The sequence below is a fragment of the Selenomonas sp. oral taxon 138 str. F0429 genome, assembly GCF_000318175.2.
GTDB classification, from domain to species: Bacteria; Bacillota; Negativicutes; order Selenomonadales; family Selenomonadaceae; genus Centipeda; species Centipeda timonae.
Window position 1 is genome coordinate 1 of record NZ_KB290939.1, and the last position, 57,671, is coordinate 57,671.

General features: G+C 59.0%; 51 protein-coding genes and 1 riboswitch (1 of these 52 running past the window's edge). Of the genes, 3 read left to right on the forward strand and 48 right to left on the reverse strand.

What is annotated here, in order from left to right; genetic code table 11:
• Positions 1–221 precede the first annotated feature (221 nt).
• Positions 222–1,514, forward strand: coding sequence for an ATP-dependent Clp protease ATP-binding subunit ClpX (gene clpX / locus HMPREF9163_RS05095; RefSeq protein ID WP_009440613.1), 1,293 nt, complete (start codon positions 222–224; stop codon positions 1,512–1,514).
• Between the two features lie 158 nt (positions 1,515–1,672).
• Here the strand turns inward: clpX and dgoD are convergent, their stop codons facing one another.
• The 18 genes from dgoD to HMPREF9163_RS05185 form a co-directional block, all read right to left on the reverse strand.
• Positions 1,673–2,818 (reverse strand): galactonate dehydratase, encoded by a 1,146-nt coding sequence (dgoD, locus tag HMPREF9163_RS05100; RefSeq protein WP_009440614.1) that lies wholly within the window; start codon positions 2,816–2,818, stop codon positions 1,673–1,675.
• A gap of 18 nt (positions 2,819–2,836) precedes the next feature.
• The gene (locus tag HMPREF9163_RS05105; RefSeq protein ID WP_009440615.1) at positions 2,837–4,201 is read right to left on the reverse strand and encodes a PTS galactitol transporter subunit IIC; all 1,365 of its coding nucleotides are present in this window, start codon (positions 4,199–4,201) and stop codon (positions 2,837–2,839) included.
• A 38-nt stretch (positions 4,202–4,239) separates the two neighbouring features.
• Positions 4,240–4,518, reverse strand: a complete 279-nt coding sequence (locus HMPREF9163_RS05110) for a PTS sugar transporter subunit IIB (RefSeq protein ID WP_009440617.1) — start codon at positions 4,516–4,518, stop codon at positions 4,240–4,242.
• 45 nt (positions 4,519–4,563) lie between these two features.
• Positions 4,564–5,031, reverse strand: coding sequence for a PTS sugar transporter subunit IIA (locus tag HMPREF9163_RS05115; protein ID WP_009440618.1), 468 nt, complete (start codon positions 5,029–5,031; stop codon positions 4,564–4,566).
• Positions 5,028–5,663 (reverse strand): bifunctional 4-hydroxy-2-oxoglutarate aldolase/2-dehydro-3-deoxy-phosphogluconate aldolase, encoded by a 636-nt coding sequence (locus tag HMPREF9163_RS05120; protein ID WP_009440619.1) that lies wholly within the window; start codon positions 5,661–5,663, stop codon positions 5,028–5,030. The genes HMPREF9163_RS05115 and HMPREF9163_RS05120 overlap by 4 nt, the downstream gene beginning before the upstream one ends.
• A 75-nt stretch (positions 5,664–5,738) precedes the next feature.
• Entirely contained in the window at positions 5,739–8,678 is a 2,940-nt protein-coding gene (locus tag HMPREF9163_RS05125) for a sigma 54-interacting transcriptional regulator (protein ID WP_009440620.1), read from the reverse strand.
• Positions 8,679–8,840: 162 nt separating this feature from the next.
• The gene (locus tag HMPREF9163_RS05130; protein ID WP_009440621.1) at positions 8,841–9,827 is read right to left on the reverse strand and encodes a tripartite tricarboxylate transporter substrate binding protein; all 987 of its coding nucleotides are present in this window, start codon (positions 9,825–9,827) and stop codon (positions 8,841–8,843) included.
• A 25-nt stretch (positions 9,828–9,852) separates the two neighbouring features.
• Entirely contained in the window at positions 9,853–11,379 is a 1,527-nt protein-coding gene (locus HMPREF9163_RS05135; RefSeq protein WP_009440622.1) for a tripartite tricarboxylate transporter permease, read from the reverse strand.
• Positions 11,380–11,394: 15 nt separating this feature from the next.
• On the reverse strand, positions 11,395–11,886 hold the full coding sequence (locus HMPREF9163_RS05140) for a tripartite tricarboxylate transporter TctB family protein (RefSeq protein ID WP_009440623.1): 492 nt from the start codon (positions 11,884–11,886) through the stop codon (positions 11,395–11,397).
• A gap of 13 nt (positions 11,887–11,899) precedes the next feature.
• Positions 11,900–13,051 carry an iron-containing alcohol dehydrogenase gene (locus tag HMPREF9163_RS05145; RefSeq protein WP_009440624.1) on the reverse strand — a complete coding sequence of 384 codons (1,152 nt, stop codon included), beginning with the start codon at positions 13,049–13,051 and terminating at the stop codon, positions 11,900–11,902.
• Positions 13,052–13,066: 15 nt separating this feature from the next.
• Positions 13,067–14,053 (reverse strand): hydroxyacid dehydrogenase, encoded by a 987-nt coding sequence (locus HMPREF9163_RS05150; RefSeq protein ID WP_009440625.1) that lies wholly within the window; start codon positions 14,051–14,053, stop codon positions 13,067–13,069.
• A 12-nt stretch (positions 14,054–14,065) separates the two neighbouring features.
• Positions 14,066–14,938 (reverse strand): 4-hydroxy-tetrahydrodipicolinate synthase, encoded by an 873-nt coding sequence (dapA, locus tag HMPREF9163_RS05155; RefSeq protein ID WP_083475862.1) that lies wholly within the window; start codon positions 14,936–14,938, stop codon positions 14,066–14,068.
• 11 nt (positions 14,939–14,949) lie between these two features.
• Entirely contained in the window at positions 14,950–15,960 is a 1,011-nt protein-coding gene (gene pdxA, locus HMPREF9163_RS05160; RefSeq protein ID WP_037346389.1) for a 4-hydroxythreonine-4-phosphate dehydrogenase PdxA, read from the reverse strand.
• A gap of 20 nt (positions 15,961–15,980) precedes the next feature.
• Complete coding sequence (locus HMPREF9163_RS05165; protein ID WP_037346198.1) at positions 15,981–17,267, reverse strand: four-carbon acid sugar kinase family protein; 1,287 nt, start codon at positions 17,265–17,267, stop codon at positions 15,981–15,983.
• Positions 17,268–17,471: 204 nt separating this feature from the next.
• Complete coding sequence (locus HMPREF9163_RS05170) at positions 17,472–19,346, reverse strand: sigma 54-interacting transcriptional regulator (RefSeq protein WP_009440629.1); 1,875 nt, start codon at positions 19,344–19,346, stop codon at positions 17,472–17,474.
• A 25-nt stretch (positions 19,347–19,371) separates the two neighbouring features.
• Positions 19,372–20,733, reverse strand: a complete 1,362-nt coding sequence (gene rpoN / locus HMPREF9163_RS05175) for an RNA polymerase factor sigma-54 (RefSeq protein ID WP_157049421.1) — start codon at positions 20,731–20,733, stop codon at positions 19,372–19,374.
• A 27-nt stretch (positions 20,734–20,760) separates the two neighbouring features.
• Positions 20,761–21,513 carry a nucleoside/nucleotide kinase family protein gene (locus HMPREF9163_RS05180; RefSeq protein WP_232296669.1) on the reverse strand — a complete coding sequence of 251 codons (753 nt, stop codon included), beginning with the start codon at positions 21,511–21,513 and terminating at the stop codon, positions 20,761–20,763.
• An 86-nt stretch (positions 21,514–21,599) separates the two neighbouring features.
• Positions 21,600–23,864: an anaerobic ribonucleoside triphosphate reductase gene (locus HMPREF9163_RS05185; protein WP_009440632.1), complete on the reverse strand. Its 2,265-nt coding sequence runs from the start codon at positions 23,862–23,864 to the stop codon at positions 21,600–21,602.
• Between the two features lie 206 nt (positions 23,865–24,070).
• On the opposite strand from HMPREF9163_RS05185, the gene HMPREF9163_RS05190 reads away from it, so the two are divergent.
• Entirely contained in the window at positions 24,071–24,328 is a 258-nt protein-coding gene (locus tag HMPREF9163_RS05190; protein ID WP_009440633.1) for a hypothetical protein, read from the forward strand.
• Positions 24,329–24,739: 411 nt separating this feature from the next.
• Here the strand turns inward: HMPREF9163_RS05190 and csaB are convergent, their stop codons facing one another.
• The 8 genes from csaB to HMPREF9163_RS05230 all read right to left on the reverse strand — a co-directional run bounded on the left by csaB (position 24,740) and on the right by HMPREF9163_RS05230 (position 34,650).
• Complete coding sequence (csaB, locus tag HMPREF9163_RS05195) at positions 24,740–25,837, reverse strand: polysaccharide pyruvyl transferase CsaB (protein ID WP_009440635.1); 1,098 nt, start codon at positions 25,835–25,837, stop codon at positions 24,740–24,742.
• Positions 25,838–26,106: 269 nt separating this feature from the next.
• On the reverse strand, positions 26,107–28,158 hold the full coding sequence (locus HMPREF9163_RS05200; protein WP_009440636.1) for a DUF5693 family protein: 2,052 nt from the start codon (positions 28,156–28,158) through the stop codon (positions 26,107–26,109).
• Between the two features lie 10 nt (positions 28,159–28,168).
• The gene (locus HMPREF9163_RS05205; RefSeq protein WP_009440637.1) at positions 28,169–28,843 is read right to left on the reverse strand and encodes a hypothetical protein; all 675 of its coding nucleotides are present in this window, start codon (positions 28,841–28,843) and stop codon (positions 28,169–28,171) included.
• Positions 28,844–28,853: 10 nt separating this feature from the next.
• Positions 28,854–29,960 carry a peptide chain release factor 2 gene (gene prfB, locus HMPREF9163_RS05210; RefSeq protein WP_009440638.1) on the reverse strand — a complete coding sequence of 369 codons (1,107 nt, stop codon included), beginning with the start codon at positions 29,958–29,960 and terminating at the stop codon, positions 28,854–28,856.
• Between the two features lie 232 nt (positions 29,961–30,192).
• Positions 30,193–32,844 carry a preprotein translocase subunit SecA gene (gene secA / locus HMPREF9163_RS05215; protein ID WP_009440639.1) on the reverse strand — a complete coding sequence of 884 codons (2,652 nt, stop codon included), beginning with the start codon at positions 32,842–32,844 and terminating at the stop codon, positions 30,193–30,195.
• Between the two features lie 171 nt (positions 32,845–33,015).
• A complete protein-coding gene (locus HMPREF9163_RS05220; protein WP_009440640.1) occupies positions 33,016–33,414 on the reverse strand; it encodes a putative toxin-antitoxin system toxin component, PIN family in 399 nt (132 codons plus the stop codon).
• Positions 33,398–33,667, reverse strand: coding sequence for a type II toxin-antitoxin system PrlF family antitoxin (locus HMPREF9163_RS05225; RefSeq protein ID WP_037346205.1), 270 nt, complete (start codon positions 33,665–33,667; stop codon positions 33,398–33,400). Before HMPREF9163_RS05225 ends, HMPREF9163_RS05220 begins: the two co-directional genes overlap by 17 nt.
• A gap of 80 nt (positions 33,668–33,747) precedes the next feature.
• Entirely contained in the window at positions 33,748–34,650 is a 903-nt protein-coding gene (locus HMPREF9163_RS05230; RefSeq protein WP_009440642.1) for a LysR family transcriptional regulator, read from the reverse strand.
• Between the two features lie 237 nt (positions 34,651–34,887).
• Here HMPREF9163_RS05230 and HMPREF9163_RS12180 point away from each other — a divergent pair, with 237 nt between their 5' ends.
• The gene (locus HMPREF9163_RS12180; RefSeq protein WP_009440643.1) at positions 34,888–35,052 is read left to right on the forward strand and encodes a hypothetical protein; all 165 of its coding nucleotides are present in this window, start codon (positions 34,888–34,890) and stop codon (positions 35,050–35,052) included.
• A 272-nt stretch (positions 35,053–35,324) separates the two neighbouring features.
• Here the strand turns inward: HMPREF9163_RS12180 and hypE are convergent, their stop codons facing one another.
• The 22 genes from hypE to HMPREF9163_RS05345 form a co-directional block, all read right to left on the reverse strand.
• Positions 35,325–36,332 carry a hydrogenase expression/formation protein HypE gene (gene hypE / locus HMPREF9163_RS05240; RefSeq protein WP_009440644.1) on the reverse strand — a complete coding sequence of 336 codons (1,008 nt, stop codon included), beginning with the start codon at positions 36,330–36,332 and terminating at the stop codon, positions 35,325–35,327.
• Positions 36,322–37,431, reverse strand: a complete 1,110-nt coding sequence (gene hypD / locus HMPREF9163_RS05245; protein WP_009440645.1) for a hydrogenase formation protein HypD — start codon at positions 37,429–37,431, stop codon at positions 36,322–36,324. Before hypD ends, hypE begins: the two co-directional genes overlap by 11 nt.
• Positions 37,428–37,667: a HypC/HybG/HupF family hydrogenase formation chaperone gene (locus tag HMPREF9163_RS05250; RefSeq protein ID WP_009440646.1), complete on the reverse strand. Its 240-nt coding sequence runs from the start codon at positions 37,665–37,667 to the stop codon at positions 37,428–37,430. Before HMPREF9163_RS05250 ends, hypD begins: the two co-directional genes overlap by 4 nt.
• Before the next feature lie 190 nt (positions 37,668–37,857).
• On the reverse strand, positions 37,858–40,194 hold the full coding sequence (gene hypF, locus HMPREF9163_RS05255; RefSeq protein WP_009440647.1) for a carbamoyltransferase HypF: 2,337 nt from the start codon (positions 40,192–40,194) through the stop codon (positions 37,858–37,860).
• Positions 40,191–40,724, reverse strand: coding sequence for a HyaD/HybD family hydrogenase maturation endopeptidase (locus tag HMPREF9163_RS05260; RefSeq protein ID WP_009440648.1), 534 nt, complete (start codon positions 40,722–40,724; stop codon positions 40,191–40,193). The genes hypF and HMPREF9163_RS05260 overlap by 4 nt, the downstream gene beginning before the upstream one ends.
• Positions 40,721–41,392: a hydrogenase nickel incorporation protein HypB gene (gene hypB, locus HMPREF9163_RS05265; protein WP_009440649.1), complete on the reverse strand. Its 672-nt coding sequence runs from the start codon at positions 41,390–41,392 to the stop codon at positions 40,721–40,723. The genes HMPREF9163_RS05260 and hypB overlap by 4 nt, the downstream gene beginning before the upstream one ends.
• A gap of 3 nt (positions 41,393–41,395) precedes the next feature.
• A complete protein-coding gene (gene hypA, locus HMPREF9163_RS05270) occupies positions 41,396–41,734 on the reverse strand; it encodes a hydrogenase maturation nickel metallochaperone HypA (RefSeq protein WP_009440650.1) in 339 nt (112 codons plus the stop codon).
• 1 nt (position 41,735) lies between these two features.
• Positions 41,736–41,978: a hypothetical protein gene (locus HMPREF9163_RS05275; RefSeq protein WP_009440651.1), complete on the reverse strand. Its 243-nt coding sequence runs from the start codon at positions 41,976–41,978 to the stop codon at positions 41,736–41,738.
• Between the two features lie 91 nt (positions 41,979–42,069).
• Complete coding sequence (gene cybH / locus HMPREF9163_RS05280) at positions 42,070–42,753, reverse strand: Ni/Fe-hydrogenase, b-type cytochrome subunit (protein WP_009440652.1); 684 nt, start codon at positions 42,751–42,753, stop codon at positions 42,070–42,072.
• 12 nt (positions 42,754–42,765) lie between these two features.
• A complete protein-coding gene (locus HMPREF9163_RS05285; protein ID WP_009440653.1) occupies positions 42,766–44,679 on the reverse strand; it encodes a nickel-dependent hydrogenase large subunit in 1,914 nt (637 codons plus the stop codon).
• Positions 44,676–45,764 (reverse strand): hydrogenase small subunit, encoded by a 1,089-nt coding sequence (locus tag HMPREF9163_RS05290; RefSeq protein ID WP_009440654.1) that lies wholly within the window; start codon positions 45,762–45,764, stop codon positions 44,676–44,678. Before HMPREF9163_RS05290 ends, HMPREF9163_RS05285 begins: the two co-directional genes overlap by 4 nt.
• Positions 45,765–46,021: 257 nt before the next feature.
• Positions 46,022–46,190: riboswitch (molybdenum cofactor riboswitch) on the reverse strand.
• A 258-nt stretch (positions 46,191–46,448) separates the two neighbouring features.
• Positions 46,449–47,240, reverse strand: a complete 792-nt coding sequence (locus HMPREF9163_RS05295) for a hypothetical protein (protein ID WP_009440657.1) — start codon at positions 47,238–47,240, stop codon at positions 46,449–46,451.
• A gap of 12 nt (positions 47,241–47,252) precedes the next feature.
• Positions 47,253–48,176 (reverse strand): M23 family metallopeptidase, encoded by a 924-nt coding sequence (locus HMPREF9163_RS05300; RefSeq protein WP_009440658.1) that lies wholly within the window; start codon positions 48,174–48,176, stop codon positions 47,253–47,255.
• Between the two features lie 94 nt (positions 48,177–48,270).
• The gene (locus HMPREF9163_RS05305) at positions 48,271–48,792 is read right to left on the reverse strand and encodes a DUF4446 family protein (protein ID WP_009440659.1); all 522 of its coding nucleotides are present in this window, start codon (positions 48,790–48,792) and stop codon (positions 48,271–48,273) included.
• A 37-nt stretch (positions 48,793–48,829) separates the two neighbouring features.
• Positions 48,830–49,834 (reverse strand): ParB/RepB/Spo0J family partition protein, encoded by a 1,005-nt coding sequence (locus HMPREF9163_RS05310; protein ID WP_009440660.1) that lies wholly within the window; start codon positions 49,832–49,834, stop codon positions 48,830–48,832.
• Positions 49,821–50,585, reverse strand: a complete 765-nt coding sequence (locus tag HMPREF9163_RS05315) for a ParA family protein (protein WP_009440661.1) — start codon at positions 50,583–50,585, stop codon at positions 49,821–49,823. The genes HMPREF9163_RS05310 and HMPREF9163_RS05315 overlap by 14 nt, the downstream gene beginning before the upstream one ends.
• Before the next feature lie 38 nt (positions 50,586–50,623).
• Complete coding sequence (gene pfkA, locus HMPREF9163_RS05320) at positions 50,624–51,607, reverse strand: 6-phosphofructokinase (RefSeq protein WP_009440662.1); 984 nt, start codon at positions 51,605–51,607, stop codon at positions 50,624–50,626.
• A 124-nt stretch (positions 51,608–51,731) separates the two neighbouring features.
• Positions 51,732–53,054 carry a replicative DNA helicase gene (gene dnaB / locus HMPREF9163_RS05325; RefSeq protein ID WP_037346215.1) on the reverse strand — a complete coding sequence of 441 codons (1,323 nt, stop codon included), beginning with the start codon at positions 53,052–53,054 and terminating at the stop codon, positions 51,732–51,734.
• Positions 53,054–55,096: a Lon family ATP-dependent protease gene (lonC, locus tag HMPREF9163_RS05330; protein ID WP_037346217.1), complete on the reverse strand. Its 2,043-nt coding sequence runs from the start codon at positions 55,094–55,096 to the stop codon at positions 53,054–53,056. Before lonC ends, dnaB begins: the two co-directional genes overlap by 1 nt.
• Before the next feature lie 77 nt (positions 55,097–55,173).
• Complete coding sequence (rplI, locus tag HMPREF9163_RS05335; RefSeq protein ID WP_009440665.1) at positions 55,174–55,617, reverse strand: 50S ribosomal protein L9; 444 nt, start codon at positions 55,615–55,617, stop codon at positions 55,174–55,176.
• Positions 55,589–57,601, reverse strand: a complete 2,013-nt coding sequence (locus tag HMPREF9163_RS05340; RefSeq protein ID WP_009440666.1) for a DHH family phosphoesterase — start codon at positions 57,599–57,601, stop codon at positions 55,589–55,591. Before HMPREF9163_RS05340 ends, rplI begins: the two co-directional genes overlap by 29 nt.
• A 44-nt stretch (positions 57,602–57,645) precedes the next feature.
• Positions 57,646–57,671, reverse strand: the 3' portion of a protein-coding gene (locus HMPREF9163_RS05345) for a YybS family protein (protein WP_009440667.1). It continues 931 nt past the right edge of the window; the window shows 26 of its 957 coding nt (coding positions 932–957); its start codon lies off the right edge, out of view — the gene reads right to left on this strand; its stop codon occupies positions 57,646–57,648.

The following is a 57,671-nucleotide window of genomic DNA, read 5'->3' on the forward strand; positions in this document are numbered from 1 at the left end:
AGCTCTCATCGGCGCGACTGTCATAATATAACACGCCACAAAACTTTCGTCAAGCCCTTTTTCAAGTTTTTAAGCTTTTTCATGCGGATTATTTTCTCTTCCATACAATATCCCACTTGTGTTTGGTGTTTCCGTGCTTGTTTCTTTTGTTCGGCTGTGTTATTCTATGATAGAATTTATCAAAGAACAATCAATAAACAAGATCCTGAAAGGAAATAGAAATGCCGAAAAATCCGGTGAAACATCAGTGCAGTTTCTGCAAGCGCATCATCGACGTGCGTGACCAATACGATATGCCGATCTACGATCCGAATACGGGCTTTGCGATCTGCAAGGACTGCGTGCGCGAGATCAACCGCTTCCTCGATGAGCATGACGCCTCGGTCTCCTCCGAGGAGCGGAGCTCGTTCCGTATCCAGCTCGACGATGTGCTCGAAAAGACACGTCCGCATCTCATCAAGGAATATCTGGACAACTACATTATCAAGCAGGATCGTGCGAAGAAAATTCTCGCGGTCGCGGTCTACAACCACTACAAGCGTATGAAGTACGGCTACGAGAACACGGCTGAGGACACAGAGATTGAAAAATCGAATGTCATCATGCTCGGCCCCTCGGGCTGCGGCAAGACAGCGCTCCTCTCGCATCTCTCGAAGCTCCTCGATGTGCCGTTCGCGGTGACGGACGCCTCGAGCCTCACGGAGGCGGGCTTTGTCGGCGCGGATGTGGAGGTCGCCGTGCGCAATCTCTACTATGCGGCGGACAAGGACGTGGAGAAGGCGGAGCACGGCATCATCTACCTCGACGAGTTCGACAAGATCGCGCGCAAGTCGGGTGCAAACAACTCGATCACTGCCGACCCCGGCCATGAGGGCGTGCAGCAGGCGCTGCTCAAAATGCTTGAGGGCAGCGTCGTGGAGTTCACGGCACGCGGGCAGCGCAAGCACCCCGAGGCACCGACAATCAAGGTGGACACGAAGAACATCCTCTTCATCGTCGGTGGTGCGTTCGTCGGCATCGAGAAGACGATTGCAAAGCGTCTCAGGAAGGGCAACGTCGCGATGGGCTTCGGCGCCGAGGTGCGCGGCAAGGACATCGAAAAGGAGTTCGACCGCCTCATCCACCAGGTAACCCCCGAGGATTTGATGGAGTACGGCATCATCCCCGAAATCATTGGGCGTCTGCCCGTCATCTGCACACTCGAGACCCTCGACGAGGACGCGCTCCTGCGCATCCTTACGGAACCGATCAACGCCCCCGTGCGCCAGTATGAGAAGCTGCTCGCGATGGACGGCGTCGAGCTCGTCTTCACCGAGGACGCCCTGCGCGCCGTCGCAAAGAAGGCGATCGAGCGTAAAACGGGCGCACGCAGCCTCAAGGGCATCATCGAAGAGGTCATGCTCGATGTTATGTTCGATATCCCGCGTGAGAGCGCCCCGCGCCGCGTCACCGTGACGAAGGAGTGCATCACAAAGGGCGCCGCACCGATTATTGAGAATGCAGCGGCGGGATGAGAAAGCACTTGAAAAATGCTGAAAAGTGTGGTATAGTGTTCGTAGAAGTCAACGATGGTCATTGACAACCAAAGAAAGAAATCCCCTGCGGCCGGTTACCGCAGGGGATTTTTCGCGTGACGAACAGTTCCACAGATCAGAGCACGTCAAATGCGACATCACCACTCCGCATGTGTGCCGTCATAATTCTTCCATTTCGGATTCGTCCAGACAAGCCCCTCTGCGGATACTTTTTTAACCAGTTCTTCGTTGATAACCAGCCCAAGGCCCGGCAATGTCGGAAGGTCGACAAAGCCGTCCTTATATTGGAATACTTCCTTATCCTCAACGAAGTCCAAGAGGTCAAAGCCCTTGTTGTAGTGGATTCCAAGACTTTGCTCTTGGATGAAGACATTGGGGGAACAGGCGTCGATCTGAAGTGTCGCCGCGAGTGCGATCGGGCCATAGGGTGCATGCGGCGCCGCCGCCATATCGAACGATTCTGCCGTCGCAATGATCTTGCGCGTTTCCAAGATGCCACCCGCCAATGCGACATCCGGCTGAATGATGTCGATAATACCGGCGCAGAAAAGATTCTTGTACGCCCAACGACCGCAAAGTCGTTCACCGGTTGCAAGAGGTGTTGCGACATGTTGTGCAACCTCACGGAACGCTTCTTCGTTCTCCGGAAGAACAACCTCCTCCAAAAACATGAGGTGGTAGGGTTCCAACGCCGCCGCCAGAACTTTTGCCATCGGTTTGTGTACGCGCCCATGAAAATCGACGGCAATACCGAATCCTGCTCCAAGCTCCTTGCGTATCGAGGCAACGCGGTCGACGACAGCCTGCACCTTTTCATAGGAGTCGATATAGTGCAGTTCCTCTGTCGCATTCATTTTCACGGCATCAAAACCACGGTTCTTGCGGTCAATAGCCTCGCGCACCACATCGTCGGGGCGATCACCGCCAATCCACGAATAGACCTTGATCCGGTCACGTGCGCGCCCGCCCAAGAGTTCATAGACGGGAACATTCAGCGCCTTCCCCTTAATATCCCACAACGCCATTTCGATTCCGGAAACAATTGTCGCATTGATGGGACCTCCGCGGAAGAACGATTTATACAGTTCCTGCCACAGTGTTTCGATGGCAAAGGCATCGCGGCCAATAAGGGACTCAGCCATTTCTTTTGCCCCGGCAACAACGGTCTCCGTCTTTGTGCCGGAGATCATTTCACCCCACCCCTCGATGCCCTCATCCGTCACCAGCTTGATGAAAATCCATCGGGGTTTTACACGGTAGATTTCAAATGAACTAATTTTCATCGTGGATTCCTCCTCGCGTTATGCAGACTTTTCGGCCTCAGCTTCCTGTGCCACACGTTTCATACGTTTTTCCACATAGACCCAAACACCGATGAGCACGGCGAACAGGAGTGGAACACAGACCATAGGGTTGCTCGTAAACGCCGTATAGACCAGATAGCTGACTGTCAGGCTCGTTGCAGCAAAGGACGAGATGCCTCCGCTTGCCGACAGATCGATGCCCGTCGTCGTCGCGAGCTGTGTCAAAACAGGAGATGTCGCTGTGCCGGCGAGCAGAATCGCCGCCATACAGATCAAACTGATGAGCAGACTGCGGAACAGATTTCCACGGCAGAGCGCAACGACCATCGCAACGCGGAACGGCACAACAGCAAGATCCGCAAAAGGGAGCACGCGATTGCCGGGAAGTATCGCCGCCATAAAGATCGTCAGGGGTATGACGAGGAGCGCCGTTGTAATGACAGTAGAATTTCCAACGACCACAGCAGCGTCCAAACCAATCAGGAACTTGCGCCCCTTGAACTTTTCTTTTGTCAGCTTTTTGGCAGCCTCCGAGATGGGCATCAGTCCCTCCATGAAGAGCGCAGTCATCTTCGGAATCAGGATCATGACAGCCGCCATATTGACGCCGAGCTCAAAGATCTTGGTCACGGGATATTCGGCGAGAATACCGATACCGCTTCCGAGAATCAGCCCCATAAAAATCGGCTCGCCGAAGAAGCCAAGATACTTTTGCGTATCCTTAACCGAGAAATCAATTTGATTAATGCCGGGGATCTTGTCAATCAGGCGGTTCAGCGGAGCCGCGATGACGACGGACGAGAGTGCTGACATCGTTGGCAGCGATACACCCGGAATGCCGAAGTACTTTTCGACATACGGCGCCGTCCAGTCGGCAAGCTTAAAGGAGATGACCGCCATGATGACGGAGGCGCCAAGACCGATGAATACATTGTCCGTCACAAAGTACGCCATAATCCCCACGATTGCCATGTGATGATAGTTCCAAATATCTACATCCAGCGTATTCGTCAGTTTGAATACCAAGAGAACAACATTTGTCAGCAATATCCCGAAAATCAGCAGCGGGATGATGGGAGAGGACCATGTTACCGCCGCAATGGCGCCCCATCCGACATCCAAGATGTCGAGATGAATACCAAAGTTCTCAACCATTGCCTTAGCAGCGGGACCAAGGTTACTGGACAGGAGATTGATGACGAGCTTGATGCCGGCGAAGCCGATTGCAATGGTAAGGCCTGCGCGGAATGCCTTGAGCAGTTTAACACGAAAGAGCAGCCCGATGATGGTGATGATGATGGGAAGCAAAACAATCGGACCTGCACTTAAAAGCGCATTGAATACAGCATATACCAAGTCCATTTAGAACCTTCCTCCTTCTATGCAGTGTCCATGAATTTCTATTTCAGGTGATCCAGTATTTCCTGCATTGCCTCCTCTTCTCCGACACCGGTCAAGAGGGCGATCGCACTGACCACAGGAATGTTCACATCCCCACCCGTAAACATGCCGGATGTCACGAGGAGATCGTAGTCCGACGCCTTTGACTCAACTTCCAGAAGCTTGCACTGATTTACCGATACATCCAGCCCGACGTCCTCGCACGCTTCGCGAATCTTTGATGCCACGACGGTTGAGGTGGCGATGCCATTTCCACATGCAACGAGTACTCTCTTCATTTTTTTGCTCCTTTACTGTACGTATATCTTACTGCCCTCTGGCGACTAGCCGAGATAGTGCGCTATCACCTGATAGGCGTCCTTGGTATCGACACTGGTGAGCATGCGCTTCAAATCATTCTGCTGCTTGACCAGAGCAATCACCTTTTGAAGCATGTCAATCTGACCGTGTGCTTCTTTCAATGCCAGCATGATGATAATGGAAACGGGAACATCACGACCGGGATCGTCCATCGCTTGAAAGATCACAGGATCATCCAGAAGTCCTACGGCAATGGCATCCTGATTCACATGTGCACAGTCTGTATGCGGAACCGCAACATTGATCTGCCCTGTGGACAGTCCGGTCGGATAGATCTCCTCCCGCTTTAAGATGCCGTCTGCATAGCTCTCTTTCACATAGCCTGTCGCCTGCAGATGATCTGCAAGCTCTGTCAGCACCTCCTGCTTGCTCTTCCCCTGCGTTGAGATACGCATGATCATACCCTCATGAAAGCCCTTCAACATGGTCATCCGTCAACTCCTTCCATTTGCATTGCAAACTCCTCCAATGACCGCTGCATGCCGGCGATATTCCCTCCCGCAATATCCTCCTTGCGGAACAGACCTGACGCAATGCCGACATAGGAAGCCCCCACATGGAGATATTCTGCGATATTCCCTGCATGAATGCCGCCTACTGCCATGAGCGGAAGTGGCCCGAATGGCGCCTGAATATCTTGAAAATATTTGCTCCCTACGGTTCCGGCGGGAAAGATTTTGATGATATCTGCGCCATCCTTCACGCATTGATGAACCTCACTCGGCGAAAGCGCCCCAGGAACGCTGATGACTTGGTGATGTCTGCAATAGTCCAGCATATCACGTGAAAACAAGCTCGGTGCCAGAACAAAATCAACGCCTGCTTCGACGACATCCTGAAGATCCTCTGCCGACAACACGGTGCCGGCACCGACGGCAATGCGATCGCCAAACTTGTCGACGATGCGGCGGATGATATCTTTGGCATCCGGATGATTGAGCGTAATCTCTACTGCCGAGATCACGCTTCCGCACAATACCGCGACGGCAGTCTCCACCTGCGCGTAGTCATAGCCGCGCAGGATGGCTGTGATCTTCGAAAACTCCTCCACAGATTGTTTCATCGAGGGACCTCCATAAAAAAATAGATGCAAATGCTTGCACCTATTTTAATTCGCAAAAACTATGCCAAAAAACGGCTAATTTTGTTTTTTTGCTAAGATTGCATATATCTCACCGGGCGATGCAGCCTCTTTCAGATGCTGTAAATCCTTTTTATCCGTAATGATGTGATAAAATGCGTCGATATATTTTTGATCATTTTCGCGCAGTGCCAGAAGGAACACTAAATCAACCATAAAATTATGTTCCCACAGAACCGGCCGTTCCAAACTGGCCACCGCAATTGCCGGACGATGAACAAACTCTGCGCTGCCATGCGGGATCCCGATGCCTCCGCTCAGATAGGTCGCTCCAGTGCTTTCTCTCTTATAGGCGCTTAGCAGAAACTCCGTATCTACAGCCCCCTGTGCCTGCAAGAGGCCTGCGAGATGATCGATGATCTGGGTCTTATCCGAAAGCCTCAGGCTGCATACAATGCAGCGTTCATCAACAACATCCGCCAAAGATGCCGAACCATCGATCTCCTCCTCCAAGATCTGATGCAGGCGTGCCATACCATTGCCTGAAAAGATCTCCTGTGCGGAGATAAACGGTGCTCTCGTTCCAATCGGCTTCATATTGCCGACCGATGCCAAAACCCGATAGGAGCTTCTGATTTTAGCGATCTCCGTTTTCATGTGTGCGGCGTCCAATGTACCAATCGTAAATGTCTGAACCCCCTGCAAGAGACGCCCTTCGCTGCCTTGAACAATGTATTCGAGCAAGCGCCGTGCTGTTCCTTCTCCCGTGATGCAGACGAACAGCAATGCAGGAAGCCGACGGGTGGCTGTGCTCTCCTGTCCGCCGAATTTATCCATGCGCAGGGCTCCCGCGATTTCATCCAGACTGACTGTGGTGAGTGCCGCACGCCGTACCGCCTCCAGTACCATCGCCGTGTCTACCCGATCCACACACGCTGTCTGAATGCCCGTCCGCGCTGTGACGCGCTCGGCCAGCGTCGTCAGCGAACCAATATCGACCAGCAGCAGACAGCCCTTACCCGCATCGACCTCCTCGATGACTTGGATGACCTTCTCAAGCATATTTTCCTGCGATTCGCTGAAGTCCATATCTATCCCGATGGCATAGTTCATGTTCAACAGGCGATTCGCGACCTCCGCCATCGCCGACGCAACGCGGCCATGACTCAGGACGATCACACGAACCTGCGGCTCTTCCTGCACATCTGCATGCGAGAATGTATAGAGATACATCGCCATCATGCCGATCTCCTCCGGCGGCAGATCCAGATCCAGTTTCTCCCCGATATCGCGCGCGAGGATGCACGCGACCTCATACTCACGCTGATAGCGCGTGCTGATATCATGTACATCCAAGGCGAGTTTCCAATAAACGCCGCGGTTCATTCGATCCGTAAAGGTACTCAGGTGAATTGCCAAAAAATAGTAGAGATTCTGCTGAAGATCCGGGAGATAGACGCGCGCTTTTTCAACGGCCTCGCGTACAACTCTCACCATACGGGCATCCATAATGGAGCAGAGATCCTCCATCGTTTGATGCATGCTCTCCTTTGGCCACACATATTCCTTGATCTTCTCTTTGATTTTGCGCTGCAAAATTTCATTGATCTTCGCGCTGTCCAGACCAATGCGCCGCAGTTCCAACACATCGCCCTCGATCGTGTGATAGATCGTGTCGAGTTGTTTGGAAACGGCGGGGAGGTCACCCTGCGCTGCTTTGTCGATGATGAGCGGCTGTTGTACGTATGCCTTGATTTCTTCATCCTGTTTTTTCGAGATACGGGCGAGCGCATCATACTTTGCCAGATTACTGATGCGAACGGTGACCTCCTCCCGGCCCTTCGATACAGACCGCAGAAAGGCATTCGCACATGCGACGCGGATGTCGCTGAGAAGCTGTCCGATATTTCCGGGGCACGGGTATCGCAGCAGATATCGCAGCACCTTCTCATCGACGCGGATCACCCGCTGCGTCTGAACCGCCTCTGCAAGAAAGAATCGTCGCACCATGGCATAGCGCTCCGCTATGGGGCGCTCCGACAGCGCGGGCAGGTCGATCATCATGGGGATTCTTCTGCGGAACGTCAGCAGCAGAGAGGACTCGATATTTTCCGTTGTGGCAGCAATAATACGGACATTGACCTTGATGCTTCGCGTATCGCCAAGCCGACGAAATTCCCCTTTGTCCAGTATCGAGAACAGGATTTCTTGTCCCTCACTTGGAAGGCGATGTACCTCATCCAAAAACAAAATCCCATGATCCGCCGACTCTATCAGCCCCGGCTTATCCGATGCTGCCCCACTAAACGCTCCTTTGCGATAGCCGAAAAGCTGTGATAGCAGGAGCTGAGGATTGTCCGCGTAGTCCGCACAATTAAACACGATAAATTTTGCGTCTGCCTCGATCACGTGTTGTTCCTTCGCAAAGGCATACATACGCTTTGCCAAATAGCTCTTGCCGACGCCGGAGGATCCAGTGATCAGGGTATGAAGCCCATTCGGCGGATAGAGAATCGCGGCTTTCGCTTGATTGATCTGGACTTGCAGCCCTTTCTCCTGCCCAATCATGCTTCGGAACGCCTTTGAATCCTCCTGTTCGGAAGCAGATGGCGAAGATATGTCCGTCGGCTCGCGTGCCCCGATCTCCTCAGAAGACACGTCTTTTGTCTTTGTAAGCTCCCTTCGAATCGAGGCCGCGGCATAGCGTGAAACTCTGTATCCGGCGTCCTGCAAGGCGGCGGAGAAGGCTCGTTCCGATAAGTGTGGCTCCGCCTGCAAAATCCGACGCACATCGTCAAGGATGGCGTCATTGCGGCGCAGACGATAGCTTGCAATGTTCGCTTCCCTGCGCAGCAGGACGACCCGTTCGCGGCGAATGCCAAGTTTTACTGCAAGCTCCTCGTCCGTGAAAGGATTTTTTCGATCCTCTCCCGCAAGTATTACCAGCATTTCTTTTCGTATGGATTCCGCATCCCTGCTTTTTTGCTGATTTTTCATACATACCCCTCTTCGAAGGAACTTGGTTCTGTATAATACCGTTAGAGAATCGTCTTTGTCATTATAAACTGTTTCATTTCAACCGTAAAGATATAAAAAGAGGGGCTGTTGCACGAGTCAAAACGACTTCGTGCAACAGCCCCTCTTTTTCGTATATCCGTTTTACTTCAAATACTGCTCGAATGCCATGAAGTGATCGAGCTGTTTCTGGAGCTCCGCCTTGGTCTCGTCGACGCCGAGCACCCACGGTGCTTGGAAGTTCATCTTCTCGACCTCGGTCTTGTACTCGGGATTCTCCTTGACAACCTTCTGAATTGCAGCATTCAGTTTCGCAACGATCGCGGGATCGGTTCCCTTCGGCGCGAGGATAACGTAGAAGGTGTCGACGGAGAGATTCTTATAGGTCTCGCTCGCGGACGGGATATCCGGCAGGAGCTTCGAACGCTCGGAGAGGAGAGTACCGAGGCTGCGGAGCTGTCCGCTCTCGATGTACTCCTTTGCGGCACTGTACGGGATGGAGGTCGCGTCAACGTGACCGCCGAGCAGCGCCGTCAGACGATTCGACGCATCACCCGTATCGACGACATTGAACTTCGCACCGACTTCCTTATCCATGATAACGGAGGCGATGTAGACGCCGCCGCCCATCGAAACACCGTACTTGATCGTGCCCGGTGCCGCCTTGGAGGCATTTACGAGCTCCTCAAGGCTATTGTACGGCGAATCCGCACGCACGACGATGTTCTCGCCCGCCTGCTTGCCATAGAGCGCCACCGGTTCAAACGCCTCAAAGCTGAAATCCGAGAGCCCCGTTGCCTTGTTGCCGAGAAGAGCCGCTGAGTTCGTCGCAATGATCGTATAGCCGTCCTTGTCGCCGTCCTTGTTCTGCTCAAGCGCGATAGAGCCGTTCGCGCCCGTTACGTTGTTCGGCACGACAGACTGCCCGAGTTCCTTCTCGAGGAGACGCGCCAATAGGCGTGCGTTATAGTCTGTATCGCCGCCTGCTCCATGCGTAACGATGAGGTTGATCGGCTTGTCCGGGTAGGCGGAGGCATCCTTCTTCGTGCCGTCATCGCCTCCGCCGCAGCCCGCTGCGAACGCCATGCACGTTCCAAGCGCGATCATCGAGAGCCATTTCTTCATTTTCATGTTCTTCTCCTCTTTCTCTAAAAAATCACTTCTCTGCCGCTGCGGCCTCGACCTGCGCCAGCTTCTTCGCCTCACGTCGGTTCATGACGAAGGAGAAGATGAGCGCTGCAACTGCCACGAGGGTCAGAAATGCCGCGATTGGATGATCGAGCAGCCCCTCACCGGAGACTTGCAGCTGAGCAACGCGCCGGAAGTTCATCTCAAATATGGGACCGAGAATGATCCCCATGATGACGGGCACGCTCGGAATCCCGACCTTTACCATGCCGTAACCGATGAGGCCGAACGCCATGATGCAGTATACGTCAAAGATGCGGTTGCTGTTGCCGAATGCACCGATGGCACAGAGCACCATGATGATCGGCAGGAGATACTGTTTTGGCACGGTCAGCACGCGAATGAAGATACGGATGCCGAAGAGTTCGATGAAAAGCATCACAATCGCCGAAATAAAGAGCGCGACAAATAATCCGTACATGACGACGCCGCTTTTCTCGAAGATCAGTGGCCCCGGCGCGATGTTGTGTACCATGAGTCCGCCAAGCAGGATCGCCGTGACCGCATCGCCCGGGATTCCGAGCGTCAGGAGCGGGATGAGTGCGCCGCCGATGCCCGCGTTGTTCGCCGTCTCCGAAGCAACGATGCCGTCGATGATACCCGTACCGTACTTCTCAGGGTACTTCGATTGATTCTTCGCCGCCGTGTAGGCGAGCATCCCCGAAATCGCGCCGCCGATGCCCGGCAGGATGCCGATAATGCAGCCGATGACAGAGGAGCGCAACGCATTCCACTTCTGACCGAAGAACTCCGCGAGGGTAAATCCGAACCCCTTGATCTTGACATTGGTCTCGACGCGCATATCCTGTTTCTTGCGGACATCCTCCGCAGCCTTTGCGACCTCCGTGATGGCAAAGAGCCCGATGAGGATGGTAAGCAGAGCGAAGCCCGAGGTCAGTTCTCCCACGCCAAAGGTAAACCGCTTCATGGAGTCGACGGGGGAAAGCCCTACCGTTGCAATCATCAGCCCAAAGAATGCGCCCATCAACCCCTTTACGAGGTCGCGTCCCGCAAGGCTGATGACGAGTGCAAGCGCACATGCCGCCACAGCGCAGTACTCAAACGCACCAAACTGGATCGCGACACTCGCGAGTGCCGGAGAGATCGTAACGAGCATGATAAGGCCGAAGATTGTCCCGACAAAGGAGAAGACGACGCCGACACCGAGCGCCTTACCTGCCTCCCCCTTCGCCGCGAGCGGCGCACCGTCGAAGGTGGTCGCAATGGAGGACGGTGTACCAGGGATGTTGAGCAGAATCGCCGCAACGAGTCCGCCCGAGATGCCGCCCACGTAGAGCGCAATGAGGGTCGAAAGCCCCTGCACCGAAGTCATCGTATATGTGACGGGGAGAAACATGATGACCGCAAGGGTCGCTGTGAGCCCGGGCACCGCGCCGAAGATGATACCGACGAATACGCCGATGACGATGAAAACGAGGGTAATCGGGTCAGCGAGGACACTCATCGTCCCCTGAACGAGCAGTGAAAGATCCATAATCGTGTCCTCCTCTCACTTCAATATGCCTGGGGGCAGCATAACCATCAGATACTTTGTAAAGACAAAGTAGAGACTGACGGAAAAGAATACGGCAAGTCCGCCCGCAATCGTGTGCATCCGCTTCGTTCGCTTCTCGGGCGGTGTGAGCACCCAAACCTGCAGATAGACGTACAAGATACTCATGATAATGAATCCGACAAGCTTCATAAGTGCCGCGTAGAGAATCAGCAGGCAAAAGGTACATACGACCTCGCGTCGCTCCTTGAGCCGTGCAAGAAATCCAAGACGCGCCTCCTCATCCTGTTCACTCTTCTTCCGCATAGCGAGAATACTGCGCAGAATGAGAAGGATACTCAGGACGAGCATCGCAACGCCCCAGAGACGCGGAACTGTCTGCGCCGTCACTCCGGCCGTCGCTCCGCCGAACACCTTGATCCCGGATGTCTGCATGAGATAGAACGCGGAGAACGCGGCGGCAACGATGCCGGTCAGCAAATCCTTCATGTTCGCTCACTCCTTACAGAACTTTCTTGTAGATATACCGTATATCGTCAAGAGACAGTTCCTTGCAGTTGTTGACGAGAAGACGCGTCTGCTGACTGCCCGCCGTGACGAGGAAGTCGATGTCCTCGGGCTGTACGCCAAATTCCTCAAGGCTTGTCGGGATCTCAGTATCGCGTACGATTGCGGCAATCTCAGCAATGATATAATCCGCCTTCTCCTCCACACTCTTTCCCGCGAGTTCGGGGAACACGGCATCGCAGAGCTCTGCAAGACGCTCTGCACACGCATCCTTGTTGAACTCCATGACGTGCGCAAAGAGGATGGCGTTTGAAACGCCGTGTGCAATGTGGTACTTGCCGCCAAGTGGATAGGACAGTGCGTGCACCGCCGTCGTACCCGAGCCCGTAATGGCGATGCCGCCATAGTATGCCCCGAGCAGCATCTCCTGCTTTGCCGCGAGATCACCTGCCGTAGAAAACGCTCTGCGGATATTGTGGAAGATCTTGCGTGCGCCCTCCTTCGCGTACGGGTCGCTGAGCATGGTCGCCTTCTTCGAGGTGTAGCACTCTACGCAGTGTGCGAGCGCGTCAACGCCCGTTGCCGCGATAATCTTCGGCGGCAGCTTTGCAATCATCTGCACGTCGAGGATGACGTAGTCCGAGATCATACAGTTGTTGACAATGCCCTTCTTTGACTCCTCCTCGGGAATTGCGACGATAGCGTTGCAGGTCGCCTCCGAGCCTGTGCCGCAGGTGGTCGGAACCATGACGCTCTTCACCTGCTTCTGTGCGCGCGTGGCATCGGAGAGCAGGTCGCGCAGCGTGTAATCCGCGCCGATGAGGATGCTCGCGAGCTTCGCCGCGTCCATGACGCTGCCGCCGCCAAGTCCGACGATGAGATCGGGACGGTCTGCCGCCACCTCGCGCAGGACGCGTTCGATGTCGCTGACGGCAGGCTCCGCCGTGAGATCATCCACGATCTTCAGCGTCCCCTCCTCTGCGCAGATTTTCTCAATGCCTGCACTCAGGCCAAAGCTGCGAATCCCCTTGTCCGTGAACACAAGAATGTTCTTTGCATGCTCCCTGCGGATGATGTCGCGGAGCTTTTCAATACTTCCCTCACCGGCGTAAATAACAGCCGGTACTGTAATCTGATGTGCATTCATGGAATTACCTCCTCATCACGCATTCCACCGCGCATGCTCGTATGCCTTTGGATTGCAGACCTTCGCCCATTTCTCCCCGCGGATCACGGCGAGGACGCCCTCTGCGGCGAGTGTTGCAACGCCGACTGCCGCCTCGCGCGTCTGCCCCGCCATGTGCGGCGAGACGACGATGTTGTCGTGCGCGAAGATTGGATCGTTTGGATCGATCGGCTCGTGTACGACGACATCCGTGCCCGCGCTGTGGATCCAGTTCTCATCGAGCGCACGCCCGAGCGCCTCCTCGTCCACGATGCCGCCGCGCGCACAGTTGATCAGGATGCCGTCGCTCTTCATCATGCGCAGCTGCGCCTCGCCGATCATATTGCGCGTCGCCTCTGTGAGCGGCGTATGGATGGATACAACGTCAGCCTCTCTGAGAATGTCCTCCATCTCCGTGCGGTAGCCGTAGCCGCGCGCCTCGATCCGCTCTGCGGGTACATAGGGATCGTAGACGAGCACCTTCATGCCGATGCCCGCCGCCATCTCCGCAAACACGCTGCCGATGGCACCCGAGCCGATGAGTCCGAGGGTCCGCCCCCTCAGCTCATACGCCTTGTAGGAGCTGCGAATCGCAAAGTTCCCCTTGCGCATCTCGCGGTCGCTGCGAATGAGATCCTTCGCACAGGCGAACATCATCGCCATCGCATGCTCGGCGACGGAGCGTGTATTCGCCCCCGGCGCGATGACGACGGGGATGCCGAGCTCCGTTGCCGCCGTGACGTCCACATCGTCGACGCCGACACCGGGACGCCCGATCGCCTTGAGGTTCGGGCACTGCTCCATGGTCACGCGATCAATCGAGCCGATGCGGATGATGACACCGTCCGCGTCACGCAGTTCCGGCAGCATATCCTTCGGCTCACCCGAGTCCGTGATGACGATGTCCACGCCCGCGTCCTCGAGCACCTTCATTCCTGCATCATGCAGGCGATGCGAGATGACGATCTTTACCTTCTTCTCCATATGTTCACCCCCTCAGTAGAGTTTCAGCACTTCCTCGAGTGCCTTTAGAATCTTCGGGTCCGTGCAGTTCGACGGCTGACGCGCGGGGCCGACCGGCGTGCCGCGCATATTGACCGCGCATTTCACAACGGAGTTCGGGTTGCCCATCTGCATGACGTTGCGGAATGCGCGGATTTTCTTCTGCGCCTCGTTTGCCGCTGCGATGTCACCGCTCGCCCAGAGGTCGTAGATGCTGACCATGAGCTCGGGGAAGACGTTCGAGCAGCCCGAGATCGCGCCTGTGCCGCCCGCCATGAGCGTCCACAGGATGAGCGAGTCGCTGCCCGCGAGCACCTGCACATCCGGCTCCGTGTTCTCGATATACTTCAGCGTGTTGTCAAAGTTGCCGCTCGAGTCCTTGATGCCGATGATATTCTTGTGTACAAGCAGACGTTTCACCGTTGCGGGCGCAATGCTGTTGCCCGCACGTGCGGGAATGTTGTAAAGCAGGACAGGCAGCTGTACCGCCGCTGCCACCGCACTGAAATGCTCGTAGAGCTCATCCTGCGAGGCAGCGACGAAATACGGCGTGATGACGGAGAGGCAGTCGACCCCCAGATCCTCCACGCGCTTTGAAAATTCGATGGTCTCCTTTGTCGTCACACAGCCCGTACCCGCGTAGACAGGTACGCGCCCGTTGACCGCCTGCACCGCCGCGCGGATGATCTCGAGTTTCTCCTCCTGCGAGAACGCATAGAATTCGCCGTTCGTGCCGAGTGGGAAGATACCGTCTACGCCCGCTGCAATCAGGCGGTCGATGAACTCCGCATACACGGAGGGGTTGAATTTCTCATCTGCGGTCAGCGCCGTGACAACAGGGGTAATGAGTCCCTTTGCTTCAAACATCATCATCTCTCCTATTCTGCAAGTTCGTTTGCAAACTTCACCTTTGCCATCTGCGCCGCCAGTTTCAGCGCCTCACACATGCTGTTCTCGCTCGCCTTGCCCGTGCCCGCGACGGGGAACGCCGTGCCGTGGTCGACCGAGGTACGGATGCATGGGAGACCGACGGTGACGTTGACGCCGCTGTCAAAGCCGAGCACCTTGATTGGGATGTGCCCCTGATCGTGGTACATGACGACGACGATGTCGAACTCATTGAGGTTTGCCGCACGGTGGAAAACGCTGTCGGGCGGCACAGGTCCCGTAACGTTCCATCCCTTTGCCTGTGCCTCACGGACGGCAGGCACGATCTCGCGGTCGTCCTCATCGCCAAAGAGCCCGCCCTCACCGCAGTGCGGGTTGAGCCCCGCGACAGCAATGCGGGGTTGCTCAATCCCCATCAGCTGCAGGGTCTCCTGCGCGAGTGCAATCACATCGGCGATCCGCTCCTTCTTCACCCTGCCCGGCACGTCATGCAGCGCGATGTGTGTGGTCACGTGGATGACGCGCAGCTTTGGGCTCGTGAGCATCATGGAGTATTTCGTCTGTCCCATGAGGCTGCCGAGGATCTCCGTATGTCCCGGATAGTTCAGACCGCCGAGATGGAGTGCCTCCTTATTCAGCGGCGCGGTGACAATCGCATGAATCGAGCGCTGCATCGCATCCGCGCAGGCGCGCTCGATATACTCGTACGCCGCGCGTCCCGCACGTCCATCCACCTGTGCAAAGGGGAGGTCAGCGGGGAGGTTCGCAAGATCGACAACGTCGATTGTCCCCTCCTCATAGTGCCCGTCTGCAGGCCTCTCCACCGCATGACAGTGTACCTTTGCGCCGACAATATGCACGGCGCGTTCCATCATCTTCGCATCCCCGTAGACGAGCGGGCGAGCGATACGGTATATTTCCGCATCCGCGAGTGCCTTGACGATGACCTCGGGTCCGACCCCTGCCGCATCGCCCATTGTGATTCCAAGAATCGGACGCAACATAGTTTCCTCCCTCATTCTTACAAATTCCGAATCGTATGAACCGCTCGCACGAAGGTCTCCACCTCCCCGAACGCCCCCGCCTTTGTCACGACAAAGACGGATGCCGCACCCTGCCCCCGCAGGATACCGAGCGGAACGCCCGGCTCGATCTCGCGCAGGATATCGATGCTGTGAACGCCGAGTGCCCGACAGATATGCACTGCCGTGTCTCCGCCCGTCAACACAAGTCCCGCGACCTCATTCAGATTGGTTCGTCCAAGCACATCGGCAAAGAGTTGGGCGATCCGCTCGCTGACTTCCTTGCCTGAGAGCCCGTATGCCTTTCCTGCTGCGACCGCCTGTCGCACCTCTGCATCCGTCTGCGCCGAGGTAATGAGCGTGTCGCGCCCCGTATGCAGCAGATCGCCCAACATATGAGCGTAATGCGCCGGTGCATCCGCATCTGTGAGCGCTCGCTCGACATCAATCCGCAGCTCTGCCACATCCGCCGTTTCCTTGAGCCGCCGAACCTGCGCCTGCGTCGTATGGCTCACACTGCCCGCGCAGACGATGACCGCCCCCGTACGCCGTGCCGTCTCATGGCGAGCCGTCCCGGTCCAGCCGTAAAACGCAGGAAGATGATCGGCAAGACCTGCAGACCCAACCCAGAGGATATTGCACACATCCCGAAGCGCCTCCATGAGATCGGCAAAGTTTCGCTCCTCGACGATGTCTGAGACGATCCAACGTATGCCTTTCCCGCGCAGCCGCCTGAGCTCCGCCGCGATTTCTGCTGCTCCCGTACGCACCGTCTGATAGTCAAGCACACCGATTGGAATATCCGATGCCTGCCTTGCGAGAATGGAGGGGATATAGGACTCCCGCACGGGTGTTTTCGGCGCATGGGCGATCTCCGTAAGATCAAGGGGGACACCGTCCATCAGGTGATGCCCGCCCAATGTTGTGCGCCGAATGCGCGGGTAGGCAGGTGCAATGATGACGAGATCGGGTGCAAATACGTCCGCTGCCGCCCGAATCTCCGCCCCGATATTGCCGCGCAGCGTCGAGTCAATCTTCTTGAACACACTCTGCGGCCGCAGCTCACGTATACGAGAGCAGATCATGTGCACCTTCTCATATGCCGCCGCCGCATCGAGATCACGGCTGTCCGAATCGGCAACGACAACCCCCTCTGCCTCCATGCCCTCCCCCATGCCGTGCGTGAGATCCATCTTGACGGAGGCGCGAATATTTCGTTTGGCAAACTGGAGCGCCGTATCGTTGGCACCGGTCAGATCATCCGCTATGACTGCCAGTTTGATCATTTCATCACCTTTTTCCATCCTATTTTGTCTCTGCTCATAAACAATGCAAGAACCGTGCCAAGCAGTCCCTGTATTCCAAAAAAGGTGCTCATCTCCACGTATTTCCTCAAAAAAACAAAGCAGAGAAACATGCTTGTTTCCCTGCTTCATTTCCAACATCTCTCTGCGCTTGTTGCTTTTTGCAACACTTTGTTGCGTCACGCGCTATTTCATATTTTTCATGCGCCGCCACAAGGTTGTACGATGGACGCCCAGACGCTTTGCCGCACGACTGAGATTGTAATGCTCCTCCGCAAGAATGCGTTGCAGGACATCGCCCTCTTCTTCCGTATGCGGCTGTGTACCGGACAGCTCCTCGCGGTCATCCTCCTCCGCTCGCCGCACATCTGCCGCTGTGATCTCCGTCCCGTCTGCAAGCAGCATAAGACGCTCCATCATGTTCTGTAGCTGGCGGATGTTGCCCGGCCATGGACGTATGCAAAGGAGCTCAACGGCTTCGTCCGAGATGCCCGTTATCTCCCCGTTCAGATGGGCAAGACGCCGCATGAGGCTCCGTACCAGAAGCGGAATGTCGGCACGGCGTTCGGCGAGCGCGGGCATGTGGATGCGCAGAATGTTCAGGCGGTAGTATAGGTCACTGCGAAACGTCCCCGCTTCTACCATGCGGGCGAGATTCTGATTCGTCGCCGCAATGACACGCACGTCGATGGGTACAATGCTCTCTCCGCCGATCGGCATAACCTCACGCTCCTGCAGGACGCGCAGTAGTCGGGTCTGGAGGAGTTCCGGCATCTCGCCGATCTCGTCGAGAAAAATCGTGCCGCCGTGTGCCAGCTCGAAAAGCCCCTGCCGGCCGCCCTTGCGCGCGCCTGTAAAGGCTCCCTCCACATAGCCGAAGAGCTCCGACTCAAGGAGGTTTTCGGGCAGTGCCGCACAGTTGACGGCAAGAAAGGGCCGCGCTTTGCGCCGGCTGCGATTGTGGATGCCCTGCGCAAGCATCTCCTTTCCCGTGCCTGATTCGCCCGTGATGAGCACGGTCGAATCCGTCCGCGCGTATTTCTCCGCCTTATGCTTCATCGTCTGACAGGAGGCTGAAACACCCTCGATGTCCTCCATGTGCCATTTCGCAACAAGCGCGCGATCTGCAAGTTTCTTGCGGATCGCGCGCTCGATCCGCTGCACCTCCGAGATGCTCTGCACGCGATAGATGCTCCCGTAGGCTGCACCGCGCACCGTAACAGGCGTGCGCTTGACAATGTATTGCTTTTGATGGAGGTGCACAATACGTTCCTCATGTGTGTGCTGCGGACGTGCAATGTCTGCGCAGAGTGCCGTCAGTCTCCGTCCCATGACCTCATAGCGCGCCCGCTGAAAGATCCGCTCCGCTTCAGGGTTGAAGAGTGTGATCTCCCCCGCCGCATTCACCGCGACGATACCGTCCTGCGACTTATCTACGACACCACGCAGGAGATTCGTTTTCAACTCGTCCTGTCCGCGCGCAAAGGCAATAAGAGAGGCAGCACCGAGTGCTTGATGGATTGCCTGCAGCCCCGAGTCAATCGCCGTCGCACACATGCCACATGAGTGTGCAATGCGCACTGAGACTGCATCACCAACAATCACATCTACCCCTGCCGATACCCCGGCACGCAGTTTTTCCTCAGCTTCCTCCGCACTGTGGATCTCGATCGGCATCACCTCGATTGGCAGGAGATCAGAGAGTTCGGTACAGCCGTAGATCATGTTTGGAAAGCCGGAAACTCCAACATGCCGTACCGCCCCCGTTGTCTCCACCGTGCGGACAGCACGCAGGATGTCCGTAAGTGACACCTGTATGTGCACGACGGGTATATCCAAAAGCCGTTCCAGGAGCTCAGCCGTGCCGCCACGGCTCACAACGACTTCATAGCCCTCTGCGCCGCCGCGCGCCACGAGTGCCTCCGCCTCGCGCAGATCCGCCTCGACCACGGTGAAACGTTCCTCCTGTCCTCGAAATTGCTCCGCGATCACGCGCCGCACTTCCTCCGCAAGCCGCGAAATCGGCGCGACAACGAGAACCTGTGCCTGCAAGTTAGCCACCTCTCATCATCTTTCTATGCATTGCTCAATATCTCCGCCGCTTTGCCGAGGAGGGGATACCGAGCTGTTCACGGTACTTCATCACAGTACGGCGCGCCGCCGCGATGCCGCGTGCGGCGAGCAGCTCCGCAATGCGCGCGTCCGAGAGCGGGGCGTGCGCGTCCTCCGCCGCGATGATCGTGCGAATTGTCGCGCGCACCGCATCTGCGCTGAGCGCCCCGTTCTCCTCTGTACCGACCGCTGCGGAGAAGAAGTCCCGCAGCGGAACAAGGCCGCGCGGCAAATCGATGTATTTATGCGCGACGGCGCGGCTGACAGTGGACTCGTGCATGGATAGGGCATCCGCAACGGTCTGCATTGTGAGCGGTCGCAGTGCCCCTGTCCCATGCAGGACGAAATCCGTCTGCCGCCGCACAAGCTCCTCCGCAACGCGGCGCAGGGTCTCGCCCCGCTGCCCGATGCTGCGGATGAGTGCGCGTGCCGCATAGATGCGCTGTGCGATGTAGTCGCGCGTCTCCGCATCCATCTCCGCCGTATTCCGATAGAGACGGGAGACGCGTAGGCGCGGCAGCTGCTCGTTGCAGACAGCGATCTCAAATCGTCCGTCTGTCACCGTAAGCCGCACATCGGGGCGGATGTAAGCGGGCGCCTCCTTCCCATAGGCACTGCCGGGCTTGGGCGAGAACGTCCGCAGGATGTCGACAGCCGTCTGCACGTCGGCAAGTGTCGCGCCCTCCGCGCGTGCAATCGCACGATAACGTCCGTCCGCAACGGTGCGCAGATGCCGCTCAATCACGCTGCGCAGCAGCCCCTCATAGATGCCTGCCCGCTCTGCCTGCAGGCGCATGCACTCAGTGAGGTCACGTGCACCGATGCCCGCCGGCTCAAAGCTCTGCAAGATGCCGAGGACGCGCTCGACCTCTGCCTCATCCACACCTATCGCACGTGCCGCCTCGGCGAGCGGCACAACGAGATAGCCGCGCTCATCGAGCGAACCGACAAGGAAGACGGCGATCGCCTTCTCCGCGCGGTCGGCAAAGCGGACATCCACCTCGCGCAGGAGCTCCTCCTCGAGCGCGAGGGCAACCGGCGCAGAGAGCTCCCGCTGCTCGTGCGCAGTCTCCGCCTCATAGAAGTCATCAGCATCATAGGGCGCGGCGAAAAAATCCCGTTCCTCTGCAAGGGAGCGTTCCGCAGCCTCGTACGTGGAGGCCGACTCCTGCACAGGATCAGCGTCCTCCATCTCAAGGAGGGGATTCTCGAGAAAGGCGTGCTCAATCTCCTCCTGCAGCTCGGGTGTCGACAGCTGCAGGATGCGGATCGCCTGCTGCAGCTGCGCAGTCATCACGAGGCTCTGCGTCTGTTTGGTCTCCTGTGTCAGCCGCAATGACAGCCCTCCTTTCATCGTTCTGCACTATCCGCGCACGAAGTCGCCGTCTGCCTCCATGCGCCAGACCTCGTCAGCTGCTCCTGCGTGCGCCGCGAAGCGCAGGACATTCGGCGCGTCGCTTCTCTCGTAGAACGCTCTCGCGTCCTCCACCGAAAGCCCGCCCTGTACCTTGCGGGCGGTGAGACGGTCACGCAGGAGTTCAGGCGACACGTCGATGCGGAGGGTGTAGTCGGCGAGGGCATGCAGATTGCACCACGGCTCCTCATCGAGCAGCAGCCAGTTCCCCTCGACGAGGAGAATGGGTGCATCCACTGTAAGCGCATCGGGACGCGGGTCGTGAATGCGGCGGTCATAGACGGGGAACTGCGTTCTGCCCTCCTTTGCCGCGCGGAGCTTTTCCGCAAGCAGCGCCACGTCGAAGGTCTCGGGCGCACCCTTGATGTTTTTCAGCGGAATCTCCGCGCCGTCCCGCAGAATCGTATGCGCGGCAAGATAACTGTTCGGGTAGTGAAAGCCATCCATCCCAAGCGCCTGTGCGGGTGTCAGCGCCGCGCGAGTGCGCGTCAGCTCCTCGAGAAATTGAAGGAGGGTAGATTTGCCCGTCGCGGGCGGCGCAGCAAGAAACACGAGGATGCAGCGTCCCGCTTTCCGCTGCATCTCTGTGAGGCGACGCAGCAGCGGCAGAAACAGCCCCTCCACCGTATCGGCGTTGTAGCGGATCTTCTGCGGCAGACCGTTCACCGTCATATCATAGGTTTGCCATTGCTTTTCATTCACTGCAATCCCACCTTTATTTGTTATTGTAGCAGAAAAAAGAGCACTCCTCAAACGCGATGTTTGCGGCGTGCTCTCTCTATTTCTCTTTAGTCCTTCATGCGCGGCACGGTCATGGTGCCGAAGGTATGCTCCTTGCGGTGGCAGTGCGGACACTCGTTCTCGATGAGACCCGTATAGCCGCAGACGGGGTCGCGGTCGACGGGGTGGTTAATGGAGAAGTAGCCCATGTCCGCATCGTGCATGGCGCGCACGACCTTCTCGAACGCCTTGACGTTCTTCGACGGGTCGCCGTCCATCTCGATGTAGGCGATGTGCCCCGCGTTCTCAAGCGCGTGGTACGGTGCCTCGATGCAGATCTTGTCGTACGCGCTGATGTCGTAGTAGACGGGGACATGACTGGAGTTCGTCATGTAGGAGCGGTCGGTGACGCCGGGGATGATGCCGTACGCCTTCTTGTTTGCACGCTGGAACTGTCCCGCTGTGCTCTCCGCCGGCGTGCCGAAGGTCGACCAGTTGCGGTGCTCCGCCTCGGTGTACGCATCGGTACACTCCCTCATGTGTCCGACGATCTTGAGCCCGAGCTCCTGCGCTGCCGCGCTCTCGCCGTGGTGCTTGCCCGTGAGGACGACCAGGCACTCGGCAAGCCCGCAGAATCCGATGGAGAAGGATGCGTGCTTGAGGAGATCCTTGATGGAGTCGACGGGGTTCGCCTTCTCGCTGTCGAGCCACACACCCTGTCCCATGAGGAACGGATAGTTGTAGACGTGCTTCTCCTCGATGATCTTCAATCGGTCGAGGAGGTAGTCATGACACAGCTCGATGTAGTAATCGTAGAGCTCCCAGAATTTATCGAGGTCGCCCTTCGCCTCGAGCGCAAGCTTCGGCAAATTGATCGTCGTAAAGGAGAAGTTGCCGCGGCTGCCCGACTGCTCGGGACCGTTGACGTTGCTCATGACGCGCGTGCGGCAGCCCATGGTCGCGACGCAGCTGTTGTAGTCGCCAGGCTTGTAGTACTGGAGGTTGTACGGCGCGTCGAGGTTGACGTAGTTCGGGAACAGGCGGCGCGCACTGACGCGGCAGGACTCGATGAAGAGGTCATAGTTCGGATCCTCGGGGTTGTAGTTGACGCCCGCCTTGAGCTGGAAGACGGAGATCGGGAAGATTGCCGTCTCGCCGTTGCCGAGCCCCTGCCAGATGGCGCTGAGCACCTCGCGGATGACGAGGCGTCCCTCGGGCGAGGTGTCCATGCCGTAGTTGATCGAGCTGAACGGCACCTGTGCGCCCGCGCGCGAGTGGAGCGTGTTGAAATTGTGGATGAGCGCCTCCATCGCCTGATGGGTCTCCTCCTCGACGCTCTCGCACGCAAGCTGATAGACGGTGTGTGCATCCGCCTCGAGTTCCTGTGCCACAGGCGTCTCGAACGCGGCGCTGTAGACAACGTTCAGCGCGCGCAGGAGTTCGGCACGCGCCTTCTCCGCGCGCTCATCATCCTGCTTCTCTGCATAGACGCAGACGGCAAAGTCGAGCTCTGCACGCAGTGCTTTCTTGAACGCCTCATGTGTGAAATGGCCGCGCCCAAGGCGGTAGAGCAGCGCCTTCCATGCCTCCTCGACAATCGCCTTGCGGAAGGACTTCTTCACGCCGTCCGCCATTGCGTAGTCAAACGCGTTGATGCTCTGCCCGCCGAACATATCGTTCTGGTTCGACTGGATCGCAATGCACGCGAGGCTCGCGTACGCGCGGATGGAGTTCGGCTCGCGCAGGAATCCGTGTCCCGTGGAGAAGCCGCCGCGGAAGAGTTTCAGCAGGTCGATCTGGCAACAGTTGAACGTGATGAGCGAGAAGTCCTTGTCGTGGATGTGGATGAAGTTCTCGCGGTCAGCGGTCGCATAGCGCTCGTCGAGGACGTAGTTGTCGACGAAGTGCTTCGCGCCCTCCGCGCCGAGCTTCAGCATGATGCCCATGGACGCGTCCGTGTTGATGTTCGCGTTGTCGCGCTTGAGGTCCGAGTCGACGGAGTCCGCGAAGAAGATGTCGCGGTAGCTCGCCATGAGGTGCTTCTGCGCAAGACGGCGCTGCGCATGGCGCTGGCGATACGTGATGTAGCGGCGCGCGATGTCGTAATGGCCGTGCGCGAGCAGCTGCTTCTCGACGAGATCCTGAATCTCCTCGACGCTGATCTCCGTGCGTGCACCGAACGCCTCCTCAACTGCCGTCGTCACCGCGTCGATCTCGAGCGCCGTCATCGGATGGACGTACTCCTTGCTCGCCGCCGCGATTGCATTGCGGATCTTCGCACGATCATAGGGCACGGCATGCCCCGCGCGCTTCGTCACCGTTGTCACTGTCATGTTTTGAACTCCTTTGTAAAACACTATATGTTGTGTTTAGTATATCGTTGTAGCAGAACATATTGTATCAGAGGATGAGGGAATTGGCAAGAAAATTTTGCGAGGGGTGCTCCCTTATTTTCCGATCCGCAAACTATACAGACAATTCTGAACCACGTTATGCTATAGGAAGAAATTTCCTCTGCAAAAAGAAAGGCGCTGTCCCCATGCGTCCCATCCTCTCCATCGGACTCATCGCCCTCCTGCTCTCCACGGCGGGCTGCGCGAATCCCGCCACCAAGGTGATCGACAAGCTGACGGATGATGAGCCCGCCACTTCGCAGCAAACGACAGAGAGCGCCCCTGCACCCGCACAGACGCAGGGGCAGGCCACCGCTCAGCAGCAGAACGCCGCCCCCGCCGCACAACAGGCACAGCCCGCAGCGCCTGCATCCACATGCACAACAGCGATCTCCTCACGTTGAAGTCACAGATCGGCGTTGGTACACAGGTGACGATTGAGGAATAAAGAAACGTGTGAGAAAAGCCGCCCCCTTGCATGGAGACGGCTTTTTCTATGGAAAATGCGTTTGTATTTTTTGCACCACAGGGTATAATACAGATGAAACGTCCTTGGGCGGGAGAAATTCCCGCGGCGGTGTCTTTCCCCCGAAGGGGGGTGAGCGGATATGTCTGAGATTGGAGCGATTCTTTTTTTGATCGTTGCCACAGGCTACATTCTCGCGATAACAAAAAAGTAACCGCCCATTCCCACAAATGAGCGGTTATAGATCATAACTTAGCGACTTTGGAAAGATGCCGTCATAGGACGTTTCTTTCTGTTTTAATTATAGCAACGATTGTATTGATTGACAAGAAGAAAATGCAACGAGAAATTACAATTTTTTCCGCACAAGCCCCATCGCGAGCTCTGCGTTGCGCGCCGCGAGTCCCCGCATCTGTGTGAGGAGATCGGCGTTCGCCGCCGTGAATTCGTGACGCGCCGCCCATTTACGGCGGACTTCCTTGAGCACACTCGCAGTCGTAATGTCCTGCAGATCGTTGACGGGCTTCTCGCCGATGGAGCGGAGGAAGCGATCAACCTTCGGATCATATGAGATGCCGATCATGGGAACGCCCATGACGCCCGCAAAGATGAGGGCGTGCAGACGCACGCCAATCATGAGATCCATGTTGGCGACGAGGGAGAGCAGCTCACTCGTACTGTACTCATCCGCGAGGACGGTGCACTCCTCCTGCGTCCATGCGGCAACGGTCTTTGCCGTCTTTACATCCTCGGGGTACTGCATGGGCAGGAAGATGACGCGCGCGCCGAGTTCGCGTACAACAGCATCGCTGATCTCGGCGAGGATTTCCTTGTAGTGCTGCCAGCCCTGCCAGTCGCGCACGGAGATGCCGACAACGGGCTTTGCCCCATCTGCGCCGCAGCTGCTGAGGATGGCGCGCCCCGCCTCACGGCCGACGGGATGGATGCCGAGTACGGGATCCGCCGTGCACTCCATCGGCGGGCGCGTGATGCCGAGGCGGCGCAGCTCCGCCATCGAGCCCTCGTCACGCACGGTGATGAGGGAGACGCGGTTGCCGAGCCAGCGCATGCAGTGGCAGGCAAAACGCCCCGTGACAGGGCCAATGCCCTGTGCATACAGCATGACCTTTTTCCCGAGGAGGAGGGCAAGCAGGATGATGCCCATGTAGTAGTAGAGGCTGCGACGACTTGTGACGTTCTGCAGGAGGCTGCCGCCGCCGCTGATGAGGAGGTCGGCGCGGCGCAGTGCACCGAGGATGCCGCCCATGTCAAAGGAGCCGACAGCGTGCACGCCGTGCCGGCGCTCGGTGTCAGCAGGGTCGGCGGTGATGACGGTGATATGAAGTTCCGGGTCCAAATCCGCGAGTACCTCGAGCATCGCCGCGAGCATGGCTTCATCGCCCGCGTTCTTTGCGCCGTAGTACCCCGATACAACGATCCGCTTCATCGGGTAGAATGCCCTCCGTTCCGTTTTCCCATTCCTATGATTGCTTCCCCCGCCGCGGCAGGGAAGGCTTTGTTATACGGTATTGCCGCACAAAATGATGCGATGCTCTGAGCGAACCCTAGTGGAGCAAGCGGAGCAGAGTGTGCGACCCGCCCCCGACGGATTTCTACCGTTCAAGCGAAGCGCGTTTGAAATCCGTCGGTATTTAGGCGGACGAGCACACGACCGCTTGCGCAACTAAGCGTTCGCGAAGAGCACGCATGAAAAGGCTATCCTTCCCTTTTCACGCGCTCCAGCAGATGATTCCATGCGGCGACAAGTGCCACAAGTACCGTGCCGATTGCACCACCGAGGAAGATGCCGCCGATGCCGCGCACAAGCGACATCTCGATCGGCGTGCGCATATGCGCAAAGGTTTCCACCATCGACCCCTGTCCGATGGTCGCGACGAGCACGAGTCCGAAGATGATCCACGTCCGCCACCTGCGCGCCGCGCCATAGAGCGCGAGCAGGAACGCAGGATGCCCGATCAGGAACTCCTTCGTGCGGGGGCGCGCGTAGAAGATCTGCTCGAGTGCCGCGCGCATCTTCAGCTCGATGCCGGGCACAGGCATGCCCGAGGTATGCCCGCTGCGCAGGACGAGCACGACGAGCGCCCCGATGAGGACGAGCCCGCCGAGGAGTGAGCCAACGCGCACGGGCGTCGCCATGATCTCGCGCAGCTGCCCAAGCACGCCCGCCGAGGCGTCGAACTGCCCGTCAAAGATGTCAAACCGCTGCATGAAGGCAATGGCGACGAGCACCATCGGCAGGACAAAGGTCAGCTTAATCCCGCGGAAGATGTCGAACTCGAGAAGATAGCGCGTGTCCGTGAGTGCACCCGAGAGATAGGACGCGCCGATCAGCGACAGCGCGCTCGTGATACCGAGCAGCACAAGACCTGCGACGAGGATACGCCACGTAGGCGCGTTCTTCTGGAAGCGCCGACCACGCAGGAGATCGAGAAGCGCAACGATGGCGAGCGTTGGAAAGAGATTTGCACTCGCAAGTGCCGCGACAACCCGCACCTTGCTCCCCGCGCCGATGAGGATCGGCATCATCGTGATGAGAGCCGCAACGGCGAAGAAGAGCAGGACGGCTTTTCTGCGGCGATTGAACGCAGGAATGACAAGCGAGAGATAGAGCACACCTGCCGCCGCAACGCCCATGATGACGAGGGCGCGCAGTACGCGCGACGGTTCATAGGAGGCGAACATGCCAGCCCGCCCGATCTTGAATCCGTGGGACTCGAGCGCCGCGCGCGTGTCTCCGAAGTACTTCATATTTGTCTCGAGGAGGCTCATGTTCGGCGCGGGTTCGTCGTAGATGCGCAGGAGGTTGATTCGGATGTTCCGCTCCTCGTCCGTCGTCACCCAGCGCTCGACGGCATCTGCGATCTTGAGCTTCTTCAGCTCGTCCTTCGGGATCGAGTAAAGGCGCGCAACATTGCCGTAGCCGACGCCCTCCGCGATCTCGTCCATGCCCTGCTGGCGGTAGAACTGCAGCTGGGTCACGCCCTCGATGAGACCGAGGGGGAGACGGCGTGCGCGCATCTCGTCGATCGTCGTCTGCAGCGCCTTCGGTGCACCGAGGGTCTCCTGCCCCGAGAACACAATCGCCGAGACCGCAATCCCATCCATGCGTGAAAATACCGCACGCACATCGTCCGGCGTGCAGTCGTGGTAGTTCGAGGGACGCGCGATCACGTCGAAGCCCGCCGCATTGACGGCGCGCAGCTCATTGGACGGCAGCCCGATGTTGCGCTTTTCAAATGCTTCGTAGTGATCCTTGACGGCGATGACCTCGTCCGCACCAACTGTGTGGACGGTGACGCGCGCCGCGCCGAAGCGGCGGAAGAGATCCTCTTTGAGCTCGGCATAGGTCACGGGGTCATGTGAAACAACGTAGATCTCCGTACCGACAATCTTGCCTTCCTCGACGAGCGCACGCCAGTGCGGGTCGGTGAGCGTTCCCGTATGGTAGGCGGCAAGGAGATCCGCGCCCTGTACTGCGTTTGCCTTCCCGTTTTTGTTGAATTTTTCAAAGGTCGTCTCGTAGACAGCGAGCGAGGTGATGCCCACTTCCCTGGCGCGGGCAAGCACATCCTCTGCGGGCAGTCCCTCACGCGCGGCGAGCTCGAGCAGCCCCTCGTAGTCGACGGCGAGCTCCACCGTGCGTGAGTTCTCCTCTACAGCGTGGCGCTCCATGCCGATCACGAGGCTCGCGATGAAGCCGACGAGGATCGCCGCCAAGAGGATCGGATGATAGTGAAATTTCTTCATGTATGATTCCTTATTTCCCCGCCGTCAGAATAACCACGCCGTCCTTCTCCTCGACGGTCTGGAACGCGAGCCCGAACGGCAGCGTGTCAGCTCGTGCGACGAGCACATCCGGGAAGAGCCCATCGAGACTCAGCACATTCAGCCCCATCCCACGCGCAGAGATACGGCGTGCCTTGTAGTAGAGGTCGCCGCTGACGATGGAGAAGCCTCCCTCAATCGTGACCTCAAAGGTCTGCCCGAACGCGCGCGTCTTTGCTGTTGTGAGGACGCTTCCCGGATGCACCGTGACGGCAACATCGGTGAATTTATCCGCTGCATTCGTAATGAGCTCGCGAATCGCGTCCGCATCGACGATGCCTCGCATCTCGACGCTCTCTGCTGCGGTGAGGACAAGCTGCTGCTCGGAGAGGAGCTGCCTCATGTCAAAGCGCAGGTTCGTGCCCGTGACGGTCAGCTCGCGCACGAACACCTTCCCGATGCGTCCCTGTCGGATGACGCCGTCCAGTGCACCGATCTCGCCGAAGACGAGGCGCGGGCTGTCCGTGATCGAGATCTGCACATCCTCCGCGCTCGTGCGGTCACGCAAGGCGTCCGTGATCATATGCGTGACCACAGTGGGAAGCGCAAAAATGCCCGCAGTGACGGCAACAACGATGGCAAGGACGACGGCTGATGCTTTCCACATGGGATTCTCCTTAAAACTCGTGATTCGCCTTTGCGTTTAGATACGCACGGATAAAGGGATCGATCTCCCCGTCCATGACCGCCTGCACGTTGCCCGTCTCGGCGTTCGTACGCACGTCCTTCACCATCGTATATGGCTGGAACACATAGGAGCGGATCTGACTGCCCCACTCGATCTTCTGCTGTACGCCCTCGAGTTTGGCGATCTCCTCTTCCTTCTTCTCCTGCTCGAGCTCAAAGAGCTTTGCACGGAGCATCTTGAGGCACTGCTCCTTGTTCTGCAGCTGCGAGCGCTCGTTCTGACACTGCACGACGATGCCCGTCGGCTCGTGCGTCATGCGAACGGCAGACGAGGTCTTGTTGATGTGCTGTCCGCCCGCGCCGCTCGCACGGAAATAGTCGACGCGCACATCGTCCATATTGATCGGGACTTCCACAGCATCGTCAATCTCGGGCATCACATCGCACGCAGAGAACGAGGTGTGGCGCCGCGCCTGCGAGTCAAACGGAGAGATGCGCACGAGGCGATGCACGCCCTTCTCGGATTTCAAAAAGCCGTAGGCATTGTGTCCCTTGATAAAGAGGGTTGCAGACTTCACGCCCGCCTCATCGCCCGGCTGCAGGTCGGCGGTCTCGACGGTAAAGCCGTGCCGCTCTGCCCAGCGCCCGTACATCCTGAGGAGCATCTGCGTCCAGTCCTGTGCCTCCGTGCCGCCCGCGCCCGCATGGAGCGTGAGGATGGCGTCGTTTGCGTCGTAGTCGCCCGAGAGCAGTACCTCGAGCTGGAGTGTCTCAAGCCCCTCGGCAATGAGGGTCAGCTCCGCGCGAATGTCACCCTCCATCGTAGGATCGTTCTCCTCGATGCCCATTTCATAGAGTGTCTCGGCATCCTCGTATTTTGCCTTGAGCTCCTCATAGGTATCGACGCCGCCTTTGAGCGCGGCGAGCTCCTGGTTCAGCTTTTGCGCCGCCGCCGCATCGTCCCAGAAGGACGGCTCGCTCATCTTGTACTCGAGCTCGGCGATCTTCTCCTCCTTCGCGGGGATCTCCAGAGAGATGCGCATCTGATCGAGCTTTTCGCCCAGATCATTCAGTATCGGTTTCAGATCTTCCAGCATTGTTTTTTCCTTAGTTTCTTAATTTATCTTCGTATAAGACTGACACGAGGTAGTATTGCCCAAAAGCGAACCCTAGTGGAGCAAGTGAGTAAAGCGGGCGTTTCGCCCCCTGCGGATTTCTTTCGTTCAAGCGAAGCGCGTTTAAGAAGTCCGCAGGTATTTAGGCGAATAAGCACGCGATCACTTGCGTAACGAGGCGTTCGCGTTGGGCATACTCCGCGAGCCCTATCTCTTATTTCCCTTTCCCGTGACAGTTCTTATACTTCTTGCCGCTGCCGCAGGGACACGGGTCGTTGCGCCCGACCTTCTTGCCGTCCTCGTCCTTCTTCGCACTCTTTGCCTCGGCGGGAACGGACTCGTCGCCGTGCGAGGCACGTGCAGTCGAGAGGTGATCTTCGAGCTTCGAGCGCTCGCGTGCAAGCAGCTGCTCGGCGCGGCGCTGTGCCCCCTCGTCCATAACGGGCGCGGGACGCGGCGTGCCGTCTGCGGAGACAGGTGCCTCTGCCTGTGCCGCTGCAGCCTGCGGGGTGACGATGCTCACATGGTACATGAGGGAGGCAATCTGATCCATGATGGACGCCTCCATCTCCTCGAACATCGTGAGTGCCTCGATCTTGTACTCGACAAGTGGATTGCGCTGTCCATACGCACGCAGGTTAATACCCTCACGCAGCATATCCATGTGGTCGAGGTGATCCATCCACTTCTGATCGACAACGCGGAGCATGACGACCTTCTCGAGCTCGCGCATATTCTCCTCGCCGAACATCAGCTCACGTGAGCGGTAGCCCTCCTCCGCGACCTTCTCGAGTTCCTCCTGGATCTCGTCGCGCGCCAGCGCCTCGAGCTCTGCCTTCTTGAGGCGACCCTTCGGCGCGTACACCTTCTCGGCGTCCTCGATGAGGGCGTCCAGCTGCCATTCCTCGGGGTAGAGCTTTTCGTTCGCGTACTGCGTCATCTCGTCCTTGATGATGTGCTTCACCATGGCGAGGATGTTCTCGCGCAGATTCTCGCCGAGCAGGATCTTCTTGCGCTCGCCGTAGATGACCTCGCGCTGCTGGTTCATGACATCGTCGTACTCTAGGACGTGCTTGCGGATGTCGAAGTTGCGCGCCTCGACCTTCTTCTGCGCGTGCTCGATGGAGCGCGTGATGATCGCGTGCTCGATCGGCTCGTCCTCCTCCATGCCGAGGCGATCCATGATGCCCGCAATGCGGTCGGAGGCAAAGAGCCGCATCAGGTCGTCCTCAAGCGAGAGGAAGAACTTCGACGCACCGGGGTCGCCCTGACGCCCCGAACGTCCGCGCAGCTGATTGTCAATGCGCCGCGATTCGTGGCGCTCTGTACCGACAATGTATAGCCCGCCGAGTGCCTCGACGCCCTCGCCGAGCTTGATGTCCGTGCCGCGTCCCGCCATGTTCGTCGCGATCGTGACCGCGCCCTTCTGCCCGGCGTTTGCAACGATCTCGGCTTCCTTCTCGTGGAATTTCGCGTTCAGCACGACGTGCGGGATGCCGTTCCTTTTCAGGACATTCGACATCTCCTCGGACTGCGTGATCGAGGTCGTGCCGATGAGGATCGGCTGCCCCGTCTCGTGAATCTCCTTGACCGCGCGTCCGACGGCGCGGTATTTCGCCGCCTTCGTCTTGTAGATGACATCCGCCTCGTCGATGCGCTGGATGGGCTTGTTCGTCGGGATGACAATGACGGGGAGGTTGTAGATCTTGAGAAATTCGTTTTCCTCCGTCTTTGCCGTGCCCGTCATGCCCGCGAGCTTGTCGTACATGCGGAAATAGTTCTGAAAGGTGATGCTCGCGAGCGTCTGCGACTCGCGCTGAATCTTGACGCCCTCCTTCGCCTCGATTGCCTGATGCAGACCATCGGAGTAGCGGCGCCCCTCCATCAGGCGTCCCGTAAACTCATCGACAATGACGATTTCGTCGCCCTTCACCACGTAGTCGCGGTCGCGGTGCATGAGTGCCTTTGCGCGCAGCGCCGCCGTAAAGCAGTGCGAGAGCTCGATGTTCTCGGGCGCATAGAGGTTCGTGATGCCGACGATTTTTTCAATCTTCGGCACGGCGGAGTCGGCGGGCGCGACGGTCTTCTGCTTCTCGTCGACCGTGTAGTCCTCGCCCTCCTTCAGATGGCGTACCGCCTCCGCCATGACGCGGTAGTTGTCCGTGGACTTCGTGCCGGGGCCGGAGATGATGAGCGGCGTGCGCGCCTCGTCGATGAGGATGGAGTCCACCTCGTCGACGATCGCATAGTGCAGGGGGCGCTGTACCATCTGTCCCTCGGAGAGCACCATGTTGTCACGCAGGTAGTCAAAACCGAACTCGTTGTTCGTGCCGAATGTCACGTCTGCGGCATACGCCGCCTTGCGCTCGGGGAAGTCCATGTTGTGTGCGATCAGACCGACCGAGAGCCCGAGGTAGCGATAGAGCTTGCCCATCCACTCACTGTCGCGGCGTGCGAGGTAGTCGTTGACCGTGACCATGTGGACGCCCTTGCCCGCGAGTGCGTTGAGGTAGACCGCCGTGGTCGCGACGAGGGTTTTGCCCTCGCCTGTGCGCATCTCGGCGATGCGACCCTCGTGGAGGCAGATGCCGCCGATCAGCTGCACGTCGAAGTGGCGCATGCCGAGCACGCGGCGCGAGGTCTCGCGCACGACGGCGAACGCCTCGGGCAGGATTTCCTCCATCGTTACGCCTTCTGCGAGCTGCTCGCGGAATTTCCGCGTGTAGCCCGTCAGCTTGTCATCCGTGAGGTTCATCATCGTGGGCTCAAGCGCGTTGATCTGCTCCACGATCTCACGGTAGCGCGCGATCTCCTTGTCATTGTTGTCGCCAAGGAAGCGTTTTAGAATCGAAGATATTCCGAACAAGTAGTTTCACACTCCTGTGTCTGATAATAGCGTAATTAGCTGTTGAAAGACAGTATTCGTTTCATTATAACACAAAGCCCCCGCCTTTGCATAGGGAATATACAAAGACGGGGGCGGGAGGGAATTGCAAGACGGAATTGGTTGAGTAGACTGCGATGGAAAAGATTGCTTCTACGCTTCAATCCCCTCGTGCATGAGGAAGTCAGCCGCCGTCATACAGGTGGGACGCACGATCGCAAGGCTGAGAAAGTCCTTATCACCCGTAAGAATCACATCCACATTCGATGCGATTGCGGCATTGAGAATCGGCTGATCCTTCGCGTCCCGAATGCGCTCAGATGTGCGTTCCTCCTCGGGAATCAATTCATATGCCATCGTAGCAAGAAGCTCCTCCGCGGCCGCCAAATACCTCACAGCCTTACGCTGCAAAATCTCACGCAACTCACTCACATTGCGTTCGCACAAGACAACATGATGATGCTCCACAGCATGAATCAGTGCGAGCGCAGGCTTGGAGCGCGGGAAGAGGAGCGCTGAGAACAGGACATTCGTATCAATCAGTATCCGCATAGCGCACTCCGCAGCGCAGTTCATCGACAAGCGCCTGCACCTCATCCTCACTATGTACGCCCATATCCTCGGCCGCACCGGCAAACGCTTCCTGTGCCCGTTGGATTGCCGCTGTCGAGGCGTTGCTCACAACGATTTCGCCGCCATGTGTTTGAAAAAAGAGGATCTTATCACCGGATTTTAGCTTGAGCATACGCCGGATTTCGAGGGGAACCGTAATCTGACCGCGCGCGGAAACTTTCGCCAAATTCATAAGAAACACCTGCCTCTGCATCGTGAGATAAAAGCGCTCGTTCTATCCAATCATAGCCCCTCGCAGCCGAAATGTAAAGATCAGCGTCCCTTCTTCCCGCCGCCCAGCAGCTCCTTCGTCAGGCCGCGCAGGTAGTTCATGACGAGGCGCACGTCGTCGAAGGTCTGGCGTCCCTTCTTCGTGACGAGCCCGCTGTTGATGAAGATCGGATCGATGAGCGGGATCTGGACGAAGTTGTCCGACGGGAGTACCGACGGCCGTGCGAGGAAGGTCGAGCCGATGCCCGCGTGCACGAGATTCTTGACCGTGTGCAGATAGGGCGAGTAGTGGATGACATTCGGCTTCTCGCCCATGCGCCCGTATGCGTCCTGCACGAGGCGGTCAACGAAGAAGTTGCTGTCGAGCATGATGAGCGGCTCGTCCCGCAGGTCTGTAATACTGAGTGAATGCCGCTCCGCAAACGGATGGTCGGGGCGCGTGACAAAGGTGCACTCGCAGTCGAAGAGCTTTGCATAGGAGAGGCGCGCGCTGAAATCGACGGTGTAGTTCGTCAGCGCAAAGTCGAGTTTTTCCTCCTCGACCATCTGCAGGGCGCTCACGCCGCCCGTCTCGATGATCTCGAGGTCGATCTCGGGATGATCGCGGCGGAAGTCGCCGAGGATGTGCGGCAGGAAGACGACGCCGAGCTGCAGCGGCATTGCAATCCGCACCTTCGCATGACGGTGTGCCATGTCGCGAATCTCACCGTCCAGGCGCGCGACCTCCGTGAGGATGTACGAGACCTTGCCGAGGAGTTTCGCGCCGTCCGCCGTGACCGTGATCTTACGTCCCTCGCGGTGGAACAGGTTCAGCCCCGTCTCCGCCTCGAGCGCCTGCATGGCGACCGTGACGGTCGGCTGCGAGACGTGCAGATGCTCTGCCGCCTTCGTGATGTTCTGCCATTGGCAGACCTCATAGAAATACCGCATTTGTACCAACGTCATCCGATCATCTCCCTTTGCCCGGATGCGGGCGTCATCTTGCTTACAATTCGAAAAAACTATGTCGCTTATTAGTTTACTATATATGTCGATAAAAGAATAGTATAAAAGTCACACTTAGATAAAATATTTTTATAGGGATAGACTATTATTTTATCATGAAGAAATATTTTTATTTATGCGGAAAACGTGCTAAGGTAAGGTCACTACAGAGATACGAAATAGAAAAGGGGCATTGAGATGGCAGTATATTTTGCAGATGCGGTGGAGCGTTTCGTAGAGGACATGCTTGAGGCAAACGCAGACAATCTGAAGGCGTTCGAGACAAAGACGGGCGTGTATTCCAACGTCGACCCGGACACGCATCACGATGTCCAGATTCCCGACGTGCATCTCACAAAGTAACCTACTATCATCCTACTACAGATAGATAAGGGAAAAAGCGGGCGGCTGACCACTGCCCGCTTTTTTCGTGCGCGGAAAACAGGACACGCAACGATCAGCTTCCCCCGCCGAAGCGGGGGAAGTGGCACGCCATAGGCGTGACGATAGGGGCGCTTGTGGCTATTTCGACTCTCTGACGGTAGATAGCCTATGTCGCTCATGGCGCCCCTTCCACCATGCTGCGCATGGTTCCCCTCCCCCGTGTCGCACGGGGGAGGCGGTAGGTCGCCCCCTCAACAAATGCGTGGTACAAGCTCCCCAAGCGGAAGATCGACGACGCGGATGCCGCCGAGCGCGGTGCGCAGCCCCACTTCGCCCGGTGCCTCCGCCGTTGTGTGTCCAATGACGCACGCCGCACGCCCATGCGGGTCGGCGTGCATGACATCCAGCAGGCGTGCCGTGTCCTCGGGCGGGACGAAGGCGAGGAGCTTGCCCTCGTTTGCAAGCGTGAGCGGGTCGAATCCGAGGAGATCGCAGACCCCCTGCACGGCGGGATGCACGGGGATCGCGCCCTCCTCGAGGAGAATGCCGACGCCCGCCGCTCCTGCAAGTTCGTTCAGCGACGCCGCAACGCCGCCGCGCGTCGGATCGCGCAGGACAGCAATGGAGGGTGCCGCCGCGAGCATCGCCGCCGTCATGTGGCAGAGCGGTGCGCTGTCGCTCATGATCCCCTCCGGCAGCGTGAGATTGTGCCGCGCCGCCATGACCGTTGCCGCATGATCGCCGAGCGTGCCAGAGGCGATGATGTCCATGCCCGGTTTGATATTCACGGGGGCAATGTCCACACCCTCAATCATCTCACCAACACCCGCCGTATTGATATAGATACCGTCCCCGCAGCCGCGCGGCACGACCTTTGTATCGCCCGTCACGATGAGGACGCCCGCCTCATCTGCCGCCGCGCGAATATCGCGCACGATGCGGCGCAGGGTCTCGATGGGGAAGCCCTCCTCGAGGATGACGGCGAGCGAGAGCCAGCGCGGTACTGCGCCCGTCATTGCGAGATCGTTGACCGTCCCGCAGACGGCGAGCCGCCCGATGCTCCCGCCCGGGAAGAAATGCGGCTGCACGACATAGGAGTCCGTCGTAAACGCCGCGTGTCCCGCGAGCGGCAGGACAGCGCCGTCATGCAGCGTATCGAGAATCGTATTGCCGAGCTCCGGCAGCACAACCTCCTCCATCAGCGCGTGACTCATCTGTCCGCCCGCCCCATGTGCGAGCGTAATGACCTCATGCTCCATAGCGGAACCTCCCTCCCCCATATTTATACCATGCAGCGCACGTCCCCTCAACCGAGACCATGCACGGCCCTATGGCGTGCTCCGGCACACACGCCTTGCCGAAAAGATTGCAGTCACGCGGCACAATCGCCCCGCGCAGCACCTCGCCGCAGCGGCAGCCGTGGCGCCCGTCCCCCACAGTCTCCACCGAGAGCGGGCGCACGCGTGCAAAGTCAAATGTCGCGTACTCCTCGCGCATGGCAAGCCCCGAGGCGGGAATCTCACCCAGTCCGCGCCAGCGCACCGTCGCAGGTTCATAGACACGCTCGATTGCCGCACGCGCAACGGGATTGCCCGCAGGGCGCACAACCGTCTCATAGGCGTTCTCGATGCGCGCCTCCCCCGCCCCGATCTGGCGCACGAGCAGCTGAATCGCGCGCAGGATCTCAAGCGGCTCGAATCCGCCCACAACCCCCGGCACAGAGTAGTCCCGCGCAAGGAACTCGAACGTCTCCGTCCCCGTCACCACCGAGACGTGTCCCGGCAGGAGGAAGCCGTCAACATGCGTCTCCCCGCCGTCGAGAAGCGCGCGCATGACGGGCGGCACAAGCTTCTGCGCCGAAAAGAGGAAGATGTTCCGAATCCCCTGCGCCTCTGCCGCGAGCACCGCCGCCGCCTCGGTCGGTGCCGTCGTCTCAAAGCCGACGGCGAGGAAGACAACCTGTTTCGTCGGATTCTCCGCCGCAATCGTGAGTGCATCAAGCGGCGAGTAGACGATGCGGACATCCGCACCTGCCGCCTGCGCCTCGGCAAGGCTCGAACGCGTGCCGGGCACCTTCAGCATATCGCCAAACGTCGTGATGATGACATCCTCCATCCCCGCGTACGCAATCGCCGCGTCGATGTAATCGTCCGCCGTTACGCAGACGGGGCATCCGGGTCCTGAGACGAGCTCCACCTCCTCGGGGAGAATCTGACGCAGTCCCGCGCGAAAGATCGCAACCGTATGCGTCCCGCAGACCTCCATCAGGCGGATGCGCTTTCCGTGCGTGCCGACAATATCGCGCAGCTCTGCGATAATTTCCGCCGCACGTGTCTGCGTGTCCTGCGCGCTCCTCATGGGATACTCACCACCGTACGCGGTGCACCGCGCATCTCCGCACGCAACGCCTCGATCCGCTCCGCCTCGTCCGCCTCGACGATCTGCATCGCAAAGCCCGCGTGGACGAGCACATAGTCGCCAATCGCCGCCTCGGGCAGCAGCATGAGGCTCGCCGCGCGGCGCACCCCGTTCACCTCCACCGAGGCAAGCTGATCCTGTATCTCAACGACTTTCGCCGGAACTGCTAAACACATAGTTTCTCCTTTATCTTAACCCATCATGGGGATGTATCATCCTATCGTTATGCTGCACCCAATCGTTCAAGGCGCCCCTTCCACCGCTTCGCGGTTCCCCTCCCCCGTGTCGCACGGGGGAGGCTTTTTATATCGTGCTGCCGTGCGCTGCTGTCAGCGGCACAAACACACTGTACTAGCCGCTTTTTCCTCACATTCCCATCCTTGCCAACGCGACCGTCGCCTGTCCGTACGCAATCCCACCATCGTTCGGCGGCGCAGCGTGCGGCAGAAGCACGCGGAAATCCGCGAGATACGCAAGCAGCTCCTCAAGGAGCAGCGCGTTCTGAAACACGCCGCCCGAGAGCACCGCCATGCGCAGCCCTGTGAGCGCCGAGAGCAGATGCAGCACCTCTGCGACCGCCGCCGCCATTGTCACATGGAAGTCGAGCGCACGCCCCGCACGTTCTTCCGCCGAGATGCACTCCACACCGTCCGCAAGCGCTGCGAGCACGGGCAGGAAGTCCACCGTGATCGGCGCCGCCGTTAGGTTCACATGATAGGGGAGGATAACGCCCGCGCGCCGCGCACGCCGTGCAAGCAGCTCCAGCCCAATCGCCGCCTGCCCCTCGTACGCATTCACGCGGCACACGCCGAGGAGAGCCGCCGCCGCATCGAAGAGACGCCCCGCACTCGACGTCAGCGGTGCATTCACCCCCGCCGCCGTCGCCTGCACGAGCAGCTCCCAGCCTGCGGGAAGCGCCTCAATAAATTTCGGCGCGCGCCGGGCAATTTCCTCCCCGTACATCGTATGCAGTACCCAGAGCGCAAGCCGCCACGGCTCTTTTGCCGCGCGGTCGCCGCCCGGCAGCGGGAGATAGGCGAAATGTGCTCGCCGCTCGTAGTCCCTCATATCCGCCGCGAGGAACTCCCCACCCCACGAAGCCCCGTCCGCGCCGTAGCCTGTCCCGTCGAGCGCGACACCGAGGACGCGCTCCCGCACATCATGCTCTGCGAGCACCGCTACAATATGCGCGTGATGATGCTGAACACTGACGAGCGGCAGCCCCTCGTGCGCCGCACGCGCACGCATATACTGCGTCGAGAGATAGGCGGGATGGAGATCAGCGGCGAGCAGTGCGGGGCGCACCTCGAAGAACGCCTCGTAGTGCGCGATCGTCTCCTCGTAGGAGCGGAGCACGGCATGCTCCATCAGGTCGCCGATGTGCTCGCTCAGAAACGCCTCCTGCCCGCGCGTCAGGCAAAAGGTATTCTTTAGCTCCGCCCCGCCCGCAAGCACCGATGTCCCCCCATCAAAGGGCAGCGCGAGCGGCGTCGGCGCAAAGCCCCGACTGCGGCGTACGATCTGACGCCCGCCCACCGTCATGCGCAGGACGGAATCGTCCACGCGGTGCACGATCTCCCGATTGTGCACGAGAATCGCATCCGCAATCCCCGCAAGGCCGCGCACGGCAATGTCATCCTCGTAGATGATCGGCTCACCACTGAGATTTGCGCTCGTCATCACCCAGAGATCATCCTCCGCAAGCAGGAGGAGATGCACGGGCGCATACGGCAGGAGCACGCCGAGGTATGCGTTCCCCGGCGCAACACTCTCCGCCGCCGGGTTCCGTGCATCGGCGCGCCGACGCAGAAGGACAATCGGTGCAGCAGGCGATGTCAGCCAACGCTCCTCCTCATCCGACACCGTGCAGAGTCCCCGCACCGTCTCCATACTGCCCGCCATCACGGCGAGCGCCTTCGCCTCGCGCCGCTTGCGCTGTCTGAGCCGCGTGACCGCCGCCTCGCTGCGCGCATCGCACGCGAGATGATAGCCGCCGATGCCCTTGACGGCGACAATGCCGCCCTCTGCCACAATGCGCCGCGCCGCCGCAAGCGGGTCACCCGCTGCCTCCGCCTCGTCCACGAGGAGACGATAGGAGGGGCCGCACGCCCCGCACGCATTCGGCTGCGCGTGAAAGCGGCGGTCGGCGGGATCATCATACTCGTGCTGACATGCGGGGCACATCCGAAACGGAGCCATCGAGGTCAGCGGCCGATCGTAGGGCACACCGCGAATGATGGAGTAGCGTGGCCCGCAGTTCGTACAGTTCGTAAAGGCGTAGCCATGCCGCCGATCTGCCGCAGAGAGGATCTCACGCCGACAGTCCGCACAGACCGCAAGATCGGGCGAGACGAGCGTCCGTGCCGCCGCCCCCTGCGGGCTCTCCAGAATGCGGAACGCCTCCTCCCCCTGCGACGGAATATCCGTGAACGTCACCGCCGTCACCGACGCCGCAAGCGGCGCCTCCGTGCGCAGGGCATCTGCAAAGGCGTCGAGTGTCGCCGCCGTGCCCTCCGCCTCGATCCCGACGCCCGCGCTGTCATTCAGCACCCAGCCGCTAAGATCGTATTTTGCAGCGAGCCGATAGACGAAGGGACGAAAGCCCACGCCCTGCACAATCCCTGAGACACGAAAGGCGCGCCTTTCCCGCGCGCCCCCGTTCACGGGGCTCTGCCCCGGCGGCGTATGTCCACAATCCGTCATGCCGTCTGCCTGCGCGGCACACTGCGCTCCTTCGGAATAACGCCGAAGCGCACGAGCTCCTCCACCGCACGATGCGCAAAGGAGGGGAGCGCCGCCGCCATCTCGGGGCTGAGCGTCAGCCCCGCCGTCAGCTCATAGGGCTGCATACCGAGCACAACGACGTTCGGAATCGACCGCCCCGTCACCGTCAGCCACGCGAGCACGTCCTGAATCCCAATCTCGTGCGAGGACATCTTCTCCTGAAAATGCGCCATCACCGCATCGTTCTCGAAGCGGTAGACCGTTCCAGGCGCGGCGTCACCCGCAACAGCGTCGAGGATGAGCAGCTTCTCCGTGCCCGTCACGAAATGCAGCAGCTCGGGGCCAAGCGTCCCGCCGTCGAGTAGCCGCACCTCCTGCGGGAAGGAGTAGTGTTCCTCGAGATACTCCATCGCACGCACGCCGAAGCCCTCGTCGCGCAGGATGATATTGCCGATCCCGAGCACCGTCACAGGCGCAACGGGAACAATTTCGTCATAGATGCTCTTCACTGCTGCCCTCCTCCGTGCTTCTTTGCTGCAATCTCCGCGCGCAGCCAATCGTACCACGCCGCAAGACCCTCGCCCGTCCGACACGAAATCGGCAGAACAGAGATCCCGGGGTGGAGCGCCGTAATGTCCGCGCGCGCCGCCTCCATATCGAAATTCGTATAGGGCAAGATGTCCACCTTGTTGAGGAGTGCAACTGCCGACTCCTTGAAGATCAGCGGATATTTCAGCGGCTTGTCATCCCCCTCCGTGATGCTGAGCGCGACCGCCTTCCGATCCTCACCGAGCGCAAACTCGGCGGGGCAGACGAGGTTACCCACGTTCTCGATCACGATGAGGTCGAGCGCCGTGAGATCGAGTTTCTCCAGCGCCGCCGCTACCATCGCCGCATCCAGATGGCAACCGCCGCTCGTGTTAATCTGCACGACAGGGGCGCCGCAGCGTTCAATGCGCGCCGCATCCTTCGTCGTGAAGAGATCGCCCTCGATCACCGCCATGCGCAGCTCTTTGCCGAGCGCCGTGAGGGTCTGCTCGAGCAGCGAGGTCTTGCCGCAGCCGGGCGATCCGAGGAGGTTCAGCGCGTAGATCCCGTGCCGCGCAAAGAGCGCCGCGTTCTCCGCTGCCGCCGCCTCGTTCCTGCCGAGGATGTCCGCCTTTACAACTACCTTCATATCCTATTCCATCTCTATATAGTCCACGCGCATCTCGCGCCCGCCGACGATTTCCATGCCGCCGCCGCAGTTGGGGCAGAGATAGTCCTGCGGCCGTATGTGCCGCTCTCTGCCGCAGTCATGACAGCGCCCCGTGAGCGGAACGCGCTCCCATGTCAGCGCAGCGTTCTCTGCAATCGTCCCGCGGATGACCGAAGAGAACGCAAGAGAGAGCGCCTCCGTCTCCACCCCCGAGAGTTCCCCGAGGCGGAGATGGATGCGCTCAATCCGCTGTGCCGCGTGTGTGCGCGCATGGTCGAGGGCGATATCGAGGATGCCCTCGGCAATCGCCATCTCGTGCATCCTAGAGCTCCGCCGAGAGACCGTGCGCGGCAAAGGTGCTGATGAGCTCCGTCATCTTCGTCTTTGCCGGGTCATAGTCCACCGTCGTCTCCCCGTCATGCGTATGGATATGCACATAGAGCACACCCGCAAGACCAAGAAGCGCCTTCTCCACAGCGGCGGCATTCTCCTCCGTATAGCCCTTCACAAAAAACTGCAAATGCGTCGTGCTCTCCGCGAGCCCGCAGCCGCATTCCTTACACATAGTTTACTCCTTTATTTCCAAATCAACGTACTTGATGAAGCGCCTCCCCCGTCGAAACGGGGGAAGCTAATATCGCGCCCCCAATGCACCTCTACTCCACATCCCTCGCATCAACAGGCGTGTGTCGCAGGAGCTTCGAGCCTGCGAACATGCTCGATACCTCCGCCTCGCCCTCCATGAACTCGGCACGCACAACCATGTAGAAGTGCCCGATCGCGAAGAGGATAATCGCCCACGCCGTATAGTGGTGGACGAAGTGCGACATAAACTCGTTGCCGAGCATGCGGTTCACCCACCCGAACATGATGCCGCCGGGGGCAAACGGCTCTGTCATATAGTACATGGCAAAGCCCGTGAGCACCTCGATGGCAACGAGCACATACAGCCCTGCATACGAGGCGCGCGCCAGCGGATTGCGCAGGAACGGCTCATGCGACGGCTTGATGAGCATGTAGTGCAGCCCAACGTCCATCATGTCGCGGTAATACTGCTTTTTCCAGAAATGCGGGAAGAGGCGGTCGCCGCGATTGATGATGAAACCGTAGACGCGCCCAATGAAGCCCGCACAGAACGCAAACGCCGCAATGAAGTGGATGTTGCGCACGAGGTTCATGAGGAGCGGCGTATTCGTCGGCTCCGAGGCGAGGATCACGGGCGGCTTCGTGATGAGAAAGCCCGTGATAAAGAGGACGATGATCGCAATGACCATCAGCCAGTGAAAGATACGCAGAAAGGGACTAAAGAGGTAGTACTCCTGCCGCTGTTCTTTTTTCATGCGGATCGCCCCCTATTCGTCCACGCGCACGCCCGCATAGGGATCGGTCGTGACGACGCGGATCTTCTCCCCCTTCGCGTTAAAGAGGTGCGTCGAGCACGCCATGCACGGGTCAAACGAGCGCACCGCCTTCACGATCTCGAGCGGCTTGTCCGCGATCTTCACGGGCGTATCCATCATCGACATCTCGTACGCGCCGTGTCCCGCTTTGTCATCGCGCGGGCAGGCGTTCCACGTCGTCGGCACGACCGCCTGATAGTTCGCGATCTTGCCGTCCTTGATGACGACCCAGTGACTGAGCGCGCCGCGCGGTGCCTCGTAGAACCCGACGCCCTTTGCCTCCTTCGGCCACGTCGAGGGATCCCATTTATCGTTGTTCACAACCCGTGTGTCGCCGCTCTTGATGTTCGCAACGAGCTTGTCAAAGAAGAACTTGCTGATCTCCGCCTGCAGCTGCGCATCGAGCGCACGCGCCGCCGTGCGGCCGACCGTCGAGGGCAGCCATGCCTCGGCGGGAACACCGAGCACCTTCGTCACGGTGTCGATCTGGTCGACGATCATCTGCTCCGCCCACGTGAGGTCGCCGAGCAGCCCCTGCTTTGCCTTCGTGTAGAGGACGATGTAGCGCGCGAGGGGGCCAACCTCGCAGAGCTTGCCGCGCCATTTCGGCGTCTTGAGCCACGAGTATTTGCCCTGCTCGTTCAGAGCCTTCCACTCCGTCTTCGTGCCTTCCTTCGGCTCCGTGTAGTGCGGCTTTGTCTCGCCCTCCCACGGATGCAGCCCCTTGCTGTCGCCGCCGCTGTACTCGTACCAGCCGTGCTCGACGCTCTCGCTGATGACCTCGGGGTCGGAGACATCCTCCATCTTAAAATCATAGACCTTTGCCTGCATCACGCCGCCCGCAAAGTTCTCGACAACGCCGTTGCAGCGCACGAGCAGATCCTTGAAGAAATCGCCGTTTGTCGCGCCCGAGAACGGCTCCTGCGGGAACATGCCGAATGCGAGCACGCGCTCCTTCGCCAGCCCCCCGCCCGAGACGTAGCCCTTCTGCACATAGAGATGCCCGATGGCGAGCACGTCCGGCAGATAGTAGTCGTTCATCATGTGGCGCGCGGACTGGATCGAGCGATCCACGATCGCGAGGCGCGCCGTATTGATCGGGGCGTTTCCGTCCTCCATCGAGATGGAGCAGGGCATGCCGCCGAGCACATAGTGCGGATGCGGGTTCTTGCCGCCGAAGACGACGTGCGGCACGACGAGGTCGCGCTGCTTGTCCAGCATCTCGAGGTAATGCGAGATCGCCATGAGGTGCACCTCGGGCGGCAGCATCTGATAGTCGGGGTGATCCCACCACTGCGCGGAGAAAATGCCGAGCTGGCCGCTCTCCACGATCTTCTGCACCTTCGCCTTGATCGCCGCATAGTACTCGGGGTTCGAGACGGGCACGTCGTGCGGATACGCCTCCGTCTCAAGCCCCGCAGGGCCACGGAACGGCAGACGATAGGTCGCGAGCACCGTGTTCTGGAGCGCCGCCGTCGCCGCCGGATCAGCCTTCAGCGCCTCGAGTGGGCTGACCCAGTCGAGTGCGTGCAGATGGTAGAAATGGATGATATGATCCTGATGCCCAAGGCACGCCGCGATGATGTTGCGGATGTAATGCGCGTTCTTCGGGATCGTGATGCCGAATGCGTCCTCCACGGCACGCAGACAGCCCAGCGCATGGGACGACGTGCAGACGCCGCAGATGCGCTGAATGTATGCCCACGCATCGCGCGGATCACGGTCGTTCATGACGAGCTCAAGCCCGCGCCATGCCGTACCGGAGGAAATGGCGTCCGTAACCTTGCCCGTTGCCTCATCGACTTGGATCTCGACGCGCAGATGCCCCTCAATGCGGGTAATCGGATCGACAACTACGTGTTTCATTCATGCACCTGCTTTCCCTCTTTTTCGAGCTGCTTCTCATGGCATTTCTTCTGCACAAGGCTCGCGCCCGCATGCGCCGCAACGCCGACTGCCGTCGCGACGGCAAGGCCTGCGCCGACCATGTCGACATCGATGCCGTCGTACTCAGGCAGACGCCGCGAGAAGGGCGCATCGTCCCAGAAGTTTGCATTGCTGCAGCCGATACAGGGTGCGCCGGACTGGATTGGATAGGACATCCCCTGATACCAGCGCAGATTGCCGCAGGAGTTGTAGGTCTCAGGGCCTCTGCACCCGAGATGATAGAGGCACCAGCCCGCCTTTGCACCCGCATCGTCGAAGCGGTCGGCAAACATGCCAGCATCGAAGAAGGGACGGCGATAGCAGGTATCGTGGATGCGGTTGCCGTAAAACTGGCGCGGACGCCCCTCCGCGTCAAGCGGGGGCAGCGTGCCGAAGAGCGCGACGTGCATGACGACGCCCGTCATGACCTCGGCGATCGGCGGACAGCCGGGCACGGCAATATACGGCTTCGCGCCGATGAAGGCACGGATGCCCTTGGACTCCGTCGGATTCGGCGCCGCCGCCTGAATGCCGCCCGCCGTCGCGCACGTGCCGTAGGCGATGACCGCCTTTGCGCCCGCCGCGACACGCTTCAGCGTCTCCTCGAAGGGATGCCCGCCCGACATGCAGGTGTAGGCATGATCGCCCGTTGCGACCGCGCCCTCGACCGCGAGGATGTACTCGCCGTAGTACTTTTTCATCGTCGCCTCGAGATGCTCCTCGAACGGCTCGCCGCAGCCCGCACTGAGGACGTGCGTGTACTCGAGCGCGATGCTGTTCAGGACGAGATCGGATGCGAGCGGCGCACCCGAGCGGATGAAGGACTCATCGCAGCCCGTGCACTCGTGCCCGTGAATCCAGATCACGACCGGCAGCGGCTTCGTCTCTGCCGCCTCGACGACCTTCGTCATCATGTCCGTGCTGAGTCCCATCAGCGAGGTGAGCGTCACGCAGCCCTTCAAGAAGCTGCGCCGACTCATGCCCTTCGCGAGATAGGACTCCCACAAGCTCTCCCTCTTACTCACATGAATCCTCCTAACAAATACACAGGCGTCCTTTTGGGCGCTTTATTAAGAACCAATACTAATCATAGAAAATATTTATTATTATACATCCTGAAGGGCGAAAAAGAAACACTGTTTTCGCTATTCTAGGAACTAATTTTATGTTCGATTTCTGTACCTAAAAAGGCTGCCCCCCGCACCAAAGGTACGACGAACAGCCTTCAAAATTCGATGGGTAGGAACGCACGCCGAAAAAACAGTGTACAACGCTCTGTAATGAGGCAATTCTGTCGCTTCCTTTTCAAGGGGAGGCGCGAGCCTCCAAGGGGAAGGCCCGCGCATTTCTGCGTGAACCCTGTGCGCGTTCGCATAGACTGCTCAGCGCAGGCGCAATATCATAGGCTCTGCTCAGCCCTTAGATATTTTTGCTCGGAAACGTGGAGGGATGCGACGCCCTCCCGCATATTTAATTGCAGGTTAATTCTAACAGGAATCGCCTGCACTGTCAATATGCGACATAAGAAAGCACTGATACATTCAGCACCGCCATTTTGGCACATCCTTTTCGCCCTGCCTGTGTCAACAAATCCTCCACATAGCCCCCGCTATGCGTCCGGTTTGTTTCCTTGGCAGGACAAAAATTCTGCACCAATCTGACGGACTTCATTGTATCAGCGCTTCCTTTATTCTCACAATGCCTTGGATTTATTTCTTGTATTTCAGCTTCTTCGCCGCCTTCTTTACGGCATCGCGCTCCTTCTCCGCCATGGTGTTCGGGCGGATCTCGGCAGCATGACCGTCGCGATCGCCGTCCGTGATGACCGTGTTTTCGCCGTCATAGGCGATGATCTCATAGGTGCGGATTGTGTTCTTTTTGAGATCCAGCACGCGGCGCTGCAGTGTATACGCCAGCTTGTCATATTCCGCATCGTGCATTGCTTCAACGAACTGTGCCCGTCCGAGGTCATTGTAGAGGATGAGCTGCCAGTAGGAGATCGTGCCGTCCGTGTTCTTCGCCATCATCGAGCGGTCGAAGAACCAGCCACGCCGCTCATCCCCCTCGATGAAGCCCCAGTCGCCGCCCGCAAGGCTGACGGGCATGATTGCAGTGAGGTCACCGTAGGCAGCGGCATCATAGGCGGAGGAGCGTCCCTCATCCGTACCGTAGCCGTACCCAATCGCCTCCTGCGGGGCTTCGTCCTTAGCCTTTTCGGCGGACGCGTCCTTTGCGGTCGTCTCGCCGTCATAGGGCATGGGGATGATCTTGCCGTTCTCATCGCGCTCGTCGAGAGATTCATCGCCGAGATCGTCCATCTCCTCATCGAGGGCAGACTCCCCCTTTTTGGGCGCTTTTGCCGTGTCTGCAGACGCATCCGACGCGGTGTCCTCCGACTCCGCCGCCGTCATCACCGCATGGATGTCCTTCTTCTCCGCGCTCTCCCCGTACGCGGGGAGGAGGAAAATGCCTGCGGCAAGCAGGAAATAAATCGCTTTCATTGTGTTCCTTCCTTATAGATACCCTGCGGGGTTGACGGGCTGACCATTGACGCGTACCTCGTAGTGGAGATGCGGGCCCGTGGAGTAGCCCGTGGAGCCGACGTAGGCGATCACCTGCCCGCGCCGTACCTCCTGACCAACCGTCACGGCAACAGCGGAGGCGTGCCCATAGCGCGTCACGATCCCGCCGCCGTGGTCGACATCGACCATGTTGCCATAGCCGCTGCCGTTCCATCCCGCTGATGTCACAACGCCGTCTGCCGTCGCAACGATGGGCGTGCCCGTCTCAGCGGCGATATCGATGCCCTGATGGAACTCCGTCCCGTTCCAGCGCAGTCCGTAGGGCGAGCTGACATAGCCCGATGTCGGCCAGATCGACGGCACAGTATGTGCCGCATCGTCCGAGGTGTAGGCGGCTGCACCCGGGAAGTTCGCACGCATCGTCTGCGCAAGCAGATCGAGCGAGGAGCGGCGTGCTGCCATGCGTGTCTCGATCATCTCGAGCGCCTCACCGAGCTCTGCCGTTGTCAGGTCATGCGGTGCGCCGCCCGTGGGTGCCTCTGCCGCCTCCTGTACGGGTGTCACCTCGTCCGCTTCGGCAGGCGGCGCACCAATGAGCGCACGCAGACCATCCTCGGAGCGATGGAGCGTGTCGAGATCCTGCTGGAGCGCGGCCGCCTTTTTCGACACCTGCAGGATCTGCTCCTGCTGTATACGGTTTGCCTCGCGCAGCTGTGCCGTCTCCGCCTCATGCGCCTGTCCGTTCATAAGGGTGTAGACAGAGAGCACGGATGCCGCTGCGAGGACGGCGACCGCTGCCCCGGCTCCGACGGCAATCATGCGCAGGGAGCTGAGGGAGAGCTTCACTGTGCGTGTTACGTCTTCCTCATTGTCGATGAATTGGATTTTATAGCGCTTTTTCTCTTCTTCGTTCAAATTTTTCTCCTCTATATGTCATCCGTATTTCGCCCTCCTATCCTAGCCGAAAAAAATGAAAACCTGCTGAGTGTCAGCAGGTTTAATATGAGTCTCAATACTGAATCGGCAGGGGCTGAGACATTGCCTCTTTCAGCACGCCCTTTTCCTCGTCCGTAAGCGAATACTCCGAGGAACCGTTCTTGATTGGCTTGATGTAGCTGCGCGAGTCCGCACGTGCGAAGATGCTCGAGAAGATCACGCCGTCGTTGTTCGCGTCGAGCATGGCGACGGAGTAGCTCAGATCGCCACCCATATCCTCGAATGCGCGAAAGCGCACGGAAGCAACGCGCACGAGCGCCTTGCGGATGAACTGGCGAATGAGTTCATTTTCCTCGAGGATGCGCGCGTTCGTCGCAGAGACCTTCTCCACCTCATGAACGTGCTGGATCAACATGCTCTCGAGATCCTCCGTCTCCGAGCCGCGCATCATCGCACGATAGCGGCTGTTCATCGTCGAGAGGCGCACCATCGTGTAGATGACCAGTATCAATAAGACCAAAATCAGCAGCATGGAGGCGAGCAGGAGCGTCGTCTCATGCGATGCAATATAGTTGACGAGATTGTTCAGAAACAATGCTTTCTTCCCTTCTTTCCTACATTTCTCGGCATGTTCACACGGTAAATTTCTGTGTGGAGATGGCGCGCAGCGCCGCCCGCTTGTCCTCCTTTGCCGCGCCGTCTGCGCCGGTGAGCAGTCCCAGCAGACGCTCAAGATCATCTGCGGAGAAATAGCTGATCTCGAGGCGTCCCTTGCCCTGCTCACGCCCCTCCTGTATGCGGACTTTCGTCCCAAGGCTGCGTGTCAGGCGCTCCTCCGCCTCGCGCACGAAGATATCCGGGGTGCGCTTTGTGACGGGCTGCGCCGTCTTCTTGAGTGCGTTCGGATCTTTGATGAGACGCTTCACAAGTGCCTCTGCCCCGCGCGCGGAGAGCTCATGCTCCTGGATATACTCTGCTGCCTCGCGCTGTAGTGCCGCACTGCCGAGTGTGAGGAGGGGACGTACCTGTCCCATCGTGAGGACACCATTTGCAACAAATGCCTGTACCTCATCGGCGAGCCGCAGGAGACGGACGCTGTTTGCAATCGCCGAGCGGCTGCGCGCAACGCGTCGCGCCAGCTCCTCCTGTGAGAGGCGGAACTCCGTCAAGAGGCGCTCGTATGCACGCGCCTCCTCGATCGGGTTCAGATCCTCGCGCTGGATGTTCTCGATGAGTGCCATCTCCGCCAGCTCTGCATCCGATGCCGTGCGAAAGACGACGGGGACAGTCGCGAGCCCTGCGAGTCGTGCCGCGCGCAGACGGCGCTCGCCCGCGATGAGCTCGTACTTCCCTCCGCCAATATCGCGCACGGAGAGGGGCTGGAGGATGCCATGGCGCACGATGGATTCACGCAGCTCCTCGAGCGCAGCTTCGTCGAACTCGCGGCGCGGCTGGAAGCGGTTCGGAACGATGGCGACCACGGGCAGCTCTGCCGGTTTTCCCGTCTGCGCCGCAGGCTCCTCTGTCTCCGGGGGAGCGGGCTGTTCTGCCGGTTTCGGCGCGCCTGCAAGAGCATTTTTCCCAAGCCCGAGTGCACCGAGTCCGCGCCCGAGTCCGCCTGTCTTAGCTTTCTTCACGCTTCATGACCTCCCTTGCCAGTGCGATATAGGTCTCCGCGCCGCGCGACGTGATGTCATAGGAGGTGATCGGCTGCCCGAAGGACGGTGCCTCCGAGAGACGCACGTTGCGCGGAATCAGGGTCTCGTAGAGTGCCGCACCGAAGACATTTTTCACCTCATCGACCACCTGAGTCGCGATGCGCGTGCGGCTGTCGTACATGGTCATGACGACTCCCTGCACGGTGAGCGCAGGATTCACGCTCTCCTGCACGAGGCTGATTGTGTTCATCAGCTGCGCCACCCCCTCGAGCGCGTAGAACTCGCACTGGATCGGGATGAGGACGGCGTGCGCCGCCGCGAGCGCGTTCAGCGTGAGGAAGCCGAGGGACGGCGGACAGTCGATGAAGATGTAGTCATAGTCATGCTCCACGACAGTCAGGGCATCTCGAAGGCGCGTCTCCCGCCGCTCCATCCCCGCGAGTTCCACCTCCGCACCCGCGAGTTCGACGTTCGCGGGCAGGACATCGACGCGATACTCCGAGGCGACGATAGATTCCCGAAGGCTGCGCCCCTCAATGAGGACGCGATAGGTCGTGGACATGAGCATATTCTTGTCGATGCCGAAGCCGCTCGTCGCGTTCCCCTGCGGGTCGATGTCGACGAGCAGGACGCGGCGTTTTGCGCGTGCGACAGCAGCGGCGAGGTTGACGGCTGTAGTCGTCTTGCCGACGCCGCCCTTCTGGCTGGCAATCGCTATGATCTTTGCCACGGGATCATCCTTTCTGCGCGGATGTGGAATCTTTCTTTTTAGAACAGCACCTTCGCGAGGTGCAGATACTCAGGGTCGAGCTGCTTCTTGTTGTTCACGGCATCGTAAAGGTTGACCGAGACGACATGCCCCTTGCTGTAGCCGAAGACAACACCCGAGAGACCCGAGATCAGCGCAAGAGCCGCCTGCTCACCGAGCTGGCTCGCACGGACGCGGTCGATGACCGTCGGTGCGCCGCCGCGCTGAATGTGCCCGAGCACGGAGACGCGCGTCTCGATGTCCGTATGCTTCGCGATGTAGTCGCAGACTTCCTGTCCGCTCGCCGCCCCCTCGGCAACGACAATGAGGATGTAGCGCTTGCCCCTGTCATACGCGGCAGTCAGGCTGTTCGTGATCTCCTCAAGGTCGAACTCCTCCTCAGGCACGAGGATGTACTCCGCGCCGCCCGAGATGCCCGCAACGAGTGCGAGCCAGCCGCAGTTGCGACCCATGACCTCGAGGACAATGACGCGGCGGTGTGCCGACGCCGTGTCGCGTAGCTTGTTGATTGCATCGATGATTGTGTTCGCAGCCGTATCGCAGCCAATCGTGTAGTCCATGCCCCAGACATCGTTGTCGATCGTGCCCGGCAGGCCGACAATGGGGAAGCCATATTCCTCCGAGAGCAGCTGCGCGCCGCGCAGAGAGCCGTCACCGCCGATGACGCAGAGCCCCTCTATCCCACGCTTAATGAGATTTTCATGGCCAAGGCGGCGTCCCTCAGGCGTCTGCCAGCGCTTGCAGCGTGCCGTCCCGAGGAAGGTGCCGCCACGCTGGATGATGTCGCCCACATCCTTGGACTCCAGCTCACGCAGATCCTCCTCAAGCAGCCCGTGATAGCCGTCGTTGATTCCCCAAACTTTCACACCCTCGTAGAGTGCCGTGCGTGCAACCGCGCGCGCTGCCGCATTCATCCCCGGGCTGTCTCCCCCGCTCGTCATGATTGCAATACTCTTTAACACGACTCTTCCTCCCCTGCCCATTTGTATATACGCACAAAAAACGCGCTTCCATATTCATTGAACTTCCTTCATCATATCATAAATGACAAAAAAAATCCCCTCTTTTTTGAGAGGATTGCATGAAATTGTTTCACGTGAAACAATTTCATCCTTCACGTGCGAGATCACGAAAGCGCGTGTATTCCTTCTGGAAGAACATCTTCACGGTGTCGGTCGCGCCGTTACGATGCTTTGCAATGCTCAGCTCCGTGATATTCGCGTTCTCCGTGTCCTGATTGTAGTAGTCCTCGCGGTAGAGGAACATGACGATGTCAGCGTCCTGCTCAATGGAGCCGGACTCGCGCAGATCGGAAAGCATCGGTCGCTTATCCGAACGCCCCTCCGTTGCACGTGAGAGCTGCGAGAGGACGATGATCGGCACACTCAGCTCGCGCGCCAACACCTTGAGTGAGCGCGTCATCTCTGCAACGGCAAGCGTGCGGTTCTCAGCGCGCCCCGGTGCCTGGATGAGCTGGAGGTAGTCGATTGCAATGAGATCGAGTCCGCGCTCCGCCTTCAGACGACGTGCGCGCGTGCGAATGTCCATCACCGTCGTGCTGCTCGTATCGTCAAAGTAGAGGTTCGTCTTTATCATGCGGTCTGCGACCTTGACGAGGCGGCTCCACTCCTCCTCATCCAGCTCTCCGCGTGCCAGATGGGTTGCATCAATCTGCCCCTCGGCGCAGAAGATACGATGCATCAGCTGCTCGCGCGGCATTTCGAGGGAGAAGAATGCAACCGTGCCCCCCTGCAGGGCGACATGGGTCGCGAGGTTGAGAACAAACGCCGTCTTGCCCATTGCGGGACGTGCCGCAACGATGATAAGGTCGGATTTTTGGAGGCCACGCGTGACGGAGTCGAGGGTCGCAAGTCCCGTCGATAGGCCCGTAATTCCGCCCTTGGACTGCGCGAGCTGATTCACACGATCCACGGCATCAAAGACAACGTCCTTGATCGGCGTGAAGGTGCCTGTTGTACGCCCGCCCGCAATCGCAAGGATCTTCTGCTCGGCACCATCCAGCTGGACGGCAATATCCTCGCTGCCCTCGTATGCCATGCCCGCAATCTCCGTACTCACATCGATGAGTGAGCGTAGGATCGCCTTTTCCTTGACGATCTTCGCATAGTGGGCGAGATTCGCCGTACTTGGCACGCTGTTCGTCAAATTTGCGAGAAAGGTAATTCCGCCGACCTGTTCGAGGAGCCCGCTCTTTCTAAGCGACTCCGTCACGGTCACGATGTCTACGGGTTCGCCCTCACGCACCAAGCTCTCCATCGCCTCGAAGACAACGCGGTGCGCCTGGCGATAAAACTCATCTGAACGCAGGAGTTCAATCGCCTGCGTGACAGCCTCCTTCTTAAGCATCATTGCCCCGAGCACGGACAGCTCCGCCTCGATGCTCTGCGGTGGAACGCGTCCTTCCGGCATCATTCTCCCTCCTTCTCTTTCCACTTCTCATCCGCAAAGAGCACGGAAAACGCCTCCTCCGCCTTCTTCAGGCGATGGATTGTGAGCCCTAGATGCTCCTCGGGGATGTCCTTCTTGTTCTCCCACGGGATGATGAGCGTTGAGATACCCGCCTGCCGTGCGCCGTACGCCTTCTCAAAGACGCCGCCCACGGGTTTGATCTCTCCCTGCAGGGAGATCTCGCCCGTCACGGCCACATCCTGCCGAATCGCTGCGCCCGTCACGGCACTCACGATTGCGGCGAGAATTGCCGTACCCGCGCTCGGGCCGTCGATGTTGCCCCCGCCAATCACGTTTACGTGGATGTCATAGTCGTGGATGTCTCGTCCTGTGAGCTGTCGCATGACGGACGCTGCATTGAATACGGAGTCCTTCGCCATAGAGCCCGCCGTCTCATTGAAGCGCACGGTTCCCTTCCCCTTCTCCGCCGCAGGAAAGGCGACCGCCTCGATCTCGATGATCGATCCGAGGAAGCCCGCAACACCGAGGCCAAAAACTCTGCCGACGGCGGGTGTATCTGATGCCTTTTTCCGCCCAAATTGATAGAGGCGGCTGACCTGGGCGACCTCGTAAATGTCGTCCTTTGTGACGAGGAGAGGGGGCGCGGCGGGGGCGGATGATGTTTCACGTGAAACATTGCCTTCGCTTTGCTCCGTATCCTGCGGCACGATTGTTTCACGTGAAACAATCTGCTCGATCTCCGTATCTGCAAGGCGGTTCAGCGCGAGACTGTAGGCGTCCGCGAGGATGTTGATCGCCTTGCGACCCTCAATCGTATACTCGCTGATAAGCTGCGCCGCGCCGTCGCCAAGCCTGACATTCAGCCTCTCAGCCGCATTCTCGACAATCGTCAGGATGTGCGCGGGTGTCAGCGGCTCGAAGTAGATCTCCGCACAGCGTGAGCGCAACGCAGGGTTGATATGCTCTGCGTCACGCGTTGTCGCACCGATGAGGACAAAGTCCGCAGGCGCACCCTCCTCAAAGAGCTTGCGAATATAGGGAGGCACGCGCTTGTCGTCGGGATCGTAATACGCCGACTCGAAGTAGGCACGCTTGTCCTCGAGCACTTTAAGCAATTTGTTTTGCAGCATCTCGTCCATCTCGCCGATCTCGTCGATGAATAGAATACCGCCGTGCGCATCCGTCACAAGTCCCGGCTTCGGCTCGGGGACGCCGCTGTCCGCGAGGCTCTTCTGTGCACCCTGATAGATGGGGTCATGCACGGAGCCGAGCAGGGGGTTCGTCATATCGCGCGGATCCCAGCGCAACGTCGTCCCATCCGTCTCCACAAAGGGAGCCCTCTCGCCGAACGGCGATACGGCACGCTTCTTCGCCGCCTCGAGCACGAGGCGCGCTGCCGTAGTCTTGCCCACACCCGGCGGCCCATAGAGGAGGAGATGCTGCGGATAGGGCGAGGAGAGCTTTGCCATGAGCGAGCGCACAGCGCGCTCCTGCCCCACAATCTCATCGAAGTTCTGCGGCCGTAGGAGCTCCATAACAGACTGTGTAAGGCGGATACTCTCGAGCTCCTCGAGATCCTCACGCTTTTTCTTGTCGTGCGGCGACTCCGTCCCCGGGCTTTCCTCGGAGATCACCTGCCGGCGTATGTCGTCCACATACTCCTCGTGATCCTTCTCGAGCTTCTCGCTTACCTTGCGCTCGATCCGATCCTCGAGATCACGGCGTGCGAGGATACCCGCAAGCTGCTCCGTCATGCGGCTGATGATCTCGGGAAGCTCTGCCTCCGACGGCGGCGGCGAGAGCAGCGGATCCTCCTCGAGAATGCGCATGAGCGCCAACACACGCTCACGTCGGTTCTCCGAGCGCATGAGCGCCATTGCGTTCATCTTACCCGCCTGAATGACGAGTCGTTCTGTACCCATCGAGTCGGCAAGCATGCGAAAGATCACCGCAATCTCCGCATCAATGCGCGCCTCGGGTGACAGCTCGGGCGGCTTCTCCTTGTGCCCGTCTCCGCCAAATAAGTCCTTAAAAAATGACATAGAAAATGTTTCCTTTTGTATAAGAGAGGCTGATGAGATGATCCTCATCAGCCCGATGGATGAAATTGTTATACTTCCTACTCTTTCTTCACGTGAATCTTGATCGTGGTGGAGATGTTCGGATGCACCTTGATGATTGCCTCGTACAGCCCCTCACCCACAACCTCGCCGCGAATCGTAATCTTGCGGCGATCCACGTCAATGTTCTTCTTTTTCAGGGCCTCGGCGACATCCTTGCCCGTCACCGCGCCGAATAGGCGCCCATTCTCGCCGATGCGTACGGGAATCTCCACCTCGACCTTCTCGAGCTGGGCGGCCATCAGCTTCGCCTCATCGACCGCCATCGCGTCCTTGCGCGCCTTTGCGCCCGCCTGCGTCTTTGCAACATTCACATTCTCGCTGCTCGCGGGCAGCGCGAGCTTCTTCGGCAGGAGGAAATTGCGTCCATAGCCGTCCGCAACCTCCACGATCTCGCCCTTTTTTCCGATATTCTTAACGTCCGCCTGCAGTATGACCTTCATGGTTGTCACTCTCCTCTATATATGCCCTTGCCTGTTCGACGACATTGCCGCGCACCACGCTGAGCGGCACGCCCTTCACCTGCGCGCCTGCCACATTTGCGTGCCCGCCGCCACCGAACGCCTCCATAATCACCTGAACATTCATCTCGCCCGTCGAGCGCGCACTGATGCCGACCACATCGCCGGGCAGCTGGAAGACGTAGATGCTCATGCGCACCCCGTCCACGCGCAGCATGCCGTCCGCCGCCTGCGCCGCGATGATCTGCCCATTCGGCAGACGCTCGGGAATGCTTCCGACGATCAGCCCGCCGGGGAAATACTCCGCATTTGCCTTCGCGCGGGCGAGCGCCACCGTCGTTTCATAGTCACTCTGGAACAGCGCCCGGACGAGCACGGGATCTGCGCCCGCACGTCTGAGGTACGCCGCCGCATCAAAGGTGCGGACACCCGCGCCGACGTTGAAATTCTTCGTATCTACGACCACACCCGAGTAGAGCGCCGTCGCATCGAGACGCGTCGGCCGCACACTGTCGCCAAAGTACATGAGCAGCTCCGTCACCAGCTCACTCGCCGAGCTGGATGCTGTCTCGATGTAAACGAGCAGCGGATTCTTGACGAAATTCTCGCTGCGGCGGTGATGGTCGATCACAACGATCTTCGGAATGCGGTCGAGCAGCGTCGGATCGGCAAGGATGTGCGGGATATGCGCATCCACCACAACGAGCAGCGCAGAGAGGGATGCAACGCCCGCAATATCGCCGGGACGGACAAAGAGACCGTCGTATGCCTCATCCTTCTGCACCATGTCAAGAATGCGGTCGATGCCCTCGTTCATATCACTGAGGACGATGTGCACGGGCTTGCCGAGCGCGCGTGCCATGCAGGCAACGCCCATCGCAGCGCCGAAGCAGTCGTAGTCCTCGTTATGGTGCCCCATGACGTAGATCTCGTCCGCACCCTCCATAATGTCGCGCAGAGCATGTGCCACCACGCGCGCCTTGACGCGTGTGTGCTTCTCGACCGCCTTTGCCTTGCCGCCGAAGAACTGCGTCTTGCCACCAATATCGAGCGCCACCTGATCGCCGCCGCGTCCGAGTGCGAGATCGAGCTTTGCCTCTGCCTCCTCGCCGAGCTCCTTCAGCGACTGATCGTCCGCGAGCGAGAGCCCGATCGAGAGCGTCACGGGGAGCCCCTTCGAGTTGACAATCTTGCGCACCTGATCGAGGATATCGAATTTCTCCGCAATCGCGTGATCGAGCGAAGAGCGATCCAGCATCGCCACGAACTCTCCATCGGAGATGCTGCGCATAAATCCGCCGAGTCCATTCATCCAGGCATCCAAACGCTCACGCACAGCGAGCAGCAGCATGGACTTCTCCGCCTCCGACTGCCCCTGCATGATCTCATCGTAGTTGTCGAGCTGAATGTAGAGGAGGGCAGTACGGCTTGCGCGGAAGCGCTGCTTGAGATCGGCAAGCTCCGTCTCATCCTCGACGTAAAACGCCATCAGAGGATCCATCTGCGGCGGCGTCGGCACCGTACGATGGTAGACATGATAGGTGCGCCCCTCATGTGCGAAGCGATACTCCCCCTCCGTGCCCCAGATCTCCTCGATTTTGAAATCCGGCCAGAAATCCAAAACCGGCGTCCCCTGCTCCGGCTTTATCCCGCCGAGATACTCCTCGACCTGACGGTTGCACCATTCGAGGTGTCCGTCCTTCTCCACCACGAGGATCGCCTGCGGGAGCCGATCCACAGCGTAGTTCATCACATCGTTGACATTGCGGATAATGCCCATACAATAGCGTTCAAATCGCCGTTCCCTGTCACGACATCGTTCCCACGCAAACGCCGCAAGCAACGCCCACAAAAGGAGCGCGGCAGTCCCCACGTAGGAGTTGTAGCAGAACGTCACAAGTGCAAGCGCGAGCATGACGATCAGGTGGACCGTGAGATCGACCCACGCGGATAAATTCCGCGGCATAGAATCACCTTCTTTATATGGATAACGTATATACAATATATTTCTTATTGACGTTCACGGAACTTCTTTC

What these genes read in the sequence shown, in the direction of transcription:
- clpX (WP_009440613.1), top strand. Translation starts at nt 222, where the DNA reads ATGCCGAAAAATCCGGTGAAACATCAGTGCAGTTTCTGCAAGCGCATC.
- dgoD (WP_009440614.1), bottom strand. Translation starts at nt 2,818, where the DNA reads ATGAAAATTAGTTCATTTGAAATCTACCGTGTAAAACCCCGATGGATT.
- HMPREF9163_RS05105 (WP_009440615.1), bottom strand. Translation starts at nt 4,201, where the DNA reads ATGGACTTGGTATATGCTGTATTCAATGCGCTTTTAAGTGCAGGTCCG.
- HMPREF9163_RS05110 (WP_009440617.1), bottom strand. Translation starts at nt 4,518, where the DNA reads ATGAAGAGAGTACTCGTTGCATGTGGAAATGGCATCGCCACCTCAACC.
- HMPREF9163_RS05115 (WP_009440618.1), bottom strand. Translation starts at nt 5,031, where the DNA reads ATGACCATGTTGAAGGGCTTTCATGAGGGTATGATCATGCGTATCTCA.
- HMPREF9163_RS05120 (WP_009440619.1), bottom strand. Translation starts at nt 5,663, where the DNA reads ATGAAACAATCTGTGGAGGAGTTTTCGAAGATCACAGCCATCCTGCGC.
- HMPREF9163_RS05125 (WP_009440620.1), bottom strand. Translation starts at nt 8,678, where the DNA reads ATGAAAAATCAGCAAAAAAGCAGGGATGCGGAATCCATACGAAAAGAA.
- HMPREF9163_RS05130 (WP_009440621.1), bottom strand. Translation starts at nt 9,827, where the DNA reads ATGAAAATGAAGAAATGGCTCTCGATGATCGCGCTTGGAACGTGCATG.
- HMPREF9163_RS05135 (WP_009440622.1), bottom strand. Translation starts at nt 11,379, where the DNA reads ATGGATCTTTCACTGCTCGTTCAGGGGACGATGAGTGTCCTCGCTGAC.
- HMPREF9163_RS05140 (WP_009440623.1), bottom strand. Translation starts at nt 11,886, where the DNA reads ATGAAGGATTTGCTGACCGGCATCGTTGCCGCCGCGTTCTCCGCGTTC.
- HMPREF9163_RS05145 (WP_009440624.1), bottom strand. Translation starts at nt 13,051, where the DNA reads ATGAATGCACATCAGATTACAGTACCGGCTGTTATTTACGCCGGTGAG.
- HMPREF9163_RS05150 (WP_009440625.1), bottom strand. Translation starts at nt 14,053, where the DNA reads ATGGAGAAGAAGGTAAAGATCGTCATCTCGCATCGCCTGCATGATGCA.
- dapA (WP_083475862.1), bottom strand. Translation starts at nt 14,938, where the DNA reads ATGTTTGAAGCAAAGGGACTCATTACCCCTGTTGTCACGGCGCTGACC.
- HMPREF9163_RS05165 (WP_037346198.1), bottom strand. Translation starts at nt 17,267, where the DNA reads ATGATCAAACTGGCAGTCATAGCGGATGATCTGACCGGTGCCAACGAT.
- HMPREF9163_RS05185 (WP_009440632.1), bottom strand. Translation starts at nt 23,864, where the DNA reads ATGACAGTGACAACGGTGACGAAGCGCGCGGGGCATGCCGTGCCCTAT.
- HMPREF9163_RS05190 (WP_009440633.1), top strand. Translation starts at nt 24,071, where the DNA reads ATGCGTCCCATCCTCTCCATCGGACTCATCGCCCTCCTGCTCTCCACG.
- csaB (WP_009440635.1), bottom strand. Translation starts at nt 25,837, where the DNA reads ATGAAGCGGATCGTTGTATCGGGGTACTACGGCGCAAAGAACGCGGGC.
- HMPREF9163_RS05200 (WP_009440636.1), bottom strand. Translation starts at nt 28,158, where the DNA reads ATGAAGAAATTTCACTATCATCCGATCCTCTTGGCGGCGATCCTCGTC.
- HMPREF9163_RS05205 (WP_009440637.1), bottom strand. Translation starts at nt 28,843, where the DNA reads ATGTGGAAAGCATCAGCCGTCGTCCTTGCCATCGTTGTTGCCGTCACT.
- prfB (WP_009440638.1), bottom strand. Translation starts at nt 29,960, where the DNA reads ATGCTGGAAGATCTGAAACCGATACTGAATGATCTGGGCGAAAAGCTC.
- HMPREF9163_RS05220 (WP_009440640.1), bottom strand. Translation starts at nt 33,414, where the DNA reads ATGCGGATACTGATTGATACGAATGTCCTGTTCTCAGCGCTCCTCTTC.
- HMPREF9163_RS05225 (WP_037346205.1), bottom strand. Translation starts at nt 33,667, where the DNA reads ATGAATTTGGCGAAAGTTTCCGCGCGCGGTCAGATTACGGTTCCCCTC.
- HMPREF9163_RS05230 (WP_009440642.1), bottom strand. Translation starts at nt 34,650, where the DNA reads ATGACGTTGGTACAAATGCGGTATTTCTATGAGGTCTGCCAATGGCAG.
- HMPREF9163_RS12180 (WP_009440643.1), top strand. Translation starts at nt 34,888, where the DNA reads ATGGCAGTATATTTTGCAGATGCGGTGGAGCGTTTCGTAGAGGACATG.
- hypE (WP_009440644.1), bottom strand. Translation starts at nt 36,332, where the DNA reads ATGGAGCATGAGGTCATTACGCTCGCACATGGGGCGGGCGGACAGATG.
- hypD (WP_009440645.1), bottom strand. Translation starts at nt 37,431, where the DNA reads ATGAGGAGCGCGCAGGACACGCAGACACGTGCGGCGGAAATTATCGCA.
- HMPREF9163_RS05250 (WP_009440646.1), bottom strand. Translation starts at nt 37,667, where the DNA reads ATGTGTTTAGCAGTTCCGGCGAAAGTCGTTGAGATACAGGATCAGCTT.
- hypF (WP_009440647.1), bottom strand. Translation starts at nt 40,194, where the DNA reads ATGACGGATTGTGGACATACGCCGCCGGGGCAGAGCCCCGTGAACGGG.
- hypB (WP_009440649.1), bottom strand. Translation starts at nt 41,392, where the DNA reads ATGAAGGTAGTTGTAAAGGCGGACATCCTCGGCAGGAACGAGGCGGCG.
- hypA (WP_009440650.1), bottom strand. Translation starts at nt 41,734, where the DNA reads ATGCACGAGATGGCGATTGCCGAGGGCATCCTCGATATCGCCCTCGAC.
- HMPREF9163_RS05275 (WP_009440651.1), bottom strand. Translation starts at nt 41,978, where the DNA reads ATGTGTAAGGAATGCGGCTGCGGGCTCGCGGAGAGCACGACGCATTTG.
- cybH (WP_009440652.1), bottom strand. Translation starts at nt 42,753, where the DNA reads ATGAAAAAAGAACAGCGGCAGGAGTACTACCTCTTTAGTCCCTTTCTG.
- HMPREF9163_RS05285 (WP_009440653.1), bottom strand. Translation starts at nt 44,679, where the DNA reads ATGAAACACGTAGTTGTCGATCCGATTACCCGCATTGAGGGGCATCTG.
- HMPREF9163_RS05295 (WP_009440657.1), bottom strand. Translation starts at nt 47,240, where the DNA reads ATGAAAGCGATTTATTTCCTGCTTGCCGCAGGCATTTTCCTCCTCCCC.
- pfkA (WP_009440662.1), bottom strand. Translation starts at nt 51,607, where the DNA reads ATGGGCAGGGGAGGAAGAGTCGTGTTAAAGAGTATTGCAATCATGACG.
- dnaB (WP_037346215.1), bottom strand. Translation starts at nt 53,054, where the DNA reads ATGCCGGAAGGACGCGTTCCACCGCAGAGCATCGAGGCGGAGCTGTCC.
- lonC (WP_037346217.1), bottom strand. Translation starts at nt 55,096, where the DNA reads ATGTCATTTTTTAAGGACTTATTTGGCGGAGACGGGCACAAGGAGAAG.
- rplI (WP_009440665.1), bottom strand. Translation starts at nt 55,617, where the DNA reads ATGAAGGTCATACTGCAGGCGGACGTTAAGAATATCGGAAAAAAGGGC.
- HMPREF9163_RS05340 (WP_009440666.1), bottom strand. Translation starts at nt 57,601, where the DNA reads ATGCCGCGGAATTTATCCGCGTGGGTCGATCTCACGGTCCACCTGATC.